This is a genomic window from Paraburkholderia solitsugae (assembly GCF_013177695.1).
Taxonomy (GTDB): domain Bacteria; phylum Pseudomonadota; class Gammaproteobacteria; order Burkholderiales; family Burkholderiaceae; genus Paraburkholderia; species Paraburkholderia solitsugae.
In genome coordinates this window covers 1-43,174 of record NZ_WOEY01000133.1, presented here as the reverse complement: position 1 = coordinate 43,174, position 43,174 = coordinate 1, and the positions used below count along the sequence as shown (strand labels likewise).

The window sequence follows — 43,174 nt, the reverse complement described above, 5'->3', positions numbered from 1 at the left end:
CTTCAGGCGTTTTGCACGATCCGATCGTACTTGGCTACCTTACGCAAACAACGCCGTCCGCTTGTTGATGCTCTCGCTCTGAGCTTCGCCGGTCATGTGCCTTCGCCCTTAACTGCTGAATAGTTACGCGGCGGCAAAGAAAGTAAGTGCCGCCCCGCACAGGGGCAACGCTAATAAACCAAAAACGCAATTAGTGGGCAAAAAAAGTAAGTGCCCGCCCCGCAGAGGGGCAAACACTAACAAACCACAAACGCAATAAAAGAGAAGCAAAGAGAAACCAAATGGCACCCCCAGCGGAGCAAAAAAATCTAACCCCCTACCGCTATGCCAAATGGCGCTGGCACCGTTTCCGCCGCTCCTGGACGGACACTCGCGCGGACCGAATCCCAAGCTGGTCGAGGCTATACGTACGCGTCTACACACGCCTACTGACGCTCACAGTACTAGTACTAGCAGCATCAATCACAACCCTAAGCCTGACACTAAAAACATCGCCATCAATCTGGCAAGCACTAACAACAGCAAAAACGTCAATCCCAATCGCATTGGCAACACTACTGCTTCCAGCAATAACAGCCTACCGTTGGATGCGCCCAGTCTGGCTAGACCTGGTAATGGTGCGCGAACGCGCAATAGACTTCACAGGCGGCAGATTCAACACAAGAGCCCGCGAATCGCACAGCGTCATCATCGGCCCACTGGCCCGCACATTAAACGCCTTAGCCGAGCGCATGGAACGCCTGATCGCCGCGCAGCGCGAACTCACCAACGGCATTTCCCACGAACTCCGCACACCCTTAGCCCGCGTGCGCTTCGCGCTAGAGAACTTGCGAGAACCCGCAACCGCAGCCGAATACAACAGCGCATTGGCGAGCATCGACCAGGACGTCACCGAACTCGACGAGCTCATCGACATGAGCCTGACCTACGCGCGCCTCGAATACAGCTCTCTGCAATCGAACCTCGAATCCACGTCGCTCGCGGCATGGTTCGACAGCCAGATCACGGACGCCACGCTGCTTTACGCGGACAAGCAACTGGTCCCGCAAGTGGACGTGGACACGTCGCTACGCGTCGTGATGGACAAGCGCCTAATGTCCTACGCGATGCGTAACTTGCTGCGCAACGCAAGCAAATACGCGCATTCGCGGATCATGGTCGGCCTGAGCGTCAGGCATGGCAACGTGGAAATCTATGTGGACGACGACGGCGCAGGCGTGCCGCCCGACCAACGCGCGCGCATCTTCAACGCCTTCGTGCGGCTCGATCGTCAGACCGGCGGCTACGGCTTAGGCCTCGCGATTACGCAACAGGTGCTGCGCGCCCATCGCGGGCGCATCGCCGTCACCGATCCATTGACGTTGCGCGGTGCGCGTTTCGAAATGAGCTGGCCGGTGGGCACGGTGGCGTGAAACGCATCGTCCCTGCCTGCTCTCAATAGGTATGGCCCAGCTGGAAGTAAAAGTTATGGCGGCCGCCCGGTGCAAACGCTACACCCAGATATATCGGTCCGAATGAACTGGTCAGCGCAGTGAAAACCGTCACGCTGCGCTTCAGCGATCCGCTGCCGAAGTCCGAATCGCGGTTCCAGACGTTTCCGGCTTCAATGCTCAGCCCTGCAAACAGGCCGCGAATCGGCGACGCGTTGAAGGTGGCGAGCTGATTCATGTACGTCACCTGGCCGTACGCCATCGAATTGCCGGACAGCTGGTCGGCGGCGTAGGCCGACAAATGCTGGAAACCGCCCAGCGTGAAGCCGAACGGATTCGTCAGATTGGTGCCGCCGAAGTCGTTACCCCCTTCGATGCTGGCGTTGATGCTGTGCCGTCCGTAGCTCGCCGCGACGAGGGCTTTGCCGTACACCTCGGTGAAGCTGTCGCTGCCCGCGAACAACGAACGTTCTACGCGTAGTTCGCCGAAATAACCTTTGCGAGCAAACAGCGGATCGTCGAGCTGATCGATCACGAGACGTGCGCGCGCGCTAAGCTGCCGCCCGTAGATATCGGGGAAAAGCAGCGGCGAATTAAACTCATCCTCGAGCGGCAAGTTGTATTGCGGCGACGCGAAACCATGCGCGTACGCCACGCCGATACGGAAGTCGCCGAGACGCGCGAGCGGTACGCCGAAGTCGAGCCCGGCGCGCTCGGTTTGCAGGAGGTATTGCGTGACCTTGACGTTGCCGGAATCGTCGTAGAGATTGGCGTAGCGGCGCTGAAACTCGAGATAGGGCGCGACGTAATAGCCGAAAGAACTCGACAGCGGCTGCCTCAGCTCCGCATGCAGGTTGATCAGATCGCTGCCGACGGTTCCGTCCACGCGCCCTTCGAGCCCTGACGAAGTGAGCCACGGCCGGCGATAACCGAGATGCAGCCGGAAGCCGCCTTCATCTGTCGAACTGCTCGACAACCCCAGCCCGAACAGCAGGAAATTCGGTCCCCACAGCTTCTGTTGCGCGGAGACAATGAGCGTGTGCTGGTCGCCGTCGTCGACGAGTTGCTGGCTCACGCTGTCGAAGTCGCCCGCGGTAGTGAGCGCCAGCAAGTCCTTGTTGAGCGCGACCGGATCGTATACGTCGCCGGGTTGGACGTGCAACGCGGCGCGAATGCGCGCCTCGGGCACGAGCCCTTGCGATGCGATCTCGATCTGCGTGATCCGTACCGGACGCATGGCGGGCGTGCTGTGCCGGGCGCGCCACGCGGCATAATCGGCGGGCGAGAGCGCCAGATGCTGAAGCTGCGGCAAGGCCGCGCGGGCGGCGGCGGCGCCGGCCGCGATCGCCTGGCTCGCGTTGGCGAAATCGGTGAAGCTCAGCGAGCCGAGCGCCGGTTCGATCAGTACGTCACCGGCTTGCAACTGTTCACGTTGCCGCGCGACGTTCTGGTGTATCAGGATGCCGATCATCTGCTGCATGACGTCGGCGGGCGAGGCCAGCGCGTCCAGCGGTCGCAGCGGCGAGCCGATATCGACCGCGATTACGACGTTCGCACCCATGTCGCGCGCCGTTTCGATAGGCAGATTGCTGACGATGCCGCCGTCAACCAGCGTGCGCCCGTCGATATCGGCCGGTGCGAACAGGCCGGGCAACGCCATGCTGGCGCGAATCGCCTGCGGCAGCGAGCCGTGATCGAGCACCACCTTCCGGCCGGTGCGCAGATCGGTCGCGATCGCGCGATACGGGATCGGCAGCCGGTCGAACGACACGTTGCCAGGCACCGCGGACGTCCAGTCCTGCAGCAGCGCTTGCAAGCGGTTGCCCTGGATGAGCCCAACCGGCAACCGGAAGCCGTTGGCGCCGTAGCCGAGCGACAGGCTGTTCACATACAGCCGCTCGTCCTCGCGGCGCGATTGCGGCAGATCGGCGCGTTCGGTGACGTCGAACGCGATGTCCGCGAGATTGATCCCGGCGAGACGGTTCTGCATGTCCTGCGCCGTCATACCGCTCGCGTACAGGCCGCCGACCACCGACCCCATGCTGGTGGCGGCGATACAGTCGACTGGAATGCGGTTTTCCTCGAGCACCTTCAAGACGCCGAGGTGTGCGTAGCCACGTGCGCCTCCGCCTGACAGCACGAGACCGACGGAGGGGCGGCCGGTCGGGCCGCCGTCGGCGCTGCACGCAGAGTCGGCGGCGAGAGCGGGGCGGGCCACGGCGGCGATCCCGCACGCCAGCAGTACCACGGTGCAGCGCAAACGAAGAACGATGGGCGGGCGCCGCGTGTGCGCCGCAGATTGTTGTAGTTGTTTGCTCGCCAACGCTCGACTCATCTGTTTTGATGCAGGAAGAAAACCGAGAGATTACATGGTTTTGCTCCGGTAAAAACAGGTGATCCTGCGTAAACGCGAGTTTGCGAAAAATCGTAGTCGTCACGCTCTGGGTCTCGCGTCAACGCTTGACGTCGAGGCGAAGCGTGTCGGCGCCGGGCGTACGGCGCGACGTCCCGCCACTAACGACGCATCAAAGCACGCACAGCTCTCGCCGCCATCGGATGCCCCAGGTCTGACGCAACGAAATGCGCCACTTTGCGCTCGGCAAGGTTGATCGTCACATAGTCGTTCGGCGCTTTCGTGTTGAGACCGTCAGACGCCGAGTGATACTCGATACGTAACTGCGTCGCGGTGACGACAATGCGCAGATAACCGTAGTTGGTGTCGTCGTAATTTTCCAGCACGACCTGATCCGTGGTGGCCGAAGCCGCCTGCATGATTTGCGGCGCGCGGATGGCGGGCGCGCCCTGCGCGGCGAGCTTGACCAAACCGTGTCCACCGTTGCCGCATACGAGGTAGGGAATCTGCGTGCCGTCCGCAGTTCGCGTGCGCGTGAAGCGCTGATAATTGTGCGCATGGCCGGAAAGAAACGCATGCGGCCATACGCCGTTGGCTTCGCAGACCTTGTCGATCTGCGCCAGCATATCGACGCTCGATCCGTGTCCGCCCGCGCTGTACGGCGGATGATGATCCGCGATCAACAGTGCGCCGGTGAACTTCTCGGCTTTGACACGCTTGAGCGCGGCGTCGAGAAAGTCGAGCTGAGTGCTCCCGATGGTCGGGTTTGAAATCACACCGGGATCTTCGAGCGTGTTGCTGTAGATCGCCAGCACGCGTACGAACGGCGCCTCGAACGTGAAGAATACGCCGGGCTGAATTTGCGCGGTGCGCGACAGTCCGCCGGCTTCGGGCGTAACGGCGAAGGTCTCCGCACAAAAATTTCGCAGGAACGCAGTGAGACTGGCGGCGTGCGCTTCCGGCGAAACCATGCCGTCATGGTTGCCGGCGCAGGCGAGGATCGGCGCCGGATAGTCTCGATACGGTTCGTAAAACTGATCGTAATAGTACTGGCCCTCGCCGAAGCTATAGACGACGTCACCGAGTAACAAGGCGAACTGCGGTACCTCGCTGGCATTCGCTTCGTTGAAGTCGGCGGTCAATTTGTCGGCCACTTCGTTTTGGGTCGCCGGGCCTTTCGTACTGCCGCAATCACCTAGCGCGTGAAATACCAGTTGTCCTGCGGCTGTGATTCTGTCGATGGCGGTTGCGTTGTCACCCATGACTTCGGCCAGCGTGAGTTGGGGCTCCACGCCCCCTCTCGGCGCGGGAAACGGCAACGGAAACAGTTTGTGCTCCGCATTGAGCTTGTCGATTTCCTTGTAGGCCGCATCGTCCGACGGATGCGGCACACGAAACACCGTTGGGTCAGCGGTCGGCTGAGGTTGCGCGAACACGGGCTGGTCCAGCACCCGCGGATGGAGCGTGGTGGCGGCGGTGGTCGTGCTCGCAGGCGGGTTTGAGCCGCTAGCGTGCGCCGTGGCTTTTTTACCGGATGCCGCAGCCTTGCTGGGCGACTTTCGTTTTCCTTCAGCTTTCGCCGTGCTTTCTTTCGCCTTGGCTTTGGGTTTCGACTCGCGTTTTGCCGACATATGCGCCTCTTGAGGAAGAGTAAGCGGGGTGGTGATACGCAAGCGGCTTGCGCCGTTCCGTACATTGAACCCTACGACATGTGCATTTCGGAAAAGTGTCGCGATGGTGTCGAACACGGCTCACGGTCGCGCTCGACCCTGCGCGCGGTACGGGCGGAGCTCACCCCGAAACAATTTATGTCGGCATATGTCGCGGCCCGTTCGAATCGCCCGGAAAGCCTTATCCAGCAGGCCTCTGTCGTCATGAAACAGGGTGACATATCTTCGCTGCTGATTAAAACCATGCGTCCTTCTATAGTCCGTTCGTCGCCACGCCGCAGTGCGCAGAAGTGGCCCGAAATCAAGAAGGACATACCGTGAAAGACTGTTCGTTCGTTGTCCCAGCCACCGGCGCTTTCCCTGCCTCAGTGACCCCCATCGCATCCGTACGCGGCACGCTGCGCAAGCTCGTGCTCACCACAACCGTCGCCGTACTCGCGCTCGGGAGCGCGTCGGCTTTCGCCTGGTCGCAGCACGGCACCGCGTACACCTCGCGCGGCACCTACAACGGCGCGCGTTACGGCTCGTGTGGCGGTGGCAGTTGCTCGCATGCGGGCGGCGTGGCCGGTCCGTACGGCGGCGTGGCGACCAATACCGGTACGGTGACCCGCAACGCGCCGGGCCAGTTCTCGAATTCAGGCACCGCGACGGGACGCTACGGCAACCAGGTCCAGCACGCCGGCGATACCAACTGTGCAGGCGGCACGTGTTCCCACACCGGCACCCTGACCGGACCGGACGGCAAAACAGCCACCACGTCTGGCGACGTGACGAAAACCGCGCCTGGCCAGTATTCGTCGTCCGGGTCGATCACGGGCTCGAACGGGAATACGGTCAACCATTCGGCATCGACAAACTGCGCGGGCGCATCGTGTTCACGTTCGGGCACGGTGACGGGGTCTGATGGCGGGACCGTCTATCACTCCGGTACGGCCACGCGTGTTGCCCCGGGCGTCGTCACGACGTCGACGAGCGCGACGGGTACACACGGCAACACGGTGACGACAAGCGGGACGGTCACGACCACCGGCGTCGTCACGACGGGCAGCACGACGGTCGTGGTTGCACCGAAGCCGGTTGTTGTCGTACCGCCGCCGGCTGTGTATGTGCCGCCGCCTCCGGTTGTGTATGTTCCGCCGCCTCCGGTTGTCTATGTCCCGCCGCCCCCGCCGCCTGCCGTGTATGTTGCGCCGCGCGTTGTCTATGTAGCGCCTGCGCCGCGCCCTGTCGTGTGGGTGCCGGGGCACTGGGTGGGCAATGTCTGGGTGCCGGCGCACTGGTCATGAGTGAAAACGTGCGGGTGAGAACGGGCGATGAGGCCGGGCAAATCGGTCCGCCGTGGATGAGCGAGCAAGGAAGTGCGAAGGCGGTCCGGTCACGTTTCAACGCGGTACGCACACGGACGATATACAAGGTCGGCGCGTTGGCAACGGTGATCGTTGCTACAGGTGTAGCGATTGCAGTGGGTGAGGGCATCACAAAGACTGAAACGCATGTTGTGCACCGGGCGATTGAACCGGGACAGGACTGTTCGGCGAAATACGCAGCGTTGCTCGACCTTGCCGAATTGGCGAGACGTGATGGCAAATCGTCTGAGGTCGTGGTGCGCGGGCTGAGCGACCGCGGCGGGGCAATGAGCGGATGTTTGCCGACGGGCAAGAATACGCGGTCCGATTAAAAGCATGGAACCCGAACGGGGCTGGGAGGCCGTTCAGTTTTTGTTAGAGGCGGTGTATCGACGAAGGCGGTTCACATAGGCAACGGTGCGTTTGCTTGCGGCCAAAGCGGGCGCTCCAGATCCTTGAACAAGGAGCGCCCCATAGTCACTGCCCGACGGCTACCGGCCCTGCTGCTGCAGATACTGCCTGACGTCGTTCATGGTCACACTCCCTTTATGGCTTGTATCGATCTGATCGAAGTGCTTGGCGACATAGCCGAGCCCTTCGGTCTGGGCCTGAGTTTTTGTGACCGCCGCGCCATTGCTAAGGGCTGTGTTGGCCCCCAGCCGTGCTTCGAGCCGCTGTTGAGCTTCCTGCTGCAGTGCCGTACCGGTCGACGGCGCGATAGGGGCAGCACGGTTTTGAGGGAAGAACGGACCGTCGACACCTCTCGCCCCATTTGGCGGCGTCGCCGGCGCCACCGCTTGCGGCGGTAACGCATGCGCGCTGCCAATAAAGCAGCCGAGGGCGATCAACGGGGAAACACGCCGCAACATATCGAAAAGAGACATGATGACTCGCATTGATTGAGTGAATAGAGTATCGCGAACGAGGCACATCGCGTCAGTTCAGTCAGGGTGCCGTGGCTTGCGCCGTGGCGGTGGCGGTCGGCTGACTGGCGGGGCTTTCGTCGTGCCACGGCGCCGGCAGCGTCCAGAGCGCGAGTGCATCCGGAAGCGGCGTGCCCCGATAGAAGCGCACCAGATCCCGTTTCATCAGCGGACGGGCGACGTCATCCAGATAGATCATATGTCCGCCCTGGAAGAAGTTGACCTGCAGGTCCGGATTCAGACCGGGTACCGTTTGCAGCCGCGCCAGTTGCTTCTCGGTGTTGAAGAACGGTGTGGCCAGATCATGAAAGCCGTTTTCCGAGAGTACTCTGAGTGTCGGGTTGAGCGTCAGCGCGCCCAGCAGATCCGGGATCGTATCGGGCAGGGGCTGTCCGTCATGCGAGAAGTCCCACACGTTGATGATGTTGTCGTTCAGCGGCAAATAGGTCGCGTTTGGCGCCGTATACCCCAAGTAGTCAGGCATCTGCGTCGCCAGCGCCGTGGTGAACGGCTGGGAGATCAGGATGTCGGACGGGTCCCCGTCGTTTTGCAGACGCGGATCCGAGTTCGGCAATGACACGCGTCCGTCGTACCGGCCAATCGTCGTGCCAGGCAGAAGGCTTGTCGAGAACGGGTTCGCGCCGAAGTAGCCCTGCAGCGCCTGCGTGGTCAAACTGGACGGGATGGTCCACGACTGAAGCGTTTGGGCACTCGGAAACACCGGCGTACCCAGCGCGTCGGGTATGCCGAGCTGACTGAGTACCCACGATTGCGAATACCGCCTGAACCGGTTGTACTCGGCCGTGACGAACAGGCTCGCCTGCAGTGCGTAGAGGTCCTGATTGCGCGGTGCTGGCGACACCTGGTTGTAGTAAGCCGCGACTTCCGCGTAGCCGGGGAAATAGCCGGCCAACGTGTCCGTATCCAATGCCAGCGCGCTCGTCGAGTTCGTAATGGCGACGGCCTCGATTGCATCCGCGAAATAGTTCAGGATTGAAGACTGAAGGACGATGCCGATCAGATGCACGCCCGCCGATTCAAGCGCCAATGCGAGCATATCGGTGCGAGGCGTACCGTACGACTCGCCGTACAGATAGATCGGCGAACTGCTGCGATTGTTGACCGTCAGATAGCGCTGGATGAAGTCGCGCATGATGTTGACGTCCGCGTCGGTCGTCCAGTACTTCTGGTTCGTATTCGGCAGAATCGCCTCGGAAAGGCCGGTTCCAGGCGGGTCGATGAAGACCATGTCCGTGGTGTCGATCAGGCTGTCCTTATTGTCGACGAGCGGATAATTCGGCCAGTTGCCAAACACCGGGTCGGGCGTGGCGACCCGCGTCGGTGCGAATGACCCGAGCCGCAGCCAGATCGAAGAGGAGCCCGGGCCGCCGTTATAGACGAACGTGACGGGCCGCGGCGAGCCGTTCGTACTCGGCGCGGTGTACGCGACATAGGACATCGTGGCTTCAGGGTTGCCGCTCGAATCGGCGGCCGTCAAATGGCCTGTCGTCGTGGTGTAGTTGATCGGTGTTCTGCCTAACGTCCATTGGTAGTGCATGACCGCCGCTTTCTCCGAGGCCTGAGCCGGCGCAAGACCATCGGTGGCGTTGCCCGAATAGGCGACCGGGTCGATATAGGTTTGATTGCCTGCTGGCGACTGCGCGGCGGCCTGTTGTGCGGTGAGTTGCTGATTCGCTGCAGTCTGCTGCATGCTCACAGCCGTGCCTGAGGGGGAGCTGCCGTCCCCTCCGCCGCAACCGCCGAGAAACATGATCGCGACCGCTAAAGTGCCCAAGCCCGGCAGCCTGCCATGGCGATGATGGTGATGATGGCTATGGCCGGTAAGACGCTCGTCTCGTTTCATCTCTATCCTTGGTGGTGGGTTCAGATACCAATTCACAAAGGCCGCTCATCGCCGATGAGGATATATCGGAGTTCGAAATATTGATGGTGCATCGTCGGCATGCAGCGGTTGAGACCAACTTACTTCAAAGCGCATAGATTCAGATCTCTATGCAGTATGCGTAGAATAACTAAATATCTGGTTTGAATATTCCGGTTCTTTTCGGGATGTTTTCTGCAATCGGATATTCCTATATTGGCGGCAGATGAAAAATAGGTGACGCCACCAGAGTTTGTCAAGAATGTACCGGATTTCCGTAATTGCAATTCCGGGAAATGCTTGAATTCGCGCGGGAGTCAGCCAGTCCGGGTATGAGGCAAGTGTGAGTTAATCGATTATTTATTACGAAATAAAATGTTTTTGTTTGTTAATCGTAATAATTAAGACGTGCCGACGAACGCAAGCGTCCCGCTCATACGGGAAGCCATGAAGCCGTGAAGTCGTGAGGTTCCGCCAGTCGGACGGATTGGACGGCCTGCCGCACCGTTGCAGGGATAAACGCGCGCCGTATGGCTACGTGGCCTGACTTCCCGGACGTGTCAGATCGCGTTCCATAAAGATCGTGCCCGCAATCGGATTGAAAACATAAGCCGGGATTGGCTCGAAACCAAGCGACGTATAAAGCTGTTGCGCGGCCTGCATGTCGGGAAGCGTGTCGAGACGAATGCGCGTATATCCCGCCTCCTGAGCTAGTCGGCAAATCAGCGTTGCCAATTGCCTGCCGACCTGCTGGCCGCGTCCAGATGGACGGATATAAAGGCGTTTCATTTCGCACGTCAATTCGTCCAAAGGACGCATTGCGACACAGCCAACCACGTCCTCATTGTTCAGCGCGAGAAGAACACGCCCGCGGGGCGCCGCAAACTTGCCAGGCAACTCCGCGAGTTCCGACTCGAAATTCTGGAAGCTCAGATCGATGCTCAGGCTTTCCGCATACTCGCGAAATATCGCCCGCACAACTTCAAGCTGTTCGGGAAAGCGAGAGGGATAAATTTCTACCATTCACGCGTCTCCATCGCCTTACCACCGGTTATGGCGTGAGTTGCCAGCAGCCGTTTAGTCGGTTTCAGCGAGCACCAGCGGGAACCGGATTTCGAACGTGGTCCCTACGCCTTCGCGTGACGCAAAATCGATCTGACCGTTCAACACGCGGCAAAGCTCCTTGACGATCGCGAGGCCGAGGCCCGTGCCGGGAATATCTTCGCCGGCAGCGCGTTCGAATTCGTCGAATACCCGGTCTGCATCCGAAGGTGCTATGCCCACGCCGGTATCCGACACGCGAATCGACCAGTGCTCCGTGCCGGCTGTTGCGAAGGTCAGTTCGATCTCGCCGGACTTCGTGTACTTGGTTGCGTTGGAGAGCAAATTGACTGCAATCTGCTTAAGCTTGAGACGATTGGACGTGGCAGTGGATAGCGCCGGATCGAACGCCGCGCGCAACTTCAGCCCTTTGGCTTCGATTGCCGGACGCGAGGCGGTGACGAGTTCATCGTAAAGCTCATGCAGCTCAACCGGCTCCCGTGTGAGTTGTGTACCGTCGCCGAGCACGACGGAGTACTCGACCATCTGGTCGACGAGTTGTTTCATGTCCGAGGCTTGCCGGTTGGCGAGCGTCAACGCCATATCGGCCTTTGAAGGCGCCCGTTCGATCAGTTGCAGCGCAATGGAAAACGCGTTCAGAAAATTGCGCAGATCATGGACCACGCTGCGGGTGATCTGCATGCGTGAGTCGTAAAGATCGCCGACCAGCCGCTGCTTGAGCGTCAGTTCGTGATTGGCGCGCTCGAGCCTGCCGGTGTACTCATCGATCTTGCGGTCCCGTTCGTTGACCACCTCCTTGATCGACGTGAGCGTTACCATGCTGAGTGTTTCGGCGACGAGGCGCCGCGCGCGGCCTTCGTGGCGGCGTGTGAACGTGCTGTCCTGGTCGGCGAATTCTTCTAGCGCGTCGGCGAGCACCTGATGAAACAGATCGAGTTCGCGCACGAGTTCCTCGATCCGGTAGCCCTGACGCCAACGAACCATGCCGTGTTTTCTCGCATCGCGTTCGATCGCCGTCTCGACGCGTTCGAGATCTTCGACGTCGAGCGCACGGCATAGTCCTTCGAGAATTTCCGGCAGGTGATCGGCGAGCTGTTGATGGGTGAGCTTGTCCGCTTCGACGACGTCGGTATCGCCGAAAACGGCTTTCATCCATTGTTCGGTCAGGCGCGGCCGTTGCTCGCGAATGAAATCGGCAAATTTGCGCAGCGGGCTAAGGCGTGTTTCGGTCATATTGGCAGCATCGAGGTGCGGTTTCTACCCCATTATCACCGCAATTGCTGATCGTGGAACACCTCTTGCGTAACCCGGGCGAGATGACCATGACGTTTAAGCCGGCGGCCCCTGATGTTGCCGCTTAAGCAGCTTCGTGCCCAGCGATATTTTTCGTTCGAGCGTGTGGGGGTAAGGGCAAGGGCTCGACCTCGCCGACATTGTTATTTTGGCGCAACGCCAATTTTTTGACGCCACGCCAGTTTATTTTTGACGCGCTATTTATATCAGGCGTCATATCATCGCACTCTTCATTTTCGGCGGCGCTCGCAACACGCGCCTGCGTAACGCAATTGACAACCATGCTGTAGTCAGCATGCGCCATTGGCACGTTATTGGAATGCGCTACACGCAATAATCAGCAAACAGTATCGGACGTTTTCGCCATTCGCGCGGCCCCCGGGCGTGCGAATGCGTTGCCTGTCCGTTCTTGGATCTTGCTGGCGGTCAACACGCTCGCCAGTAGGTATCGAACGCACGCAATTGATTACACCATCACCGCTAAATCACGGAGCCAACAGGTATGAAAAAGTCTTTACTCGTGGTCGCGCTTTCCGGCGCCTTTGCTATTTCGGCGCATGCGCAAAGCAGCGTGACGCTCTATGGCCTTATCGATGCGGGATTGATCTACACGAACAATCAGGGCGGACATACGAACTGGCAGGAAGTGACCAGCTCGACGCAAAACACGGTCTTCGGCCTCAAAGGCTCAGAGGATCTCGGTGGCGGCTTGCATGCGGTCTTCAAACTGGAGCAGGGATTCCTGCTGAATAACGGCGCTCAGGCTTTCTCCGGCGACGGTTTCGGCTCTCAGGCGTGGGTCGGTTTGCAGAGCGATCCATACGGCACCTTGACGTTCGGCCGCCAGTTCGACGTGATGAACGACCTCGTCGGACCGCTCACGGCAGGGTCCAACACGTGGGGCGGCAACATGGCCGCGCATCCGTTCGAAAACGACAACCTTGCTGCGGACTCGGTGGTTGTCAACAATACGGTCAAGTACGCGAGCCCGACTTACCACGGCGTCACGTTCGAAACGATGTATGCCTTCAGCAATAAGGCAGGCAACTTCGCGGACAACCGCTCATATGGCTTCGGCGTTTCCTATACGCAAGGGCCGCTCAATCTTGCTGCCGGCTACCTGCAATTCAACAACGCAGGCAGCGCAGGGGGAGCCGTTACCACGGGCGATACCAGCGCGAACTTCCTCGCGGAACGCCAGCGTGTCTGGTCGCTTGGCGGTAACTACACGTTCGGACCGGCGACCGTTGGCCTCGTCTGGAGCCATACGCAACTGGACAACGCGTCGGGCGTCTTCTCCTTCGGAACGGGCACCTATCTTGGTGCGAACGACGCTTCCGCCGGAACCCTGGCTGGCTCGCTGCGCCTTGACAACTACGAAGCAAACGTCAAGTATGCGATCACACCAGCGTTGAGTGTATCGGGCGCGTACACCTACACGCATGGTGCTTATAACGGCTCGTCGCCGGGATGGAATACGGGGATGCTTCAGGCCGATTATTCGATCAGCAAGCGTACCGACTTCTATCTTGAAGGCGTCTATCAGAACGTGCACGGCGCACCTGCGGACTCGGTGCTCTCGCATGCCATGATCAACACGCTCTCGCCGTCGTCGTCGAACACGCAAGTGGCGGTCACGGTGGGGATGCGTCACGCATTCTGATCGGTCTTGCGTCGCGCGATCCGCAATGACGTATGCCTGCATCTTATCGGGCATACGTCGCGGTGCGTACGCTTGCGGCTGATGGTCGGCGTATCCGCCTAACCACCCGCCTTCAGAAAATCGACAAATACGCGCAACGGTGCCGGCAAGTGACGGCGGCCCGGATAGTAAAGAAACGGCCCCGAAAAGCGCTGCCACCACGGCTCCAGGATCGGCTCCAACGCGCCGCTATCGAGATGCGGGCGCAACATATCTTCGAACAGGTGAATCACCCCCACGCCTGCGACAGCAGTACTGACTGCAAGGTCGATCGCCGCGCCGGGCCTGACGAGGAGCGGTCCCGACGGATTCAACTGCACGACCTCGCCGTCACGCTCGAAATACCAGGTCGGTGTAGCGCCGCCGGCAAATTGGCCACGCAAGCACGCATGAGAGAGCAGGTCGCGCGGATGCCCGGGTCTGCCATGCGTGTCGAGATAGTCCGGCGCCGCGGCCGTCGCGAAACGCTGCACACGCGGCCCGATGGGAATCGCGATCATGTCCTGTTCAAGCCGTTCGTCGTAGCGAATGCCCGCGTCGCAGCCGATCGATAGCACATCGACGAAGCCGTCCTCAACCACGACTTCCACGCGGATGTCGGGATAGGCCTTCAGGAACTGGGGAATGACGCTCGGCAATACGATGCGTGCGGCGCTCGACGGGACGTTGAGTTTGAGCGTGCCGCTCGGCTTGTCCCTGAACACGTTCAGGATGTCCAGCGCGGCTTCCATCTCGCTGAACAATGGCGTCAACTTTTCGATCAGACGCAATCCGGCTTCAGTCGGGGCCACGCTGCGCGTGGTTCGGTTGAGCAGGCGCATACCGAGTTTCGACTCGAGACGGCGCACGGCAATGCTCAGGCTGGAGGCGGAGACGCCGCTGATGCGCGCGGCGTCGCGAAAGCCGCCGGCGCGAGCGACTGAAACGAATGCGGCAAGATCGTTGAATTCCATGGTCGTTGTTCAAAATGTTTAACAACCCGTGCAATTTAGGCTGGATTATCGAACAACGCAATCCCCGCCATACTGACGCTCAACACCTCACATCAAGGAGCGCACTATGTCGAACTTCACACCCGTGGCGACCTATCTGCTGGCTGGCCAGTCCGTGCAACGCATGGGCTATGGCGCCATGCAACTGGCCGGCCCCGGCGTATTCGGGCCGCCGAAAGATCGTGATGCAGCGATCGCCGTACTGCGCGAAGCGGTGGCGTCGGGCGTCAATCACATCGATACGAGCGATTTCTACGGTCCTCACATCACCAACCAGCTGATTCGTGAAGCACTGCATCCTTATCCGGGTGACCTCGTGATCGTCACCAAGGTTGGCGCGGTGCGTGGTAACGATGGCGCGTGGCTGCCGGCGCTCGAACCGGCAGATATCGAGCGCGGCGTTCACGACAACCTTCGCAATCTCGGTGTCGATGCGCTCGACGTCGTCAATATGCGAATCATGGGCAGCGTGCATGCACCTGCCGAAGGGTCGATTGAAAAGCAGGTCGCGGCGCTTGCCGAACTTCAACAGCGCGGGCTGGTTCGCCATATCGGTTTGAGCAACGTGACCGCGGCCCAGGTCGCCGAGGCGCAGGGCATCGCGGAGATCGTCTGCGTGCAGAATCACTACAACCTGGTGCACCGCGAAGACGACGCACTGGTCGATGACCTGGCGGCGAAGGGGATCGCTTACGTACCGTTCTTTCCGCTTGGCAGATTCACGCCGATTCAATCGTCAGCGCTGTCCACGCTCGCGCAAACGATCGGCGCGACGCCCATGCAGGTGGCACTCGCCTGGCTTCTGTATCGTGCGCCTAACATTCTGCTGATTCCGGGTACGTCGTCGCTTGGGCATCTGCGTGAAAACATGCAGGCAGCACGCTTGAACTTGACCGACGAGGTGCGCGCCGAACTGGATGCGATTGGCGGGGAGAAGGGGGAAGCGTGATCGCGCGTAGTGGATCGCGTACCGGACTCGTATCGGCCCGGTGCAATCGATGTCCTCGCGGAGCCTGGTCGACTCAGGTCCCAGCGCTTTCACGGGCGTTCACGTCGCCACCGAGTCCACGATGCCGCCGGTGTTCATTCAGGACATGATCAAGTTTCCCGACTGCGTGCATGGCGGTCCGGGCAGGCATTTTGCTGGCAGTTCTTTGGTCGGAGACTAAGGAGCAGCGCATGGTTGATAACCCGAAAAATCCTATCGAAGAGCGGCGCCGTCTTGGTGGTTGGCTGCCGCGCAAAGAAGTCGAACTGGTGGCGTTTAGAAAGGACCTGGCGAAGCAGCCGCAGCAGCGGCCTCGCGGCGCGCGAGCAGGCGGGGTGCAGTTTCCATCAGCGCCAGCGACACGAACGCGCCACAGGACAGGCCGACAAGCGCGAACGGCAGGGTGAACTGGATGCCGTAGTGCTGTGCGATGAACCCGGCCATAGCGGGCGCGACACCGCCACCGAATATTTCGCCCGCGCCAGACGTGATGCCGATCGCCGATGCGACGAGTCCTTGTGGTGCGGCCTCGGTCGCGATCGGGCCGGTAAATAGGCCGAGCAGCCCGAGCGCGAAGAACGAAACGACGAAAAGGGCGAAAAAGAGGGCCCATGGATCGGCGCCAATTCGCGCAAACACGTAGAGCGAGATGGCTGCCAGGACAAACGAGGCTACCGCCGTGACCCGACGTCCGATGAAGTCGGACACGCCCGCGAGCGCGAATTCGCCGATGAAGCCGCCGACGCCCAGCGCCGACACGACGAACCCCATGTGTTCGGTGTCGAGGTGCAGGTAGTCGACGAGATAGTTGGGCACCATGGCGCTGATGACGAAGATGCCCGCCATTGCGCAAAGCGTCGCGAGCATCGCGAGGACGACATTGCGGCTGCGGAACAGCGTGCTCCAGCGTGGTTTGTCCGATGCGCGCACATTGGCCTTGCCGTCAAACTCGCCGCGCGGGTGGTCGCGCAGCATCATTGTTATCAGTAGCGCGACGACGAACCCCGGAATGGCTGAGATCGCGAATACCCAGTGCCACGACGGCAGCACACGCAGCAACTGCGTCGCGATGATGGGCGCGAGACCGAGCCCCATCAGCGCGGCCATGCTGAATAGCAACCCTTGGTTGAAGCCGCGCCTCGACGGGTGCGACACCTCGTCAGTCGCCGCGACGCCCGCCGGCAGAAACGCGCCCTCGGCAACGCCCATCATTGCGCGGATCAGCAGGAGACTGGCGAATCCGCTCGCGAAACCGGAGAAGCTTGAGAGTAGCGAAAACAGAACCATCGACGCGATTATGATCTTGCGGTGGCCGATCCGGTCGGCCAGCCGGCCCATCGTAATCGCGCAGATCCCCCAGGTCAGACTTAGGATTCCGATGAGTGCCCCGAACTGCTGATAGTCGAGACCCAGATCCTTCATCATGTGTGGAAACAGCGGGGCGATGATCCAGCGGTCAAGGCCGACCAATGCGAATCCGAGAGCGAGCAGGATGAGCGTCTTGCGCTCGTAGCCCGTGTCATGCGGGATATCGTTTTGCAACATGGTTATCTCCATTTGGTTATTTCGGATGCCGAATTAAGATGATTATTTCTATTTTTAATGCGATCGCGCGCTAATTCCAGTTTATTACCATGGATTAGTTGTTTTTTGCGCACCGCCGTACCAATCGCGCGAGGCAAGGTGTGGTAAAGGCAGCTAACGGTACTAGAAAAGATGGCGAATACCCACTACAGCGCCGACAGTAGTCCCGGCGACCTCTTGTGTCGCCCCATTGATGGATAAGCCCGTGTTCATTTTCCCGTGATTGTTCACAATGCCGATCTGTCCATACAGCGAAGTCGATCGGGAGAGGGCGTACTGCGTGCCAAGAGCGGCCAAAATCGAATGATTTGACGAATTATTTCTATCAGTTGTGTACCACACCCCACCATTCACATCAAGCGCTGGTGTGATGTCGTAATTGACGCCGCCACCGTATACGTTGTTGCTAAAAGAACCGGCAATCTTGTAGCTGGTGTACGATGCCTTAAAAGTAAAGCTTTCGAATTTGTATGAAGCACCCAACATCCGACCAATAAATCCCACGTTCGTTGGTACGGGTGTCTGGGCAGTTCCACCAGGATTGCCGTCATAGAAGGCCGCATCAATCATCAGCGTACCGTTGTTGTACATCAGATCGGCTGAGTAGTTTCTCCCGGCAGAGAAATTGCCGGCCTCACCGCCGAGGGCATACAATACGCTCCCCGTGAAGCCTGAAATAGCGGGGCTCGTGTACGACACGGCGTTGGAGTCGAATACACCTGTGGCCACTACGCTATCGGCATAAATAACGGAACTGCTGCCGAATGTTGATAGGCCGCGAGGATCAAGTCTATACAGCGCGAGAAAGAAAGGGGAAAACTGTAGACCTGTCTTCAATTCACCAAGGTTGCTCTCCAGACTGACCCAGGCTTGGCGACCGAAGAAGTTTCCGTTCGAAATTCCAGCGCCCCCGTTGGCTGTGCTGAAGCCATTTTCGAGTTTGAATTTTGCCTTCAGACCTCCCCCAAGGTCTTCAGTGCCCTCCATTCCAAATTCAGACGGGGTGGATCCAGAATCAATCAAAGAGAATTGCTTTCCGGAATTTCCCCCGGTCGAGCTATTCGCGGTTTTGCTTGTGTATAACAAACCTGAATCGATGATTCCATATAAGGTAACACTGCTCTGAGCGCATGCGAGTCCGGAGAATAGCACCATTGCGACTCCAGCGAGTACATTAAGATTGACAATCGACGGTTTCTGTTCCATCTCGGCATCTCTCGTGACAGATCTAAATTGCTTAAGATTTTGAAGTGCGCGTTTGTTTCGATTTATTAGTTAAATAAAAAAGTATGATGAAGTTCGGCTCTTTGATGGCGAGATAGAAATATCGCCATCAAAAAGAATTGGCGAGTTTATAAAATCGATCTTTCTCCGGAATGACTGATTTCAGGTTCGGATGAGCATAGATAAATCACTGAGGATGTTGTGGGTCGAAGTCCAGGTAAGGAACGACACGCGTGAAAACAAGAGATCGACTCATGACCGGGGCAGTGTTTGGTGTTGTCCTCGACCCGTACACTTGAGGTCGAATGAAATCGAAGGTCGACATTGAAGGGGGTCCAGACACGCGATAATCGCTTTCTGTTCGGCAGTGCGGTACATAGACTTATCCTTCCGGTCTGATTAATGCGAGAACAGTGGCCCAACGTCGACGTAGATGCGGTACTCGTCGATTTGCCCCCCGCGTACCCGCCAAATCGTCGCGGCCGGTATAGTCAGCGTCGTTTCGTCCTTGCGGGTGTAGGTCACTTCGATCTGCGAGACGATGACGTCGTCGAATGACCAAACTTCAAGCAGATCGTGCTTGATGGCGGCAAGCGAATCCAGGAACTTCTTCGAACTCGCGGCAGCGTTCGCGCGTCCGATGACAGGGTTGTTGTTGGCGTAGACGAACCTGCAATTTTCCGTCAGGAAGGACGCCAACCTCTGCTCGTCCATCGAATCAACTGCCCTGTACACCTCCGTTGAAAATTCGAAAGCTGCTGTGTGTGCTTGACGGGACATGTCTAGTCTCCTTCTAAAATGGTGATTGAGCTCGACGTTGCAGATCACGTGGAGAACCACTCACGTCGTCTTCTCCGGTCATATAAATAAGTACTACAAAATACTTTTCCTTCGCTGTATCGATCTGACGTTGAACTCCGCTATCGCGATCGTCTCCGTGTCATCACATTGCTCATTGAATCGAAGCGACGTCTACCTGCCGCGTTTTCCAGCGCATGGCTATCCCGCACGTCAAGCGGATGCAATGGCTACGCGTTCGCTTCACAAACTAATTCTATATCGAATGAATTTACATCGAATGATGAGCGGCAGAAATGCTGATGTCAAGGTGACCAGGGAATCTCCTGGCAAGCACCGAAGACTACGCTCCTGTTTGGTGGGTGCCCATACTGCGACATGGGTGCCGGTGTGTCGGAAAGTAGCAGTTCTTTATAGTGAAACTCCGCGACTGGGTTGGTGAACCCCGGAAGTGAACTGCATCATGGGCAACCAGTGGGTTCGCAGCACCATCCGAAGGTCAAAGCCTCGCTGTTAGCGCATGCTCCTTGCGGGCTTGGTGGGAAATCTCATATCCTCCCTGAAACAATAATTCGACATCGAATGACATGGCGACGTATCATTTGGCATGGGCGACGTATGGGCGTACAAGGATGTGATCGCGTCCCAGCTATCCGGGACGTACACACGCAAGGATGGGTCAACGCTGACGACTCCGGCCGCGACGATCTGGAAGCTGCGGGCCGTCCTGTCGCCCTCAGCCGCTTCTCACCCCGCTGTCCATAGAGTCCCTGCCGATCGTGTTGTATGATTTCTCTTTGCTTGAATCCATTTGGAACAGATAGTACCGACCGATGGCTTAATCCCATGCCGAGGAATGAGTGAATGCCCAAATCCAATTCGTCTGCAGACACGGCAGTCACGACCGCTCAAAAATTAGTAGAGACAACGGCGAAGAAACCATCAGATGTCTTTGATGATCGCGGCAGGACCGTTCCCTGGATGGCGCGAACGGTGCACCGACTCTACGATGCCCAGTCGCAAAAGCTCCTCGACGGAGAGGGCATTCCGATTGCGTACTGGTACTACCTTCGTGTGCTGGCGGAACGCGGCGAGGTCAATCAACTCGAGCTCAGTAAGCGCGTCGGCATTGCGTCGACGACCGCGGTACCCGCGCTCGACAATCTGGAAAAGCGCGGCCTGGTGAAGAGGGTCCGCGATCCATACGACAGGCGAAAGTATCTCGTCACACTAGAGCACGAAGGCAAGCGGCTCGTCGACGAACTGCTGCCCGATCTGACGAACATGATTGCGGCGTCGCTCGACGGAATCTCAGAGAAGGACCTGCGCGTTTTCTGGAAGGTCATGCACCAGATCGAAACGAACCTGTGTCAGATGGCCGAAGGCGACACGGCTGTCGACTGACGGATGGTGAGTGGTCGTAAGCGCGGACGGGGGCGTTCGTTCGCGCAGCGCATACACGTTGACCTACGACGGCGATACACCGCCGTCAATCGTGTTTCTATCGGCGAGTGATACCACTCCACGGGCGCATGCCACGCGCGGTTCGTGAGCGTGCGGCAGTCGTGCGTCTCGTTCGAATTATGTTGCGAAGCGTAGCCAAGCTGCTGGCTTCGCCGGATGCATAATCGTCCTCCGCACCTGCGGCAATCCTTTCGCGAATTGTCTTAATGTCTTCCGGCGGGAGCGTTCCTCCCGCGTTGCCGTTGGGCGCTACGATGCCGCCCCGAGCAGGATCCGTAACGTATGCATACCTAACTAAACTGGAATCTGTTCATCGAGGATTGTCTTGGACAGTCGCGCGATGAGTGCGTTGCTGCCCACGAGGCGCGTGCCACCTTGACAGAATAAATGCTATGTCGGATCATTCGATATAGATTGATTTTTGTTGAGGCGTGACGTTCGGTGGATTGCTAGACGGCGTTAGACGTGGATCGCCTGAAAGGTAGCCGGCTACCGTTATGCGCTTGAATCATCTAAATACTCAGGAGAGGCAATGAGCAAGCTTCAATTATCCGTTGCAGTAGGGAACTACGATCGTATTCGGCCAATGGTGGATGGGGAGGTGCAGATTGAAGGGGTGGATCCGGTGTTCATGCTCCAGGATCCCGAGGAGATTTTCTTCCGGGCATTCCGGCACGCGGACTACGACATCTGCGAACTTTCTCTCAGCAGCTATTCGGTAAAGACCGCTGCGGGCACGTCGCCGTATATCGCCATTCCGGTCTTTCCGTCGCGGGCTTTTCGGCACACCTCCATCTATGTGCGTACGGACAGGGGCATCGAGCGCCCCGAAGATCTCAAGGGCAAACATATCGGGGTGCCGGAGTACCAGCTGACAGCCAACGTCTGGGTGCGCTTGTTCCTGGAGGGAGACTACGGGGTCAAACCTTCGGATGTGACCTGGGTCCGGGGCGGCTATGAAGACGCGACGAGAGTAGAGAAGATCTCGCTGCACCTGCCGGATGATGTCAAGCTGGAAACGGCACCCGAAGGCAGGACGATCTCGGAACTGCTGGCCGACGGGGAAATCGACGCCGTAATCGGACCGCGGGCGCCGTCCTGTTTCGACCGGCGGCATCCGCACGTCAAGTATCTGTTCGAGAATCCGCATAAAACGGCCGCCGACTGGTACGCGCGTACGAATCTGTTTCCAATCATGCACACACTGGGTATCCGCAAGACGATTGCGGAGCGTCATCCATGGCTACCCGGCGCACTGCTGAAGGCATTTGAGAATTCAAAAGCGCTCGCGTTGACACGACTCAGCGACACGTCGGCGACGAAAGTGACGTTGCCGTTCGTGGAAGATCAGCTTGGAGCCGCCCGCAAGCTGATGGGTACGGACTTCTGGCCGTACGGTTTCGCGAAGAACGAGCATGTCGTCAATCGCTTCCTCGAACGCCATCATGCCGAGGGTCTGTCGAGCCGCCGGCTCGAAGCCCGCGACCTGTTCCATCCGGCCACCCTCGAAAGCTTCGCCATCTGAGCGATCGCCTTTCAGACGCGGCACGCCGAATGTGTTGGTGGTGCCGCGCCTGCCGTCACCCGGCGCGTCGCAGCAATCGCCTGGGAAGTGAACTGCTATAACCGTTGTTACGGGTGGGCAGGCCAACCGCGAGGAAGGCCGTTAGCGGTGCGGGTATAGGAGTGCGGTGGGCCGAAAACGCATATCCACGCGCTGTATGCGCCTGTGTGGCACATACAGGAACTGCACACGCTTGTTACATGCGCACCTTGACCCGAATCCGGAACGTAACCTGACGCGAGAGTCGAACTCTGAACCACCGGTCACTTCATCGTACTCGGGTGCGGAGCGTAGTTTCCGGTCTCCATCAATTGAGATGCTTCAATCGCCCGAGGGGTCCAGCGCAGGGTCGCGCGGGTTTCGAGCAACCATGCCTGATAGCCCTCAGGAACGTCCTCCGACGGCCCGTGGTGGATGACCCCCTTTGGCACACAGGTGAGCGTACCGGGTTCCGTACACCCGCCCCACGCGCCCGGGCCTCGCACGTAGCAGATCACCTCGTCGAAATCGGCGTTGATGTGAACCGGTGCCCGGGCCCCGGGACGCGCACTGAGGTTGAACATAACAATGTCGCCCGCGCCTGATGACAGAAATTGGCTAGGCGGACCGCCCTCAGGCAGGTACGCGTGAACCTGGATATTGGCCAGATTCAGCTTCCACACCGGGACGGACTCCGACAGGCGCACGCCGAGCGCAAGCGGATCATGCGGCATCATGAAGATCGTGTTTTCGGTGTCGAGGGTTTTCAGCAGCAGCCGCGTCGGGCCTCCAGCAGGCATGCCGGAGTCGATCTCGGCATACTTCAGATCTCGAGCAACGTTGAGCAGCCCACTTGGCACGGGCGGCGTGAGCCTCAGAGAGGAGGGACTCTCGACGATGATGCTTCGCATGGCGTCGCCCGTCGGTGCAAATCGATACGCGACGGATCGGGGAATGCAGACGAAGTCCCCTTCGGTCGCCACGAGACAGCCTACGTCCGTTTCGAACCTGACCGTGCCCGACTGGATGAAATGAATCTCGTCCGCTTCGACATTGCGCACCACGTACGGCATGGGCTTGCGCCGTCCCGACACGTGCAGTTTGACGCCGAGCCTGGAAGTCGCTACCGTGGTCGGAAGAGCCTCAGGGTCGTCCTGATCGTCAACCCTCAAGCGGTCAAGGACGGTTCGCCGAGGTGCGTGTGGTCCCTGCACCGAAAGATAATCAGGCGCGTATGTCTGCCGTGTCACAGCTGACAGCGCCCCCTGGAATCCGTCACGGGTCCAGAGTTGCACTGGGGGAGGGCCTGCATCGTGCGGCTTGCCACTCATTTGTCACTCTCCTTTTTCTCTCAAACGGTCACGTCCGCAAGAGACCTGATACCGCGCCCGCCATCTGCTTCGTGGGCAGGGATTCGAGCTGCATGACCCTTCATGCGCAAGCCGTGAGTCGCGGCGATGTCGCTCCGTGTCCAACGGGGGACCACGGTGTCGGCTATGCGGAGCGGGCTTCGTCTGCATTGATCTTCGCATCCGACGCCCACTCCCTATATGCCTGCGCCGCGGTCCGCTTACGCGGTCATGACCGCGCGATCCATTGAAGTCCGGGCCGGCTTGCCGATCAGTTCCCGGTATTCATTGGCCGTTGCTGGCTTGCGGCCGAGGAGGCCGGCGATGTCGCGAGCCATCGTGAACATCTCGAGATTGCTCTTGAGGCGCTCGTCGCTATTCGGGTACTTCCAAGGCGTGTCTTCCGTTCCGACGCGGATATGCAGACCCATCATGGTGGCGAGCGTAGTCATATAGAGCGTTGCGCGGCCTGCCGCGCAGACCGTGATGACCGACGTCGGATCGATCTGGCGAATCTGGTCGACCATCAGGAACAGGTGTTTCGTCATGTCCTGGGTGTTGCTAACCCACGTGCCGGAAACCAGTGTGCGGCCGACATTGAATGGCAGTCCGTAGAGGATAATCCAATTGTACGGCTTCTTGAGAATGCCGGTATCGATCAGCTTGCGCTTGGCAAGCTCGATTTCGCCCGAGCTGTGGACCGCCAACTCGGGCTTGACGCCTACTTCCTCGAGCGTTGCGACGGCCGGCACCGCAAAGGCTTCCGGATGACCTGGAGCGCACGGCGCGACTTCGGTTAAACCTTCGCGAGCAGGACTCATGCACATATCGAACGTCGTGCCATGCAGCACATTAACGTTCGGCACGAAATCGTTGCCGAAGCGCTTGCGCAGCGGCTCGATAACCTGTTTGTAGGCTTCGACCGGCAGGATGTCGCGGTCGAGGCGGCGTCCCTGTGCGTCGGTCATGAACGAGAAGTCGATGTGTACCCCACAGGCGCCGGCTTCGATGACGCTGGTCGCTTCATCGACGTACGCCTTGAAGGACGTCGTGTCTTCAAAGCGCCCGGAGACTGCGGCGTTGATTGCGACCTTCTGCGGCACGTCCCACTTGGGCTGCACCTCAGCCCCCGCAATGAATTGGTACTCCTCCATTTCGCGTTTGACGGCTTCCCAGAGCGGCAGTTTTTCAATCATGATGATCCTCGACACAGGTGGTGAATTAAGGTTCGCAAAGCTTCCGAACCCACGGGAATCAAGCGGGAGAGGTTTTGCAGCGTCGCGCAGGAGTAGCCGCGGTCCGCGTTCGTTTTATGCCAAACGCGATGCGCTTTCCGCTGCGTGGGGGCTTCCCCGAACGCCATTGCAAGCGTTACGAGCAGCACGTCGCCCTCTCGCAATCAGATCGCTTTCGCAAAATAATTCCATGTACGATCGATTTATATAGAATCATGCGATATAGAATTAATTGCGTCAAGAGATCCAGGGGAATGCCCTGGTGAATTGCGCGTGCGCGACGTCCCTGCGCCGCCTGTCGGTAACCATCTGTCGAGGAGTGAGCGAATGACCAAGTCCTGCCCAACTTTGGTCGATGCGTCGGATTACACTGACGGGTCAGCAGGTGACCCGGCCGTGAACGAACAGACGGATGTCGTTGATGACCGTGGAAGAACCGTGCCGTGGATGACGCGGACGCTTCACCGTCTCTACGATCTTGAAGCGCAGAAGATCCTCGGGAAAGAGAAGATGTCGATTGCGCATTGGTACTATCTGCGGGTACTGGCTGAACGTGGCGAGTTGAATCAACTGGAACTGAGCAAGCGCGTTGGGATTGCATCCACGACGGCTGTACCCGCGCTGGACAGCCTTGAACGGCGCGGTCTGCTGAAGCGGACGCGTGATCCGAGGGACCGGCGAAAGTACTATGTCAGTCTGACGGGCGATGGGAGGCGGCTGGTCGACCAACTATTGCCAGAGCTCATCGACATGATTTCCGGCTCGCTGCACGGCCTGACGAACGAAGAATTGAGCGCTTTCTGGAAGGTGTTGCATCGGATTGCGAAGAATTTGAACCATGTGGCCAGCGGCGACACGTTAGTCGACTAGCGCAAACGCCCTTGCTGCGCGATGTGTCTGGCACGTGGGAGTTTTCTGATGGGGGCCGTCACGCGTTATCTGCCAGGATTGGCAGAGCGGGAGCTTCAGAGCGTGATGTCCTCGGTCAGATCAGGCGCCCATGAGGGCAGCACGGTGATTTCGCCGCGTCGGTCTGGCCGTGTTGCGTGGGTAACGTGTATCCCCGGCCAATGAATGCGGCGCCAAGCTGACAAGACCGTATGCTTCGCTGAAATTTGGTTGTAAGTCGCCATTGCTAGAGTCATCTCCAGAATTTTGCCGCCAGATGCCAGACAGTGTTCTTCGGACACATAGAAAGGGGAAAGCGACAAACCATGAGAATAAATCGTGCGTTCTGGCTCATTCTGACGCTGCTTCTCACGAACCCGGTCTGGGCGTTTCAGACCAGGGTCGTCACCATTCCCAGCGCCGCCATGCATAAGTCGTTGGAGGCGACGGTGGTGCTGCCCGACCATTACGCGCACGGTAAGGCGACCGATCGCTTCCCCGTTGTCTACTTGCTGCACGGTTCAGGCGGTGATTACACTGACTGGACCGCGAATTCGCACATCGGCACACTGGCCGACCGCTATCACGTGATTCTCGTCATGCCGGACGGCGGTCACGAGAGCTGGTATATCGACAGCCCTGTCGATCCGCGCAGCCGTTACGAAACCTATGTCGGGACGGAAGTCGTCGGCTATATCGATACGCATTTCCGCACGATCGCGACGCGGCAGGCCCGTGCGATCACGGGGTTGAGCATGGGCGGGTTCGGGGCGTTGCATATCGCGCTAGACCGGCCGGACGAATTCGGCGCTGCCGGAAGTATTAGCGGAGCGGTCGATCCGCGCGGCTGTGAGGATGAGCCTGGGATCGATCAGGTATTTGGGGATCCGGCCCGTCACGCCGACTTCTGGAACAACGAGGCGATTGTTGAGAACGCCCGTAGTTTGGCAAAGGCGCATATTGCGCTGACGATCGATTGCGGGGTGAGTGACTCGTTTGTTCAGTCGAACCGGATGCTGCATGCGCGGCTCGTCGAGTTGGGCGTGCCGCATGATTACGCGGAGCGGCCTGGCGGGCATACGTGGACGTATTGGGCGAACGCGGTGCAATATCAGGTGCTGTTCTTTGCCAGTTCGTTCAAGAAGAGTGGGGGAGCAGCACAAACGTGAGACGTGATGGGGCATCACGGGAGGGCGGAATGCTCGCCTAGAAACTGGCAGACAGTGTGATGCAACGCCTTTACACCGGGACTCGATTCGAGCGCGCGCCAGCACCCATGTACGAGTCCGGTTCCAATCCATAGCCGGCCCTGTCCACCGGCCGCATTAACGCGTTCGACAAACACCCTCGCGTCGTCCCGTAACGGATCGTGTTCGACCCCGATGGCAAGCGTCGGCGGGAGTCCGTCGAAGCGCGCCGCATCGAGCGGTATCGTCCACGCTGGATAAGGTGCGCGTTCGCCCCCGTGTTTGTCCTCGCTAGCGCCCCAATACAGATCGCGAAACGCATGGACATCGGCAAGCGTCAGCATCGGCGCATGCGCTTCGCTTTCGCGCGCAGGCATTTGCGGCTCGGTGCCGAGCATCGGATAAACCAGTGCAAGTCCGCGTACGCCCTGAACACCGTCATCGCGCAGCCGCATAGCGATGCTGGCAGCGAGATTGGCGCCGGCACTATCGCCCGCCAATTGCAGCGCACCCTCTGATAGCGAGTCGAACGGCAGCCGGCCTGCCAATGCCGCGAGCGTAATCTCCAGACAATCGTCATGCGCGGCTGGGGCACGGTGTTCCGGAGCAAGCCGGTAATCGACTGCAATCACGTCGAGTCCGGTATCCGCGGCAAGACGTGCAGTCACGGTCTCGTGACTATCCAACGACCCGAGCACGAAGCCGCCACCGTGAAAGTACAAGACGGTGCCGCAGGGTGTCCCCCTCGCCTTTCCACGATTCCGATAAAGCCGCAGCCTGATCGGATGCCCGGCGCTCGCTTCAAACACCGCGTCTTCGGCTATCACGTCGGCTGGCAGAGGGGGTGTAAGTGCAGCCGCATAGCGCTCGTAAATCGCGCGCTGCTCGCTCGGCGGCAATGAAGTCGAATGCCCCGCGTAGATGGCAGCGGTCCGTGCGATAAACGCAGCAATCTCCGGTTCAAGCATGCTCGTTCCCCTCAGTCACATTGCCTCGCGTCTTGACAGGCAAGCCGATCACGCGGCCCGCAAACCTGGCCGCCGGCAACCCAGTATGCGCTTGCGCCAACGCTCGAACGCGCGCCTCGACATCAGGGTCGAAGGCAACGGCGCGCGGGCCACCGGTATCGACGTGCAGCAGCATCTGTTCGCCTGCGGCCACTGGTTCGACGCCATCATCAGCAAACATCTCGAGGTAAAGATGCAGCCGCTTTGCGTCATGCCCCAGCACGCGCATATCGACGCGAACCTGCGCGCCCTCCTTGATTTCATGCAGGTAGTTGATATGCGCTTCGAGCGTATAGATCGAACGGCCCCGTTCTTTGCGCACTGAATCAGGCAGCCCGATGACATCAATCAGCGCATCAGTCGCGAAGCTAAAAATCAGCATGTAGAACGCGTCGCGCAAGTGGCCGTTGTAGTCGACCCACTCAGCGCGCACGGTGTCGTGATAGCAGGGCAGCGAAGCAGGGTGCGGCATGTGCATGTGCAATCGTCTCCTTCTTTCCTATGAACGGCACTGGCCGCAGCGATCATACGCCGCCGACCCATCCATGCGGGGCGGCGCGACTTCCAGCACGTCGCATCACTCCGCGGAAAGCAACCCGTGCCGCGCCTTGGCTTCCCCAATCGCCGCCAGCACACTCGTAATGCAATCATCCCGATACCGTTCGAGCTGCTTGATCGAGCGCGGCCCGACCTGTTCAGATGTGCCGTCCACCACTCGATCGATCAATTCATCAGTCAGCGGCGGTGCTACCAGTTTAGTCCACGGCAGCGCCAGAGCCGGTCCAAACTGCTGCATGAAGTGGCGCATGCCCGCATCACCACCCGCCAGCGTGTAGGTCAGGAACGTGCCCATGAACGACCAGCGGATGCCCGCGCCGAAGCGGATCGCATCGTCGATTTCGCCGGTGGTCGCCACGCCTTCGTTGACCAGATGCAGCGCCTCGCGCCACAGCGCCTCGAGCAAACGGTCGGCGATAAAGCCGGGTACTTCCTTGCGCACGAGAAGCGGCCGCATCGACAGAGAACGGTAAACCTGCATCGCGGCATCGATCGTTGCCGGTGCAGTACGTTCGCCGCCGAGCACTTCGACGAGCGGCAGGAGATACACCGGATTGAACGGATGCCCGACGATGCAGCGCTGTGGATTCACCGCCCGTGCATAGAAATCGCTCGGCAGCAGGCCGGACGTGGAGGAAGCAATGATCGCGTCCGGCTTCGCCGCGCGGCTGATCTGTTCATGCAAGGCGAGCTTCAATTCTTCGCGTTCGGGCGCGCTCTCCTGAATGAAATCCGCTTGTGCGACACAGGCTTCAATCGTATCGACGAAGCGCAATCGGTCGGGCGTTGCGCCCTCGGCGAGGCCGACGCGTTCCAATGCCGGCCACGCATTCGCGATGTTCTCGCGTAATTGTTTTTCCGCACCAGGAGCAGGGTCCCAAGCGACGACGTCGAGTCCGTGCGCGAGCGCGCGCGCTACCCAGCCGCTGCCGATCACGCCCGCGCCGATTGCCGCAAATGTTTTGATGTCGACGATCACTGCCATTGCTGTTGTTTCCTTTGCCGATGAGTTCTCAGGTTCTGAAGCCCGCTGTAGCAGGCGCAACGGATACGCCTCATAGTCACGCGTACTGTCCAGCCACACGCCGCTCCAACTGCCGCTCGCCACGCGCGGGCAAGCCGAGCTTGCGGCGACCTTCGGCGGGTGTCAGCGCGCGCGCGCCGAGCCGCTCGATGATCTCGACCGCGCGTTGCACCAGGGTGCCGTTCGTTGCAGGCACACCTTTGTCGAGCCAGATGTTGTCTTCGAGGCCGACACGCACGTGGCCGCCGAGGAGCATCGCCTGCGCGACCATCGGCATCTGCATGTGGCCAATGCCGAAACCGGCCCATTGCGCGCCAGGCGGCAAGTTGTCGGCCATTGCTTTCATCGTCGTGGTATCGGCGGGCGCCCCCCATGGAATGCCGAGGCAGATCTGAAACAGCGGTGGTGCGTCGAGCAGGCCTTCCTTGAGCAATTGCTTGGCGAACCACAGATGCCCGGTATCGAAGATCTCCAGCTCCGGCTTCACGCCGAGTTCCTGGATACGCTGCGCACCGGCCCGCAATTGCGCGGGTGTCGACACGTAGATGTAGTCACCGTCGCCGAAATTGAGCGTGCCGCAATCGAGCGTGCAGATTTCCGGCAGCAGTTCCTCGACGTGCGCGAGCCGCGTCAAGCCGCCGACGAGGTCGGTTCCCGCGCCGAAGCGCATTGGGTCTTCGCCTGAACCGATCTCCAGATCGCCGCCCATGCCCGCCGTCAGATTGATGATCACGTCGGTGCCTGAGGAGCGGATCCGGTCGACGACCTCGCGATACAACTGCGGATCGCGGCTGCCGCGTCCGGTCTTCGGATCGCGGACGTGGCAATGCGCAACGGTGGCGCCGGCCTTCGCGGCTTCGATAGCCGCTTCGGCGATTTGTTTCGGCGTGACGGGAATGGCCGGATGCTTGCCGACCGTATCGCCCGCGCCGGTGACCGCGCAGGTCACGATGACTTCATGATTCATGCGTGCTAGTTCCTGTGGATTGAAATGCGCAACTCGATGGATGCAAACCGGACGGGGGCAAAGCTCTGAGTCAAAGCCGCCCGGGTCTAAGCCGACCGCGCCTAGCCGGCACCGTCTAGCCGACCCCGTCTAGCCGACCCCGTCTAGGCGACCCCGTTAAAGCCCGAGATAGGCTTTCACTGCCGGCAAGCCGTCTTTACCGTCATAGGTCTTCACGCCCGCGAGCCATGTATCCAGTACTTGCGGGTTCTTCCTCAGATACGCTTTGGCGGCATCGGCGGGCTTCTCCTTGTTCATCACCGACTGCATCACCACGTTCTCCAGTTGCGTCGAGAAGCGCAGATTGCTCACGAGCTTGCCCGCGTTCGGGCAACGCGTCAGATAGTCGGGGGACGTCAGCGTATAAACGCGTGCTTCGCCATCGTTAGGGCCGAATACGTCTTCGCTGCCGGTGAGGTATTTCATGTCGATCTGGATATTCATCGGATGCGGTTCCCAGCCGAGAAACACCACCCATTTTTTCTCGCGAATGGCACGATCCACCGAAACCAGCATGCCCGCTTCACTCGATTCGATCAGCTTGAAACCGCCGAGGCTAAACTGATTGTTGGCGATCATTTTCAGAATCGCCGCGTTTGCACTGCTACCGGGTTCGATGCCATAGATCTTGCCGTCAAGCTGATCGCGGTGTTTAGCGATGTCGGCGAAAGTCTTCAGGCCTGCGTCGTATTCGTAACTCGGCACTGCGAAGGTCGCTTTAGCGCCAGTCAGGTTAGGCGGTTGCAGCACCTGGATCGATTTCGAATCGACGAACGGTGCAATCGCTTTCTCTTGCACGGGCCACCAATAGCCGAGCGACACGTCGAGTTGTTTGCTCTTCAGGCCCGCGAACGAAATCGGCACCGAGGCCACGGTCGTAACAGGCTGATAGCCGAGTCCCTCGAATACGGTCGATGCGAGCGCGGTGGTCGACGTGATGTCCGTCCAGCCGATGTCGGCAAAATGCACTGCGCGGCAGGTGGCGGGATCCTGAGCGAGTACGGGCGATGCTGCGACGACGGCCGCCAGACAGGCAAGATGGGCAAGCAAGGCTTTGACGCGTAACTTCATGACGTTCCCTCTTCTGACACGTTAAACAGCGTGTTTTGAACCGTGCCGCGACTGAGCAGGACAGCGCGGCCCCCGGACCTGCGCGATACGGCTTGACTCATGCTTGAGTCGCGTTTGATCTGCACGAATGACGTAACGTTAATGCCCCATATTCCTGCCAAAGCGACCGTCAGCGACCCGTTCTTGCTCTCATGCGACCACGAGGGAAAACCAGCATCGTTCGCCATTGCAGTGCAGCATCGATTCGCGCGGTAAATTTTGGTGCGCCTTGCCGGCTCACGCGCTGCTTGCTACGCTCGCCCGGAACCCCGCGTTCGCTTGCGGCTTGTGTTCCTATGTGTCCTTGATCGAGTCTCTCCAAGATGCCCGAAGATATATCGTTCCTGCTGCTGCCTGGCTTTTCGGCGATCGGCTTCATGTCGGCGGTCGAGCCTCTGCGCGTGGCGAACCGCTTTCGCGGCGATCTCTACCGCTGGCGCATTCTGAGTCTCGATGGCGAACCGGTCGCGGCCAGCAACGGTATTTCGATCAACGCAGAGGCGGCAATCGTCGATGTTCATGAGACACAGACGGTATTCGTCGTCGCGGGCTTCGAACCGCTAGCCTGCTATACGCGGGCGCTCGGCGATTGCCTGAAGCGGCTCGAACGCGCGGGCACGACGCTCGGCGGCATCGATACGGGCAGCTTCGTTCTCGCGGAAGCCGGGCTCCTCCGCGACTCGGACAGTGTGACCGTCCATTGGGAAGCGTTGTCGGCGTTTCGCGAGCGCTTTCCCTCGCTGAATGCGAGCCAGGAGTTGTTCGAAATCGGCGCGGGGCGCATCACGTGTGCGGGCGGCACTGCGTCGATCGACATGATGCTCGACCTGATCGGCCGCAAGCACGGCGCAGCGTTGGCCTCGGCGGTATCGGAACAGTTCGTTGTGAGCCGGATCCGGCAGCGTTCGGACCATCAGCGGATGGAAATTGCGGCGCGTTACGGTGTGCATAACCGCAAGCTGATTCAGGTGATCGGCGCAATGGAACAGCATATGGAAGAACTGCTGACGCCCGACCAACTCGCCGAGGAGATCAGCGTGACGCGGCGGCAACTGGAGCGGCTGTTCTGTGCGTCGCTGAAGGACACGCCGACGCATTTCTATCTGCAACTGCGCCTCACCCGGGCGCGAGAGTTACTGCAACAGACCGACATGTCGATCACATCGATTTGTGTCGCATGCGGATTCGAGTCTCCTTCGCATTTTTCGCGGACGTATCGCGCGCGGTTCGGCGTGAGTCCGAGAAGCGACCGGCAGGTGATGGGCGGCAGAAACGGCGGCGCTGAGCTGTCATCAAGCTTGTCATCAAGCGCGGCAACGCAGGTATCGGCTCCTGCGTGGTCGGAAACCTGACTTCGTTGCGCACGAGAGTGGCGACGGCGCGCCGACCGTGTCGCGTCGCGTCGCGTCGCGTCGGCCGTCCGGCGCAGTCGGCGCGTGATGCCCGAGACCTCGAAGATTGAGAACCCGCTTTGTAGCCGATCTCAATTGCCTTTCATGACGATTGTGCCGATTCTAGCAACAGTGAATTCGCTTATTAGGGGTTTACCCTATACGCACTGATGCCTAGACTGTCATCACTGGCTGCAAACAAACAGGTTTGCAGCACGGCATAAAACAATCTCTGGAGGTAGTCGTCATGAAATCGCTGATCGAAGCCGTTGTAATCGCCGCTCTTATCACTGCGCCGCTCGCTGCTTTTGCCCAATCCAACCAGCCGGTGACCCGCGCCCAGGTGCGCGCTGAGTTGGTCCAACTGGAAAAGGCCGGCTACAACCCGTCGACCGCGAATATGGACGACTACCCGGCAAACCTTCAGGCTGCTGAGGCGCGCGTTGCGACGCAAAACGGCGCTGCTCAAACCAGCGGTTATGGAACGACTACCAACGGCTCGTCGCAAGCAGGCAGCCGCACTGAAACGACGTCGAGCTCCTATTCGGCTCCGGTCGCCAACTTCGGTCATTAATCGGCGGCGCGAGCAACAGGTTCGCGCTTGGTTGATCGTCGTCCTTGCACAGAGCGGCCTTGCTTTCACCTCAAAGTGAAAGCAAGGCCGCTTTGCAATTGAGCGTTGAACAAGGCAGTCGGCGCAGCTGGTTTGGTGCAGGTACTTAGCCCTGTACTGCGGTCAACTGCCTGAGTTGCTCCAGCAGCTTCACCGCCGGACTCGGCAAAATCCCCTGACGGCGCCGAAACGCCGTCAACGTGCGGCGTGCGACCAGACCCGGAATTGGCAGCGTATCGAACACGCCGGCTGCACTTTCGGTGTCGTACATCGGCGTCGCCATCCAGCTCAGAAATCCCGCTCGCGTCACCAGGCTTTTCAGCACGGTGATCGAGCGCGTCTCGACCGCGATATCCGGCATGCCGAGCCCATGTTTGGCAAACACGTGCTGCATATGCTCGAACGGACCCGTCCCACGCGGTGGCACACACCATTGCTGATCGAGCGTGTCGGCAAGCGATAAATCCGCTTTGCCTCGCAGCGGATGGTCGAGCGCGGCGACCACATAGCTCGTGTCTTCCCACCTGCAATCGGCGATCGCCGTGATCTCATCCGTGTCGGGCACCGCCATGCTGAGCGCGAGATCGATCTCGTGTTTCATCAGACTATCCGCAAGCCGGTCCCACACGCCCTCCATGACCTCCACACGCAGATTCGGCCAGCGCGCGAGCACGCCGCTCACCGCGAGCGGCAGCACGAGCGTTGCGATGCTCGCCACCGCGCCGACGCGAATCGTCCCCTTCGCGAGGCCGCGCATCGCGTCGATCTCCTCGCGCGCGTGATCGGCTTCACGTTGCAGCAGGGTGGCGTGCGGCAGCAGCGCGCTGCCGATCGCAGTAAGCTGCATACCCTTCGAGTGCCGTTCGAACAGCGGTGCGCCGACCTGATCCTCGAGCCGCTTGATGGTGCGGCTCAGCGCGGGCTGCGTGACGTGCAGCACTTCCGCGGCACGGCCCAGGCTGCCGCTCGCGACGATGGTGGCGAACGCATGCAATTGCTGAAGATTGAAAGTCATGCGCAAAAGTAATGCCTTTTCTCAAAAAAGGCAATTTTCAATCAACGTCGAGTTTTCGATAATGCACCATCAGGAAACGGTGCTCATCGACCGCAACTAATTTGCATGGGACCAGAGTAAGTGCTTTGCATGGGATCAGAGTACCGCGCTAAAGCGCGAACTCTGATCGACAGCTAAAGCGCCAACTCTGGTCGACAGGAGACAGGTATGACCAGCAATGCCCCCCGTTCAGACGCATCGGGACTCTCTCAAGACGCATCGTTCACCGTACGCCACGCCGTCATCGATCTCATGCGCCGCCTCGGCATGACATCGGTGTTCGCCAATCCGGGGTCGACGGAATTGCCGCTGTTCCGCGATTTCCCGCAAGATTTCCGTTATGTGCTGGGCTTGCAGGAAGCGGTTGTGGTCGGCATGGCCGACGGTTATGCGCAGGCTACCCGCAACGCGTCGTTCGTCAATCTGCACTCGGCGGCGGGCGTGGGCAACGCGATGGGTAATATCTTCACCGCGTTCCGCAATCGCACGCCGATCGTGATTACCGCCGGGCAGCAGGCCCGCTCGATTCTGCCGTTCGACCCGTTCCTCGCGTCGACGCAAGCTACCGAATTGCCGAAGCCGTACGTCAAATGGAGCATTGAACCGGCGCGCGCCGAAGACGTGCCGCTCGCGATTGCGCGCGCCTATCATGTGGCGATGCAGGAGCCGCGCGGGCCGGTGCTGGTGTCGATTCCCGTCGACGATTGGGACCGCGCTGCGGAACCGGTGCCGGCGCGCGTGGTCAGTACCGAGACGCGGCCGGAGCCGTTCGTGCTGGAGCAGATTGGTGCGGCGCTCGATGCTTGCGAACGGCCGGCCTTCGTGGTGGGCGGCGCAGTCGACCGGGCCGGAGGTTGGGACGAAGTCGTGAGGCTCGCCGAACGCCACAACGCTCGCGTCTTTGTTGCGCCGATGACAGGCCGCTGCGCGTTTCCCGAAGACCACCGCCTGTTCGCCGGTTTCTTGCCGGCTATGCGCGAGAAGATCGTCGAGCTGCTCGGCGGCCATGACCTGATCTTCGTGATCGGCGCGCCGGCCTTCACGTATCACGTGGAAGGGCACGGCCCGCATCTGCCTGCCGGTGCAACGCTGTGCCAGTTGATCGACGATCCGGCTATCGCAGCGTGGGCGCCGACCGGCACCGCCGTGGTCGGCAATATTCGCCTCGGCGTAGCCGATCTGCTGACCCGGCCCGCGCCGAAGACGCGCCCTCTGCCCGCGCCACGCGCCGCACGTCCGCGCGCAGAACCGTCGCCATTGATGTCGGTGGCGTTCGCGTTGCAGACCCTCGCCGAGGTGCGCGATGCCGACGACATCGTGGTCGAGGAGGCGCCGAGCTCGCGGCCGGCCATGCAGAACTATCTACCGTTCACGCGCAGCGGCACCTTCTACACGATGGACAGTGGCGGCCTCGGCTATGGCATGCCGGCTGCTGTCGGTGTGGCGTTGGCGAAGCCCGGCACGCGCGTGATCGGCCTGATCGGCGATGGCTCCAGCATGTATTCGATCCAGGCCATCTATAGCGCCGTGCAGATGAAACTGCCGATCACATTCGTGATCCTTAACAATTCACGCTATGCCGCGCTGCAAGACTTCGCGCCGGAATTCGGTTTTGGTCCGGCCGATCCTGTGCAAGGCACCGATCTGCCGGGACTCGACTTCGTGGCACTTGCTGCGGGCATGGGTTGCCACGGCACGCGCGTGACCGATGCCGAACGCCTGCACGACATTCTGCGCGACGCGCTGGCGTCGTCCGGACCGATGCTGGTCGAAGTCGTCGTGGCTTGACCTCAAGCGAGCGCCACGCCCACATTCATCAAACTTTCCGCAGGAGACAAACACGATGCAGAGCATATCGATGCTGATCAACGGCGCAGCCGTGCAAGCGAGCAACGGCGCCACCTTCGAGCTCCGCAATCCGCTCGACGGCGAAGTCGCGACGCGTGCCCCCGCGGCCACTGTCGCCGACGCGGTCGCCGATGCCGCGGCAGCGGCGTTTCCGGCATGGTCCGCGCTGGGGCCGAGCGAGCGCCGCGCGCTGCTGATGAAGGCGGCGCACGCGTTGGAAGCGCGCAGCGAGGCGTTCGCCAAAGTGATGGCAGCGGAGACGGGCGCGTCGGCGATGTGGGCCGGGTTCAATGTGCACCTTGCCGCCGGCGGTTTGATGGAAGCGGCGGCGCTCACTACGCAGATTGGCGGCGAGCTGATCCCGTCCGACGTGCCCGGTAGCCTCGCAATGAGCGTGCGTCAGCCGGCCGGCGTCGTGCTCGGCATCGCGCCGTGGAACGCGCCGGTGATCCTCGCGGTGCGTGCGATTGCGTTGCCGCTCGCATGTGGAAATACGGTCGTGCTGAAGGGTTCGGAAATCTGCCCCGGCACGCACGGCCTGATTATCGAAGTCTTGCAGGAGGCGGGCTTGCCCAAGGGCGTGGTGAACTTTGTCACCAATGCCCCGGCCGACGCAGGCGCGGTGGTCGAGGCGCTGATCGCGCATCCGAAAGTGCGGCGAGTCAATTTCACCGGCTCCACGCATGTCGGCAAGATCATCGCGGCCACGTGCGCGCGCTATCTGAAACCGTCGGTGCTTGAACTCGGCGGAAAAGCGCCGTTGATCGTACTCGACGACGCGGATCTCGATGCAGCCGTGAACGCCGCCGCGTTCGGCGCGTTCGCCAACTCGGGGCAGATCTGCATGTCGACGGAGCGGATCATCGTCGATGAACGGATCGCCGACCCGTTCGTCGCCAAGCTCGCACAGAAAGCGCGCGGCCTGCCGCTCGGCGACCCGCGCAAAGGGCCGGTGGTGTTGGGATCGGTCGTCGATATGAGTACGGTAGAACGCTGCAATGCGTTGATCGACGACGCGCTGGCCAAAGGCGCCACGCTCGTCTGCGGCGGCAAGGCGGACAGCACCTTGATGCCCGCCACGCTGCTCGACCACGTCGCGCCCGCCATGCGCATCTATGGCGATGAATCGTTCGGTCCCGTGAAGGGCATCGTGCGCGTGAACGGCGAGGATGAGGCCGTAGCCTGTGCGAACGACAACGAATATGGGCTTTCGTCGGCGGTGTTCAGCCGTGACGTAGCGCGTGCGATGAATGTCGCAAGACGCATCGAATCGGGCATCTGCCATGTCAACGGGCCGACCGTTCACGACGAAGCGCAAATGCCCTTCGGTGGTGTGAAGGGCAGCGGCTTTGGACGTTTCGGTGGGCAGGCTGGAATCGCTGAGTTCACGGATTTGCGCTGGATTACCGTGCAGACCACGCCGCGTCATTACCCGTTCTGAAGGGCTGAGTGTCGCAGTGGTCGCTGAGTGTTCCAGTGGTCGCTGCGCGCCAATCCATCGCGGCGATACGAGCGTCGTGAAAGCCATGCATACATGTCATGGCTTTTGCGCGAAACGGCAATGTCAAAAGGCGGTCGCTCGCTCACATACTGACTACTGACAAAAGAACATGACGACAAAAGCGCGACGCTCAGATCGCGCATTCAAACCAGGAGACAGCTTCATGACCAGTTATGTACCGCCGGCCGGCTCGGCCAGTGCGGGAGGCGTCGCCGCCGACGCGCCGCTCACGGGCCATCAGGCCGGCATCGAGGAGGGGCGTTCAGTCGACATCGGACGCACGCTCGATGAAGGCCCGTACACCACCATGCAGAAGATCGTGGTGTTGCTCGCGGCGTTGTCGATCGTCCTGGACGGCTTCGACAGCCAGTTGATCGGTTTCGCGATTCCGGTGCTCATCAAGGAGTGGGGCGTCACACGCGCGGCCTTTGCGCCGGTGGTCGCAGCCGGTTTGATCGGCATGGGCATCGGCAGCGCGTGTGCCGGGCTGCTGGCCGATCGCTTCGGCCGCCGCTGGGCGGTGATCGGCAGCGTACTGGTGTTCGGCGCCGCCACCTGCGGCATCAGCTTTGCACCCGACATTGTGACGATTGCCGTGCTGCGCTTTATTGCCGGCCTCGGCATCGGCGGCGCATTGCCCAGCTCGACGACCATGACCGCGGAGTTCACACCGGCTCGCCGCCGCACATTGGCAGTCACCGCGACGATCGTCTGCGTGCCGCTCGGCGGCATGGTGGCGGGTTTGTTCGCACATGAAATTCTGCCAACGTACGGATGGCGCGGCTTGTTCCTGATCGGCGGCGTGCTGCCCTTGGCGCTCGCTGTGTTGCTGTTCTTCACGTTACCCGAGTCGCCGCGCTTTCTCGCCCGGCGCCCGCAGCGCTGGCCGGAACTCAAACGCCTGCTCGCCCGGATGTCGCGTCCGGTGGCAAGCGGCTGTGTATTTACCGACGTTCGCGAACAGGCCGCTGAAAAGCACACCGGCTTTACCGCGTTATTCCGCGAGGGTCTGGCGCTCGATACGGTGGCGATCTGGTGCGCGTTCTGCATGTGTTTGCTGGCCGTCTATAGTGCGTTCAGCTGGCTGCCGACGATGCTGAGCACACAGGGTTTGTCGGTGTCGGTGGCGGGTTCGGGGCTCACCGCCTACAACCTGGGTGGAGTGGTGGGCGCGTTGCTGTGCGCGGTGGTGATCGCGCGTACCGGCTCGCGCTGGCCATTGATTCTCTGCAGCGCGGGCGGTGCGGCGAGCGCGTTGCTGCTGCTCGGGGTGAACATCTCCGAGCACACCGGCTTGCTGATCTTCGGTCTCGGCGTACACGGCCTGTTTGTCAACGCGGTCCAGTCGACCATGTTTGCGTTGTGCGCTTACGTCTATCCGACCCGCGTGCGCGCAACCGGCACCGCGTCGGCGCTTGCGTTTGGCCGGCTCGGTGCGATTTCCAGCGCGTTTGCGGGCGCGGTGGTGATTACGGCCGGCGGCGCATCGTCATACCTGTGGATGCTCGGGATCGCGATGGTGATCGTGATGATCGCGCTGATGGTGGTCAAGCGACATATCCCAAAGCCAGGCGTTTGAGGGGCGCAATACCCTGAATCGCGGCGATCGAGTGTGACACGCGGATCGCCGCTATCTGAAGCAGTCAATCTTTAGCCTATCGGACGGCTTGAATAGCGGTCGGTATCGTCACGTATGTAATTAGTATTGCTACATAAAAACGCTGCGTATGAACCGCATCCGGATCGGTGCGCGCTCATACAAAGCACTAAAAAAGGAGGCACGGTGACAATGAAATACAAACTCGCTTTGGGCAGTATGTTGCTCGGTATCAGCGCTTTGTCGTTTGCACAGAGTAGCGTGACGTTATACGGGATCATCGATACCGGTATCGAACTGGTGACGCATGCAAACGCAGCGGGAGATAGCGTCGTGCGCATGCCGGGCATTACCGGCGAGTTTCCGTCGCGCTGGGGGATTCGCGGCAAGGAGGGATTGGGCGGCGGGTTGTCCGCGGTTTTCGTACTGGAAAGCGGGTTTAACACCAAAGGCGGCACGCTCAACCAGGGCGGCCGGCTGTTTGGGCGTCAAGCCTACGTCGGACTCGAAAGTCCGTACGGCACATTGACTTTCGGTCGCCAGTACACGATGACGTATTGGGCGATACTCGATTCCGATCTGCTTGGCCCTGACATATACGGCGGCACGGGGTCGTTCGATCAGTACATGCCGAGCGCGCGCAGCGACAACACGATCGCGTATAAAGGCACGTTCTCGGGCTTCACGTTTGGCGCGACTTATTCGTTCGGCCGCGATTCAGCGGGTACCGGCAATTCACCAGGGCAGGGCACCTGTGTGGGGTCGATTCCGGGCAGTTCTCAGAGTTGCCGAGAATGGTCGACGATGCTGCGCTATGACATGAACGGCTACGGCGTGGCAGGCGCCTACGACGAGCAACGCGGCGGCCCGGGCGCGGCCGCGAATCTGTTCGACGGCACAGCGCCTTTTGCACTGACGCAACCTGGTGACAAGGATGTGCGGATGCAATTGAACGGCTATGGGCACGTCGGGCCGGTGAAACTCGGGGCGGGCTGGCTTGGCCGTCACGTCGAAACGGTGTCGCCGGCGTTGCCGGACGTGCGTTCGAATCTGTACTACGTCACCGCAGCGTATAACGTGACGCCTGCATTCATTCTGGACGGTGGCGTGTACCGGATCATCAATCGCGCCGACGACACCCGCGGCACAATCGCTGCGTTACGCACCACGTATCTGTTGTCGAAGCGTTCCGCGGTTTACCTGCAAGGGGCGTATCTGTTCAATAGCCCGCATGCCGCCTATACGGTGAGCCAGGGTGGGGGAGGCACGACGCCAGCGCCGGGCATCGGGCAACTCGGCGTGATGGCCGGCATTCGTCACTCGTTCTGAGCGATTAAAAAGGCCACGTCAGAAACGCCGACGTGGCCTTTTTTGCTTTAGATGCCGCCGACGCACATGTACTTGATCACGACGTAGTCATCGATGCCGTAATGCGAGCCTTCGCGGCCAAGACCGGATTGCTTGACGCCGCCGAACGGCGCGACTTCGTTGGAGATAAGCCCGGTGTTGATGCCGACCATGCCATATTCGAGCGCTTCGGCGACACGCCAGACGCGGCCAATATCGCGGCTATAGAAGTACGACGCGAGGCCGAATTCCGTATCGTTGGCGAGGCGGATCACTTCCTCATCCGACGAGAAGCGGAACAGCGGCGCGAGCGGCCCGAAGGTTTCGTCGCGCGCGACCTTCATGGCCGGTGTGACATCCGCGAGCACGGTCGGTTCGAAGAAGCCGTGACCGAGTGCGTGGCGCTTGCCGCCGGTGACGATGCGTGCACCTTTGGCGAGGGCGTCTTCGATATGCGATTCGACCTTGAGCACAGCGGCTTCGTTGATCAGCGGACCTTGCGTGACGCCATCGTCGGTACCGCTGCCGACCTTGAGTTGTTCGACGGCGACGCGCAGTTTCTCGGCGAATGCGTCGTAGACTTTGTCGTGCACGTAGAAGCGATTCGTGCAGACGCAGGTCTGGCCGCTGTTGCGATATTTCGATGCGATGGCGCCGGCGACGGCCGCATCCAGATCCGCGTCTTCGAAGACGATGAACGGTGCGTTACCGCCGAGTTCGAGCGACACTTTCTTGACTGTCGGCGCGCACTGCGCCATGAGCAGACGGCCCACGGGCGTCGATCCGGTGAAGGACAGTTTGCGCACGGTCGGATTGCCCGTCATTTCCGCGCCGATGGCTTTCGGCTCGCCGGTGACGACGTTGAACACGCCGCGCGGCACGCCGGCGCGTTCGGCCAGCACGGCGAGGGCGAGTGCCGACAGCGGCGTGGCTTCGGCCGGTTTGACGATGATCGGGCAGCCGGCGGCGAGGGCGGGGCCGACTTTACGGGTGATCATGGCTGCCGGGAAATTCCACGGCGTGATGGCTGCGCAGACACCGATCGGTTCTTTCGTCACGACGATGCGTTTGTCGCCTGCCGGCGTGGGGATGGTGTCGCCGTTGACGCGTTTGCCTTCTTCTGCGAACCATTCCAGGAACGAGGCGGCGTAGAGGATTTCGCCTTTGGCTTCGGCGAGGGGTTTGCCTTGTTCTGTGGTGAGGATCTTTGCCAGATCGTCGGCGTTTTCCAGCATGAGGTCATGCCATTTGCGCAGGATCGTGGCGCGGTGTTTGGCGGTGGTGGCTCGCCATGCTGGCCATGCGGTGTTGGCTGTGTCGATGGCTCGACGCGTTTCGGTTGTGCCCATGCGGGGCACTGTGGCGATTGTTTCGCCTGTGGCCGGGTTTTTGACGTCGAATGTTGCGCTGTCGTCGGCGGATTGCCATTCGCCTGCGATGTAGGCTTTTGTTTTTAGAAGGGTAGGGTCTTTTAGGACTAGCGTCGGCATTTGGGTTTGCTCCTGGGGTTTTGGATTTAGGGTTTTTGCCTGCGCGGCGCTTGGTTCTGTGTTTTTATGGCGTTGGCCTTTCTTTTCTTATTGGTCTATTAGCGTTGCCTCTGTGCGGGGCGGCACTTACTTTCTTTGCCGCCGCAAAGAAAGATAAGCAAAGAAAGCGGCTCAAACCGCCAGCTCATAAGCGGGTCCCCTGGCTTGGAGGGGGTAGTGGAGCATCTGGAATCTGTGTTCTCGCACATTCCGCGCGAGTGACAAAGCAGTCATACTTCCGGCGGCGCTGCGCGCGCCGACGCGTAATTCACCAACCGATCGCTGCGGTTTCGCTCCCGCATTTTTGATCGGCACCGCAGCCGCTTGCGGAACTCGCCTTCTAGATGCTTGAGTGCCTCGCCGAGGCGAAGCCGATGGCCCCCACCGCGCCCAAACGAAGCCCCTGGTTTCCCATGCAGACCCGTCCGCGACGCACGCAGTGCGGAGTGGGAGCTGATGAGCCCTTTGTCACCGGGGCTGAAGGTGCGAGGGCACGGATTCCAGATGCACCACGATCCCCTCCAAGCCAGGGGACCCGCTTAAGAGTTGGCGGTTTGAGCCGCTTTCTTTTGCCTACTTTTCTTTGCGGCAGGCGTAACTATTCAGCGCTTGTAAACTGCTACCAGGCTGTGCATAGTGAAGGACATGACGAAGATGCCTGACATCAAGGACCTGA

General features: G+C 60.2%; 34 protein-coding genes. 15 read left to right on the top strand and 19 right to left on the bottom strand.

Annotation, left to right across the window (positions count from 1 at the left end; genetic code table 11):
* Positions 1-281: 281 nt before the first annotated feature.
* Positions 282-1,412 carry an ATP-binding protein gene (locus GNZ12_RS34340; RefSeq protein WP_172316424.1) on the top strand — a complete coding sequence of 377 codons (1,131 nt, stop codon included), beginning with the start codon at positions 282-284 and terminating at the stop codon, positions 1,410-1,412.
* 22 nt (positions 1,413-1,434) lie between these two features.
* Here the strand turns inward: GNZ12_RS34340 and GNZ12_RS34335 are convergent, their stop codons facing one another.
* Positions 1,435-3,765 carry a patatin-like phospholipase family protein gene (locus GNZ12_RS34335; RefSeq protein ID WP_172316423.1) on the bottom strand — a complete coding sequence of 777 codons (2,331 nt, stop codon included), beginning with the start codon at positions 3,763-3,765 and terminating at the stop codon, positions 1,435-1,437.
* Between the two features lie 179 nt (positions 3,766-3,944).
* On the bottom strand, positions 3,945-5,414 hold the full coding sequence (locus tag GNZ12_RS34330) for a metallophosphoesterase family protein (RefSeq protein WP_172316422.1): 1,470 nt from the start codon (positions 5,412-5,414) through the stop codon (positions 3,945-3,947).
* Positions 5,415-5,770: 356 nt separating this feature from the next.
* On the opposite strand from GNZ12_RS34330, the gene GNZ12_RS34325 reads away from it, so the two are divergent.
* Together GNZ12_RS34325 and GNZ12_RS34320 are read left to right on the top strand one after the other, a co-directional pair.
* Positions 5,771-6,739 (top strand): hypothetical protein, encoded by a 969-nt coding sequence (locus tag GNZ12_RS34325; RefSeq protein WP_172316421.1) that lies wholly within the window; start codon positions 5,771-5,773, stop codon positions 6,737-6,739.
* A 146-nt stretch (positions 6,740-6,885) separates the two neighbouring features.
* Entirely contained in the window at positions 6,886-7,131 is a 246-nt protein-coding gene (locus GNZ12_RS34320; protein WP_328806103.1) for a hypothetical protein, read from the top strand.
* Between the two features lie 159 nt (positions 7,132-7,290).
* Here GNZ12_RS34320 and GNZ12_RS34315 read toward each other — a convergent pair whose 3' ends face one another.
* The 4 genes from GNZ12_RS34315 to GNZ12_RS34300 all read right to left on the bottom strand — a co-directional run bounded on the left by GNZ12_RS34315 (position 7,291) and on the right by GNZ12_RS34300 (position 11,899).
* Positions 7,291-7,683: a 2-oxoglutarate dehydrogenase gene (locus tag GNZ12_RS34315; protein ID WP_235993968.1), complete on the bottom strand. Its 393-nt coding sequence runs from the start codon at positions 7,681-7,683 to the stop codon at positions 7,291-7,293.
* A gap of 61 nt (positions 7,684-7,744) precedes the next feature.
* Positions 7,745-9,586, bottom strand: coding sequence for a S10 family serine carboxypeptidase-like protein (locus GNZ12_RS34310; protein WP_172316420.1), 1,842 nt, complete (start codon positions 9,584-9,586; stop codon positions 7,745-7,747).
* Positions 9,587-10,138: 552 nt separating this feature from the next.
* Positions 10,139-10,627, bottom strand: coding sequence for a GNAT family N-acetyltransferase (locus GNZ12_RS34305; protein ID WP_172316419.1), 489 nt, complete (start codon positions 10,625-10,627; stop codon positions 10,139-10,141).
* A 54-nt stretch (positions 10,628-10,681) separates the two neighbouring features.
* The gene (locus GNZ12_RS34300; protein WP_172316418.1) at positions 10,682-11,899 is read right to left on the bottom strand and encodes a sensor histidine kinase; all 1,218 of its coding nucleotides are present in this window, start codon (positions 11,897-11,899) and stop codon (positions 10,682-10,684) included.
* A gap of 562 nt (positions 11,900-12,461) precedes the next feature.
* Between GNZ12_RS34300 and GNZ12_RS34295 the strand changes: the two genes are divergently transcribed.
* On the top strand, positions 12,462-13,622 hold the full coding sequence (locus GNZ12_RS34295) for a porin (RefSeq protein WP_172316417.1): 1,161 nt from the start codon (positions 12,462-12,464) through the stop codon (positions 13,620-13,622).
* Between the two features lie 98 nt (positions 13,623-13,720).
* On the opposite strand, the gene GNZ12_RS34290 is transcribed toward GNZ12_RS34295, so the two are convergent.
* On the bottom strand, positions 13,721-14,614 hold the full coding sequence (locus tag GNZ12_RS34290; protein WP_172316416.1) for a LysR family transcriptional regulator: 894 nt from the start codon (positions 14,612-14,614) through the stop codon (positions 13,721-13,723).
* 106 nt (positions 14,615-14,720) lie between these two features.
* On the opposite strand from GNZ12_RS34290, the gene GNZ12_RS34285 reads away from it, so the two are divergent.
* Positions 14,721-15,602 carry an aldo/keto reductase family oxidoreductase gene (locus tag GNZ12_RS34285; protein ID WP_172316415.1) on the top strand — a complete coding sequence of 294 codons (882 nt, stop codon included), beginning with the start codon at positions 14,721-14,723 and terminating at the stop codon, positions 15,600-15,602.
* A gap of 315 nt (positions 15,603-15,917) precedes the next feature.
* Here the strand turns inward: GNZ12_RS34285 and GNZ12_RS34280 are convergent, their stop codons facing one another.
* The 3 genes from GNZ12_RS34280 to GNZ12_RS34270 all read right to left on the bottom strand — a co-directional run bounded on the left by GNZ12_RS34280 (position 15,918) and on the right by GNZ12_RS34270 (position 19,229).
* Positions 15,918-17,186 (bottom strand): MFS transporter, encoded by a 1,269-nt coding sequence (locus tag GNZ12_RS34280; RefSeq protein ID WP_172316414.1) that lies wholly within the window; start codon positions 17,184-17,186, stop codon positions 15,918-15,920.
* A gap of 162 nt (positions 17,187-17,348) precedes the next feature.
* Positions 17,349-18,431, bottom strand: a complete 1,083-nt coding sequence (locus tag GNZ12_RS34275) for a porin (RefSeq protein ID WP_407947745.1) — start codon at positions 18,429-18,431, stop codon at positions 17,349-17,351.
* Positions 18,432-18,848: 417 nt separating this feature from the next.
* Positions 18,849-19,229, bottom strand: coding sequence for a nuclear transport factor 2 family protein (locus GNZ12_RS34270; protein WP_172316413.1), 381 nt, complete (start codon positions 19,227-19,229; stop codon positions 18,849-18,851).
* Positions 19,230-20,240: 1,011 nt separating this feature from the next.
* Between GNZ12_RS34270 and GNZ12_RS34265 the strand changes: the two genes are divergently transcribed.
* Both GNZ12_RS34265 and GNZ12_RS34260 read left to right on the top strand, forming a co-directional pair.
* Complete coding sequence (locus GNZ12_RS34265; protein WP_328806102.1) at positions 20,241-20,651, top strand: MarR family winged helix-turn-helix transcriptional regulator; 411 nt, start codon at positions 20,241-20,243, stop codon at positions 20,649-20,651.
* A gap of 592 nt (positions 20,652-21,243) precedes the next feature.
* Positions 21,244-22,236, top strand: coding sequence for an ABC transporter substrate-binding protein (locus GNZ12_RS34260; protein WP_172316411.1), 993 nt, complete (start codon positions 21,244-21,246; stop codon positions 22,234-22,236).
* Between the two features lie 302 nt (positions 22,237-22,538).
* Here the strand turns inward: GNZ12_RS34260 and GNZ12_RS34255 are convergent, their stop codons facing one another.
* Complete coding sequence (locus tag GNZ12_RS34255) at positions 22,539-23,585, bottom strand: cupin domain-containing protein (protein WP_172316410.1); 1,047 nt, start codon at positions 23,583-23,585, stop codon at positions 22,539-22,541.
* Between the two features lie 239 nt (positions 23,586-23,824).
* Complete coding sequence (locus GNZ12_RS34250; RefSeq protein WP_172316409.1) at positions 23,825-24,799, bottom strand: 3-keto-5-aminohexanoate cleavage protein; 975 nt, start codon at positions 24,797-24,799, stop codon at positions 23,825-23,827.
* A 366-nt stretch (positions 24,800-25,165) separates the two neighbouring features.
* Here GNZ12_RS34250 and GNZ12_RS34245 point away from each other — a divergent pair, with 366 nt between their 5' ends.
* Complete coding sequence (locus tag GNZ12_RS34245) at positions 25,166-25,708, top strand: MarR family winged helix-turn-helix transcriptional regulator (RefSeq protein WP_172316408.1); 543 nt, start codon at positions 25,166-25,168, stop codon at positions 25,706-25,708.
* Between the two features lie 344 nt (positions 25,709-26,052).
* Complete coding sequence (locus tag GNZ12_RS34240; protein WP_172316407.1) at positions 26,053-26,895, top strand: alpha/beta hydrolase; 843 nt, start codon at positions 26,053-26,055, stop codon at positions 26,893-26,895.
* A gap of 14 nt (positions 26,896-26,909) precedes the next feature.
* On the opposite strand, the gene GNZ12_RS34235 is transcribed toward GNZ12_RS34240, so the two are convergent.
* The 5 genes from GNZ12_RS34235 to GNZ12_RS34215 all read right to left on the bottom strand — a co-directional run bounded on the left by GNZ12_RS34235 (position 26,910) and on the right by GNZ12_RS34215 (position 31,579).
* Entirely contained in the window at positions 26,910-27,881 is a 972-nt protein-coding gene (locus tag GNZ12_RS34235; RefSeq protein ID WP_172316406.1) for an alpha/beta hydrolase, read from the bottom strand.
* Positions 27,874-28,392, bottom strand: a complete 519-nt coding sequence (locus GNZ12_RS34230; RefSeq protein WP_172316425.1) for a thioesterase family protein — start codon at positions 28,390-28,392, stop codon at positions 27,874-27,876. Before GNZ12_RS34230 ends, GNZ12_RS34235 begins: the two co-directional genes overlap by 8 nt.
* A gap of 105 nt (positions 28,393-28,497) precedes the next feature.
* A complete protein-coding gene (locus tag GNZ12_RS34225; protein WP_172316405.1) occupies positions 28,498-29,463 on the bottom strand; it encodes an L-carnitine dehydrogenase in 966 nt (321 codons plus the stop codon).
* A gap of 76 nt (positions 29,464-29,539) precedes the next feature.
* The gene (locus GNZ12_RS34220) at positions 29,540-30,469 is read right to left on the bottom strand and encodes a BKACE family enzyme (protein ID WP_172316404.1); all 930 of its coding nucleotides are present in this window, start codon (positions 30,467-30,469) and stop codon (positions 29,540-29,542) included.
* Between the two features lie 156 nt (positions 30,470-30,625).
* Complete coding sequence (locus tag GNZ12_RS34215; RefSeq protein ID WP_172316403.1) at positions 30,626-31,579, bottom strand: choline ABC transporter substrate-binding protein; 954 nt, start codon at positions 31,577-31,579, stop codon at positions 30,626-30,628.
* Positions 31,580-31,941: 362 nt separating this feature from the next.
* Here GNZ12_RS34215 and GNZ12_RS34210 point away from each other — a divergent pair, with 362 nt between their 5' ends.
* Both GNZ12_RS34210 and GNZ12_RS34205 read left to right on the top strand, forming a co-directional pair.
* Complete coding sequence (locus GNZ12_RS34210; protein ID WP_235993966.1) at positions 31,942-32,970, top strand: GlxA family transcriptional regulator; 1,029 nt, start codon at positions 31,942-31,944, stop codon at positions 32,968-32,970.
* Positions 32,971-33,256: 286 nt separating this feature from the next.
* On the top strand, positions 33,257-33,583 hold the full coding sequence (locus tag GNZ12_RS34205) for a DUF4148 domain-containing protein (RefSeq protein WP_172316402.1): 327 nt from the start codon (positions 33,257-33,259) through the stop codon (positions 33,581-33,583).
* Between the two features lie 145 nt (positions 33,584-33,728).
* On the opposite strand, the gene GNZ12_RS34200 is transcribed toward GNZ12_RS34205, so the two are convergent.
* A complete protein-coding gene (locus tag GNZ12_RS34200; RefSeq protein ID WP_172316401.1) occupies positions 33,729-34,637 on the bottom strand; it encodes a LysR family transcriptional regulator in 909 nt (302 codons plus the stop codon).
* Between the two features lie 207 nt (positions 34,638-34,844).
* Here GNZ12_RS34200 and mdlC point away from each other — a divergent pair, with 207 nt between their 5' ends.
* The 4 genes from mdlC to GNZ12_RS34180 all read left to right on the top strand — a co-directional run bounded on the left by mdlC (position 34,845) and on the right by GNZ12_RS34180 (position 40,951).
* Entirely contained in the window at positions 34,845-36,464 is a 1,620-nt protein-coding gene (gene mdlC, locus GNZ12_RS34195; protein ID WP_172316400.1) for a benzoylformate decarboxylase, read from the top strand.
* Between the two features lie 55 nt (positions 36,465-36,519).
* The gene (locus GNZ12_RS34190; RefSeq protein WP_172316399.1) at positions 36,520-37,965 is read left to right on the top strand and encodes an aldehyde dehydrogenase; all 1,446 of its coding nucleotides are present in this window, start codon (positions 36,520-36,522) and stop codon (positions 37,963-37,965) included.
* A 367-nt stretch (positions 37,966-38,332) separates the two neighbouring features.
* Positions 38,333-39,604 (top strand): MFS transporter, encoded by a 1,272-nt coding sequence (locus GNZ12_RS34185; RefSeq protein WP_235993969.1) that lies wholly within the window; start codon positions 38,333-38,335, stop codon positions 39,602-39,604.
* Positions 39,605-39,814: 210 nt separating this feature from the next.
* On the top strand, positions 39,815-40,951 hold the full coding sequence (locus GNZ12_RS34180) for a porin (protein ID WP_172316397.1): 1,137 nt from the start codon (positions 39,815-39,817) through the stop codon (positions 40,949-40,951).
* 47 nt (positions 40,952-40,998) lie between these two features.
* On the opposite strand, the gene GNZ12_RS34175 is transcribed toward GNZ12_RS34180, so the two are convergent.
* On the bottom strand, positions 40,999-42,459 hold the full coding sequence (locus GNZ12_RS34175; RefSeq protein WP_172316396.1) for an NAD-dependent succinate-semialdehyde dehydrogenase: 1,461 nt from the start codon (positions 42,457-42,459) through the stop codon (positions 40,999-41,001).
* Between the last annotated feature and the right edge of the window lie 715 nt (positions 42,460-43,174).

Excerpts from the sequence above, each read along its gene's own strand:
- GNZ12_RS34340 (WP_172316424.1), top strand. The coding sequence starts at position 282 with ATGGCACCCCCAGCGGAGCAAAAAAATCTAACCCCCTACCGCTATGCC.
- GNZ12_RS34335 (WP_172316423.1), bottom strand. The coding sequence starts at position 3,765 with ATGAGTCGAGCGTTGGCGAGCAAACAACTACAACAATCTGCGGCGCAC.
- GNZ12_RS34330 (WP_172316422.1), bottom strand. The coding sequence starts at position 5,414 with ATGTCGGCAAAACGCGAGTCGAAACCCAAAGCCAAGGCGAAAGAAAGC.
- GNZ12_RS34315 (WP_235993968.1), bottom strand. The coding sequence starts at position 7,683 with ATGTCTCTTTTCGATATGTTGCGGCGTGTTTCCCCGTTGATCGCCCTC.
- GNZ12_RS34310 (WP_172316420.1), bottom strand. The coding sequence starts at position 9,586 with ATGAAACGAGACGAGCGTCTTACCGGCCATAGCCATCATCACCATCAT.
- GNZ12_RS34305 (WP_172316419.1), bottom strand. The coding sequence starts at position 10,627 with ATGGTAGAAATTTATCCCTCTCGCTTTCCCGAACAGCTTGAAGTTGTG.
- GNZ12_RS34300 (WP_172316418.1), bottom strand. The coding sequence starts at position 11,899 with ATGACCGAAACACGCCTTAGCCCGCTGCGCAAATTTGCCGATTTCATT.
- GNZ12_RS34295 (WP_172316417.1), top strand. The coding sequence starts at position 12,462 with ATGAAAAAGTCTTTACTCGTGGTCGCGCTTTCCGGCGCCTTTGCTATT.
- GNZ12_RS34290 (WP_172316416.1), bottom strand. The coding sequence starts at position 14,614 with ATGGAATTCAACGATCTTGCCGCATTCGTTTCAGTCGCTCGCGCCGGC.
- GNZ12_RS34285 (WP_172316415.1), top strand. The coding sequence starts at position 14,721 with ATGTCGAACTTCACACCCGTGGCGACCTATCTGCTGGCTGGCCAGTCC.
- GNZ12_RS34280 (WP_172316414.1), bottom strand. The coding sequence starts at position 17,186 with ATGTTGCAAAACGATATCCCGCATGACACGGGCTACGAGCGCAAGACG.
- GNZ12_RS34275 (WP_407947745.1), bottom strand. The coding sequence starts at position 18,431 with ATGGAACAGAAACCGTCGATTGTCAATCTTAATGTACTCGCTGGAGTC.
- GNZ12_RS34270 (WP_172316413.1), bottom strand. The coding sequence starts at position 19,229 with ATGTCCCGTCAAGCACACACAGCAGCTTTCGAATTTTCAACGGAGGTG.
- GNZ12_RS34260 (WP_172316411.1), top strand. The coding sequence starts at position 21,244 with ATGAGCAAGCTTCAATTATCCGTTGCAGTAGGGAACTACGATCGTATT.
- GNZ12_RS34255 (WP_172316410.1), bottom strand. The coding sequence starts at position 23,585 with ATGAGTGGCAAGCCGCACGATGCAGGCCCTCCCCCAGTGCAACTCTGG.
- GNZ12_RS34250 (WP_172316409.1), bottom strand. The coding sequence starts at position 24,799 with ATGATTGAAAAACTGCCGCTCTGGGAAGCCGTCAAACGCGAAATGGAG.
- GNZ12_RS34245 (WP_172316408.1), top strand. The coding sequence starts at position 25,166 with ATGACCAAGTCCTGCCCAACTTTGGTCGATGCGTCGGATTACACTGAC.
- GNZ12_RS34240 (WP_172316407.1), top strand. The coding sequence starts at position 26,053 with ATGAGAATAAATCGTGCGTTCTGGCTCATTCTGACGCTGCTTCTCACG.
- GNZ12_RS34235 (WP_172316406.1), bottom strand. The coding sequence starts at position 27,881 with ATGCTTGAACCGGAGATTGCTGCGTTTATCGCACGGACCGCTGCCATC.
- GNZ12_RS34230 (WP_172316425.1), bottom strand. The coding sequence starts at position 28,392 with ATGCCGCACCCTGCTTCGCTGCCCTGCTATCACGACACCGTGCGCGCT.
- GNZ12_RS34225 (WP_172316405.1), bottom strand. The coding sequence starts at position 29,463 with ATGGCAGTGATCGTCGACATCAAAACATTTGCGGCAATCGGCGCGGGC.
- GNZ12_RS34220 (WP_172316404.1), bottom strand. The coding sequence starts at position 30,469 with ATGAATCATGAAGTCATCGTGACCTGCGCGGTCACCGGCGCGGGCGAT.
- GNZ12_RS34215 (WP_172316403.1), bottom strand. The coding sequence starts at position 31,579 with ATGAAGTTACGCGTCAAAGCCTTGCTTGCCCATCTTGCCTGTCTGGCG.
- GNZ12_RS34210 (WP_235993966.1), top strand. The coding sequence starts at position 31,942 with ATGCCCGAAGATATATCGTTCCTGCTGCTGCCTGGCTTTTCGGCGATC.
- GNZ12_RS34205 (WP_172316402.1), top strand. The coding sequence starts at position 33,257 with ATGAAATCGCTGATCGAAGCCGTTGTAATCGCCGCTCTTATCACTGCG.
- GNZ12_RS34200 (WP_172316401.1), bottom strand. The coding sequence starts at position 34,637 with ATGACTTTCAATCTTCAGCAATTGCATGCGTTCGCCACCATCGTCGCG.
- mdlC (WP_172316400.1), top strand. The coding sequence starts at position 34,845 with ATGACCAGCAATGCCCCCCGTTCAGACGCATCGGGACTCTCTCAAGAC.
- GNZ12_RS34190 (WP_172316399.1), top strand. The coding sequence starts at position 36,520 with ATGCAGAGCATATCGATGCTGATCAACGGCGCAGCCGTGCAAGCGAGC.
- GNZ12_RS34185 (WP_235993969.1), top strand. The coding sequence starts at position 38,333 with ATGCAGAAGATCGTGGTGTTGCTCGCGGCGTTGTCGATCGTCCTGGAC.
- GNZ12_RS34180 (WP_172316397.1), top strand. The coding sequence starts at position 39,815 with ATGAAATACAAACTCGCTTTGGGCAGTATGTTGCTCGGTATCAGCGCT.
- GNZ12_RS34175 (WP_172316396.1), bottom strand. The coding sequence starts at position 42,459 with ATGCCGACGCTAGTCCTAAAAGACCCTACCCTTCTAAAAACAAAAGCC.